Origin of the sequence: Microvirga sp. TS319, assembly GCF_041276405.1 — a bacterium.
Taxonomy (GTDB): Bacteria; Pseudomonadota; Alphaproteobacteria; order Rhizobiales; family Beijerinckiaceae; genus Microvirga.
On the sequence record NZ_JBGGGT010000001.1, the window covers coordinates 1,875,001 to 1,931,626 of the forward strand.

General features: G+C 60.8%; 53 protein-coding genes and 1 pseudogene (2 of these 54 running past the window's edge). 36 read left to right on the forward strand and 18 right to left on the reverse strand.

Translation table 11 applies throughout. The annotated features are described in order from the left end of the window. Positions 1-889, forward strand: the 3' portion of a protein-coding gene (locus AB8841_RS08545; protein ID WP_370435340.1) for a sorbosone dehydrogenase family protein. It extends 146 nt beyond the left edge of the window; 889 of the gene's 1,035 nt are visible here — the last part of the coding sequence; the start codon falls outside the window, past its left edge; its stop codon occupies positions 887-889. A gap of 270 nt (positions 890-1,159) precedes the next feature. Then, a complete protein-coding gene (locus AB8841_RS08550; RefSeq protein WP_370435341.1) occupies positions 1,160-1,417 on the forward strand; it encodes a hypothetical protein in 258 nt (85 codons plus the stop codon). A 63-nt stretch (positions 1,418-1,480) separates the two neighbouring features. Here AB8841_RS08550 and AB8841_RS08555 read toward each other — a convergent pair whose 3' ends face one another. Further along, positions 1,481-1,918 carry a transposase gene (locus AB8841_RS08555; RefSeq protein ID WP_370435342.1) on the reverse strand — a complete coding sequence of 146 codons (438 nt, stop codon included), beginning with the start codon at positions 1,916-1,918 and terminating at the stop codon, positions 1,481-1,483. Between the two features lie 441 nt (positions 1,919-2,359). Here AB8841_RS08555 and AB8841_RS08560 point away from each other — a divergent pair, with 441 nt between their 5' ends. The 4 genes from AB8841_RS08560 to AB8841_RS08575 all read left to right on the forward strand — a co-directional run bounded on the left by AB8841_RS08560 (position 2,360) and on the right by AB8841_RS08575 (position 7,643). Continuing rightward, complete coding sequence (locus tag AB8841_RS08560; protein ID WP_370435343.1) at positions 2,360-3,061, forward strand: 4-hydroxythreonine-4-phosphate dehydrogenase; 702 nt, start codon at positions 2,360-2,362, stop codon at positions 3,059-3,061. A 489-nt stretch (positions 3,062-3,550) separates the two neighbouring features. Next, positions 3,551-5,221, forward strand: coding sequence for a sugar ABC transporter ATP-binding protein (locus AB8841_RS08565; RefSeq protein ID WP_370435344.1), 1,671 nt, complete (start codon positions 3,551-3,553; stop codon positions 5,219-5,221). A gap of 51 nt (positions 5,222-5,272) precedes the next feature. Beyond that, positions 5,273-6,604: an ABC transporter permease gene (locus tag AB8841_RS08570; protein ID WP_370435345.1), complete on the forward strand. Its 1,332-nt coding sequence runs from the start codon at positions 5,273-5,275 to the stop codon at positions 6,602-6,604. Between the two features lie 79 nt (positions 6,605-6,683). Then, positions 6,684-7,643: a substrate-binding domain-containing protein gene (locus AB8841_RS08575; protein ID WP_370435346.1), complete on the forward strand. Its 960-nt coding sequence runs from the start codon at positions 6,684-6,686 to the stop codon at positions 7,641-7,643. 182 nt (positions 7,644-7,825) lie between these two features. Here the strand turns inward: AB8841_RS08575 and AB8841_RS08580 are convergent, their stop codons facing one another. Both AB8841_RS08580 and AB8841_RS08585 read right to left on the reverse strand, forming a co-directional pair. Beyond that, positions 7,826-8,938, reverse strand: a complete 1,113-nt coding sequence (locus tag AB8841_RS08580; protein WP_370435347.1) for an oxidoreductase — start codon at positions 8,936-8,938, stop codon at positions 7,826-7,828. Between the two features lie 97 nt (positions 8,939-9,035). Then, positions 9,036-9,776: an SDR family NAD(P)-dependent oxidoreductase gene (locus tag AB8841_RS08585; RefSeq protein WP_370435348.1), complete on the reverse strand. Its 741-nt coding sequence runs from the start codon at positions 9,774-9,776 to the stop codon at positions 9,036-9,038. A gap of 94 nt (positions 9,777-9,870) precedes the next feature. Between AB8841_RS08585 and AB8841_RS08590 the strand changes: the two genes are divergently transcribed. The 3 genes from AB8841_RS08590 to AB8841_RS08600 are packed head-to-tail and all read left to right on the forward strand — an operon-like array spanning position 9,871 to position 12,350. Further along, on the forward strand, positions 9,871-10,647 hold the full coding sequence (locus AB8841_RS08590; protein WP_370435349.1) for an IclR family transcriptional regulator: 777 nt from the start codon (positions 9,871-9,873) through the stop codon (positions 10,645-10,647). Between the two features lie 14 nt (positions 10,648-10,661). Beyond that, complete coding sequence (locus tag AB8841_RS08595; RefSeq protein WP_370435350.1) at positions 10,662-11,435, forward strand: SDR family NAD(P)-dependent oxidoreductase; 774 nt, start codon at positions 10,662-10,664, stop codon at positions 11,433-11,435. Between the two features lie 12 nt (positions 11,436-11,447). After that, positions 11,448-12,350, forward strand: coding sequence for a polysaccharide deacetylase (locus tag AB8841_RS08600; RefSeq protein WP_370435351.1), 903 nt, complete (start codon positions 11,448-11,450; stop codon positions 12,348-12,350). A gap of 59 nt (positions 12,351-12,409) precedes the next feature. Here the strand turns inward: AB8841_RS08600 and AB8841_RS08605 are convergent, their stop codons facing one another. After that, positions 12,410-13,252: a transporter substrate-binding domain-containing protein gene (locus AB8841_RS08605; protein ID WP_370435352.1), complete on the reverse strand. Its 843-nt coding sequence runs from the start codon at positions 13,250-13,252 to the stop codon at positions 12,410-12,412. A 1,019-nt stretch (positions 13,253-14,271) separates the two neighbouring features. Here AB8841_RS08605 and AB8841_RS08610 point away from each other — a divergent pair. The 11 genes from AB8841_RS08610 to AB8841_RS08660 all read left to right on the forward strand — a co-directional run bounded on the left by AB8841_RS08610 (position 14,272) and on the right by AB8841_RS08660 (position 26,111). Then, positions 14,272-15,033, forward strand: coding sequence for an SDR family NAD(P)-dependent oxidoreductase (locus AB8841_RS08610; protein ID WP_370435353.1), 762 nt, complete (start codon positions 14,272-14,274; stop codon positions 15,031-15,033). 703 nt (positions 15,034-15,736) lie between these two features. Beyond that, positions 15,737-16,894, forward strand: a complete 1,158-nt coding sequence (locus AB8841_RS08615) for a transporter substrate-binding domain-containing protein (RefSeq protein WP_370435354.1) — start codon at positions 15,737-15,739, stop codon at positions 16,892-16,894. Then, positions 16,891-17,544 carry an ANTAR domain-containing response regulator gene (locus AB8841_RS08620; protein ID WP_370435355.1) on the forward strand — a complete coding sequence of 218 codons (654 nt, stop codon included), beginning with the start codon at positions 16,891-16,893 and terminating at the stop codon, positions 17,542-17,544. The genes AB8841_RS08615 and AB8841_RS08620 overlap by 4 nt, the downstream gene beginning before the upstream one ends. 102 nt (positions 17,545-17,646) lie before the next feature. Beyond that, entirely contained in the window at positions 17,647-19,185 is a 1,539-nt protein-coding gene (locus AB8841_RS08625; protein ID WP_370435356.1) for an ABC transporter substrate-binding protein, read from the forward strand. Positions 19,186-19,255: 70 nt separating this feature from the next. Next, positions 19,256-20,149 carry a branched-chain amino acid ABC transporter permease gene (locus tag AB8841_RS08630; RefSeq protein WP_370435357.1) on the forward strand — a complete coding sequence of 298 codons (894 nt, stop codon included), beginning with the start codon at positions 19,256-19,258 and terminating at the stop codon, positions 20,147-20,149. Positions 20,150-20,152: 3 nt separating this feature from the next. Then, the gene (locus tag AB8841_RS08635; protein WP_370435358.1) at positions 20,153-21,214 is read left to right on the forward strand and encodes a branched-chain amino acid ABC transporter permease; all 1,062 of its coding nucleotides are present in this window, start codon (positions 20,153-20,155) and stop codon (positions 21,212-21,214) included. Next, positions 21,189-21,911, forward strand: coding sequence for an ABC transporter ATP-binding protein (locus AB8841_RS08640; protein WP_370435359.1), 723 nt, complete (start codon positions 21,189-21,191; stop codon positions 21,909-21,911). Before AB8841_RS08635 ends, AB8841_RS08640 begins: the two co-directional genes overlap by 26 nt. A 3-nt stretch (positions 21,912-21,914) precedes the next feature. Beyond that, on the forward strand, positions 21,915-22,622 hold the full coding sequence (locus tag AB8841_RS08645) for an ABC transporter ATP-binding protein (protein WP_370435360.1): 708 nt from the start codon (positions 21,915-21,917) through the stop codon (positions 22,620-22,622). Between the two features lie 15 nt (positions 22,623-22,637). Next, complete coding sequence (locus tag AB8841_RS08650; RefSeq protein WP_370435361.1) at positions 22,638-23,624, forward strand: acetamidase/formamidase family protein; 987 nt, start codon at positions 22,638-22,640, stop codon at positions 23,622-23,624. Between the two features lie 861 nt (positions 23,625-24,485). After that, positions 24,486-24,878, forward strand: a complete 393-nt coding sequence (locus tag AB8841_RS08655; protein ID WP_370435362.1) for a hypothetical protein — start codon at positions 24,486-24,488, stop codon at positions 24,876-24,878. A 192-nt stretch (positions 24,879-25,070) separates the two neighbouring features. Next, the gene (locus AB8841_RS08660; RefSeq protein WP_370435363.1) at positions 25,071-26,111 is read left to right on the forward strand and encodes an alpha/beta fold hydrolase; all 1,041 of its coding nucleotides are present in this window, start codon (positions 25,071-25,073) and stop codon (positions 26,109-26,111) included. A 259-nt stretch (positions 26,112-26,370) separates the two neighbouring features. Here AB8841_RS08660 and AB8841_RS08665 read toward each other — a convergent pair whose 3' ends face one another. Further along, a complete protein-coding gene (locus AB8841_RS08665; protein ID WP_370435364.1) occupies positions 26,371-26,805 on the reverse strand; it encodes a hypothetical protein in 435 nt (144 codons plus the stop codon). A gap of 394 nt (positions 26,806-27,199) precedes the next feature. Between AB8841_RS08665 and AB8841_RS08670 the strand changes: the two genes are divergently transcribed. Beyond that, on the forward strand, positions 27,200-28,081 hold the full coding sequence (locus AB8841_RS08670) for an alpha/beta fold hydrolase (protein ID WP_370435365.1): 882 nt from the start codon (positions 27,200-27,202) through the stop codon (positions 28,079-28,081). Between the two features lie 280 nt (positions 28,082-28,361). On the opposite strand, the gene AB8841_RS08675 is transcribed toward AB8841_RS08670, so the two are convergent. Together AB8841_RS08675 and AB8841_RS08680 are read right to left on the reverse strand one after the other, a co-directional pair. After that, complete coding sequence (locus AB8841_RS08675) at positions 28,362-28,544, reverse strand: hypothetical protein (RefSeq protein ID WP_370435595.1); 183 nt, start codon at positions 28,542-28,544, stop codon at positions 28,362-28,364. Between the two features lie 113 nt (positions 28,545-28,657). Then, positions 28,658-28,771, reverse strand: a pseudogene (locus tag AB8841_RS08680) (ABC transporter ATP-binding protein); the annotation flags it as partial. 246 nt (positions 28,772-29,017) lie between these two features. Here AB8841_RS08680 and AB8841_RS08685 point away from each other — a divergent pair. Together AB8841_RS08685 and AB8841_RS08690 are read left to right on the forward strand one after the other, a co-directional pair. Further along, on the forward strand, positions 29,018-29,407 hold the full coding sequence (locus tag AB8841_RS08685; RefSeq protein ID WP_370435366.1) for a hypothetical protein: 390 nt from the start codon (positions 29,018-29,020) through the stop codon (positions 29,405-29,407). A 250-nt stretch (positions 29,408-29,657) separates the two neighbouring features. Next, a complete protein-coding gene (locus tag AB8841_RS08690) occupies positions 29,658-30,878 on the forward strand; it encodes an AI-2E family transporter (RefSeq protein WP_370435367.1) in 1,221 nt (406 codons plus the stop codon). Positions 30,879-30,953: 75 nt separating this feature from the next. On the opposite strand, the gene AB8841_RS08695 is transcribed toward AB8841_RS08690, so the two are convergent. Then, positions 30,954-31,442: an Lrp/AsnC family transcriptional regulator gene (locus AB8841_RS08695; protein WP_370435368.1), complete on the reverse strand. Its 489-nt coding sequence runs from the start codon at positions 31,440-31,442 to the stop codon at positions 30,954-30,956. Positions 31,443-31,650: 208 nt separating this feature from the next. Here AB8841_RS08695 and AB8841_RS08700 point away from each other — a divergent pair, with 208 nt between their 5' ends. The 3 genes from AB8841_RS08700 to AB8841_RS08710 are packed head-to-tail and all read left to right on the forward strand — an operon-like array spanning position 31,651 to position 35,273. After that, complete coding sequence (locus tag AB8841_RS08700) at positions 31,651-32,871, forward strand: diaminopropionate ammonia-lyase (RefSeq protein ID WP_370435369.1); 1,221 nt, start codon at positions 31,651-31,653, stop codon at positions 32,869-32,871. Next, complete coding sequence (locus AB8841_RS08705; RefSeq protein ID WP_370435370.1) at positions 32,868-34,103, forward strand: Zn-dependent hydrolase; 1,236 nt, start codon at positions 32,868-32,870, stop codon at positions 34,101-34,103. The genes AB8841_RS08700 and AB8841_RS08705 overlap by 4 nt, the downstream gene beginning before the upstream one ends. A 9-nt stretch (positions 34,104-34,112) precedes the next feature. After that, positions 34,113-35,273: a M20 aminoacylase family protein gene (locus AB8841_RS08710; protein WP_370435371.1), complete on the forward strand. Its 1,161-nt coding sequence runs from the start codon at positions 34,113-34,115 to the stop codon at positions 35,271-35,273. 146 nt (positions 35,274-35,419) lie between these two features. Here AB8841_RS08710 and AB8841_RS08715 read toward each other — a convergent pair whose 3' ends face one another. The 6 genes from AB8841_RS08715 to AB8841_RS08740 all read right to left on the reverse strand — a co-directional run bounded on the left by AB8841_RS08715 (position 35,420) and on the right by AB8841_RS08740 (position 41,186). Continuing rightward, entirely contained in the window at positions 35,420-36,337 is a 918-nt protein-coding gene (locus AB8841_RS08715; protein WP_370435372.1) for an NAD(P)-dependent oxidoreductase, read from the reverse strand. Next, positions 36,334-37,197 (reverse strand): fumarylacetoacetate hydrolase family protein, encoded by an 864-nt coding sequence (locus tag AB8841_RS08720; protein WP_370435373.1) that lies wholly within the window; start codon positions 37,195-37,197, stop codon positions 36,334-36,336. Before AB8841_RS08720 ends, AB8841_RS08715 begins: the two co-directional genes overlap by 4 nt. A 306-nt stretch (positions 37,198-37,503) precedes the next feature. Beyond that, on the reverse strand, positions 37,504-38,208 hold the full coding sequence (locus AB8841_RS08725; RefSeq protein ID WP_370435374.1) for a GntR family transcriptional regulator: 705 nt from the start codon (positions 38,206-38,208) through the stop codon (positions 37,504-37,506). Positions 38,209-38,290: 82 nt separating this feature from the next. Beyond that, complete coding sequence (locus AB8841_RS08730) at positions 38,291-39,160, reverse strand: ABC transporter permease (RefSeq protein ID WP_370435375.1); 870 nt, start codon at positions 39,158-39,160, stop codon at positions 38,291-38,293. Next, positions 39,157-39,975, reverse strand: coding sequence for an ABC transporter ATP-binding protein (locus AB8841_RS08735; RefSeq protein WP_370435376.1), 819 nt, complete (start codon positions 39,973-39,975; stop codon positions 39,157-39,159). Before AB8841_RS08735 ends, AB8841_RS08730 begins: the two co-directional genes overlap by 4 nt. After that, a complete protein-coding gene (locus AB8841_RS08740; protein ID WP_370435377.1) occupies positions 39,975-41,186 on the reverse strand; it encodes an ABC transporter substrate-binding protein in 1,212 nt (403 codons plus the stop codon). The genes AB8841_RS08735 and AB8841_RS08740 overlap by 1 nt, the downstream gene beginning before the upstream one ends. A 185-nt stretch (positions 41,187-41,371) precedes the next feature. On the opposite strand from AB8841_RS08740, the gene AB8841_RS08745 reads away from it, so the two are divergent. Beyond that, on the forward strand, positions 41,372-42,073 hold the full coding sequence (locus AB8841_RS08745; protein WP_370435584.1) for a fumarylacetoacetate hydrolase family protein: 702 nt from the start codon (positions 41,372-41,374) through the stop codon (positions 42,071-42,073). A 484-nt stretch (positions 42,074-42,557) separates the two neighbouring features. Further along, positions 42,558-43,511 carry a D-2-hydroxyacid dehydrogenase family protein gene (locus AB8841_RS08750; RefSeq protein WP_370435378.1) on the forward strand — a complete coding sequence of 318 codons (954 nt, stop codon included), beginning with the start codon at positions 42,558-42,560 and terminating at the stop codon, positions 43,509-43,511. A 111-nt stretch (positions 43,512-43,622) separates the two neighbouring features. Here AB8841_RS08750 and AB8841_RS08755 read toward each other — a convergent pair whose 3' ends face one another. Then, positions 43,623-44,309, reverse strand: coding sequence for an HAD family hydrolase (locus tag AB8841_RS08755; RefSeq protein ID WP_370435379.1), 687 nt, complete (start codon positions 44,307-44,309; stop codon positions 43,623-43,625). A gap of 348 nt (positions 44,310-44,657) precedes the next feature. On the opposite strand from AB8841_RS08755, the gene AB8841_RS08760 reads away from it, so the two are divergent. After that, positions 44,658-45,554 (forward strand): pirin family protein, encoded by an 897-nt coding sequence (locus AB8841_RS08760; protein WP_370435380.1) that lies wholly within the window; start codon positions 44,658-44,660, stop codon positions 45,552-45,554. Between the two features lie 242 nt (positions 45,555-45,796). Here the strand turns inward: AB8841_RS08760 and AB8841_RS08765 are convergent, their stop codons facing one another. Both AB8841_RS08765 and AB8841_RS08770 read right to left on the reverse strand, forming a co-directional pair. Beyond that, entirely contained in the window at positions 45,797-46,459 is a 663-nt protein-coding gene (locus AB8841_RS08765; RefSeq protein WP_370435381.1) for a peroxiredoxin, read from the reverse strand. A gap of 280 nt (positions 46,460-46,739) precedes the next feature. Then, entirely contained in the window at positions 46,740-48,938 is a 2,199-nt protein-coding gene (locus AB8841_RS08770; RefSeq protein WP_370435382.1) for an ATP-dependent RecD-like DNA helicase, read from the reverse strand. A 356-nt stretch (positions 48,939-49,294) separates the two neighbouring features. Here AB8841_RS08770 and AB8841_RS08775 point away from each other — a divergent pair, with 356 nt between their 5' ends. The 7 genes from AB8841_RS08775 to AB8841_RS08805 all read left to right on the forward strand — a co-directional run bounded on the left by AB8841_RS08775 (position 49,295) and on the right by AB8841_RS08805 (position 55,664). After that, positions 49,295-50,392, forward strand: a complete 1,098-nt coding sequence (locus AB8841_RS08775) for an NAD(P)H-dependent flavin oxidoreductase (protein WP_370435383.1) — start codon at positions 49,295-49,297, stop codon at positions 50,390-50,392. Between the two features lie 857 nt (positions 50,393-51,249). After that, positions 51,250-52,125, forward strand: coding sequence for a Kdo hydroxylase family protein (locus AB8841_RS08780; protein WP_370435384.1), 876 nt, complete (start codon positions 51,250-51,252; stop codon positions 52,123-52,125). 340 nt (positions 52,126-52,465) lie between these two features. Next, entirely contained in the window at positions 52,466-53,188 is a 723-nt protein-coding gene (locus tag AB8841_RS08785; protein ID WP_370435385.1) for a beta-lactamase hydrolase domain-containing protein, read from the forward strand. 106 nt (positions 53,189-53,294) lie between these two features. Further along, positions 53,295-53,531 (forward strand): hypothetical protein, encoded by a 237-nt coding sequence (locus tag AB8841_RS08790; protein ID WP_370435386.1) that lies wholly within the window; start codon positions 53,295-53,297, stop codon positions 53,529-53,531. A 362-nt stretch (positions 53,532-53,893) separates the two neighbouring features. Beyond that, entirely contained in the window at positions 53,894-54,031 is a 138-nt protein-coding gene (locus tag AB8841_RS08795) for a hypothetical protein (RefSeq protein WP_370435387.1), read from the forward strand. A gap of 92 nt (positions 54,032-54,123) precedes the next feature. Further along, complete coding sequence (locus tag AB8841_RS08800) at positions 54,124-54,558, forward strand: hypothetical protein (protein WP_370435388.1); 435 nt, start codon at positions 54,124-54,126, stop codon at positions 54,556-54,558. Positions 54,559-54,647: 89 nt separating this feature from the next. Next, positions 54,648-55,664, forward strand: coding sequence for an LLM class flavin-dependent oxidoreductase (locus AB8841_RS08805; RefSeq protein ID WP_370435389.1), 1,017 nt, complete (start codon positions 54,648-54,650; stop codon positions 55,662-55,664). Positions 55,665-55,860: 196 nt separating this feature from the next. On the opposite strand, the gene tam is transcribed toward AB8841_RS08805, so the two are convergent. Beyond that, positions 55,861-56,626, reverse strand: the 3' portion of a protein-coding gene (gene tam / locus AB8841_RS08810; protein WP_370435390.1) for a trans-aconitate 2-methyltransferase. Its footprint extends 8 nt past the window's final position; 766 of the gene's 774 nt are visible here — the last part of the coding sequence; its start codon lies beyond the right edge, outside the window; its stop codon occupies positions 55,861-55,863.

Consider the following 56,626-nt stretch of genomic DNA (forward strand, 5'->3'; position numbering starts at 1 on the left):
TGCCATGACCGTCTGCGGCGATGCGCTTTATGTCGGCACGAAGGGTAATGCAGTCTATGGCGTTCCGCTCACAGGTGGGCCTGCCGTGCGGGCTGCTGCCGGCCTCGTCGCCCCGAATGGGGTCGCCTGCCTGGGGAATAAACTATACGTTGCATCGCGCGACCGTGTCTCGGCCTTTACGCCGATTCCTGGCGGCCGGCTCGCTCAGCGGGCCGATCTGCCGGCCAGGTTGCCGAACTTGGCGCACCACGGCTTGCGCTACATTCAGGCGGGACCGGACGGCCGGCTGTACATTTCGATCGGCTCACCGTGCAATATTTGCCGGCCCGAGGGTCTACAGGGGACGATTGTCAGTATGAGTCCAACCGGCGGAGAATTCCGGCGCGAGGCTTGGGGCATCCGCAATTCCGTTGGGTTCGATTGGGACGGTGGGGTCATGTACTTTACCGATAATGGAGCCGATGGGATGGGAGACGACATCCCACCCGACGAACTCAACAAACTGCAGCCGGGCGCCTTCTATGGTTTTCCCTACTTTGGCGGTCGTGTGCGATTGCGCGGCTTCGAGGCGGCGGCCCCTCCTGCACCGCAAGTTCCACCCGCATATGAATTCCAGGCCCATGTCGCCACGCTAGGGATCCACTTCTATCGCGGTACCATGTTTCCCGAATTGCGGGGCGAGGCGCTCATTGCCGAACACGGGAGCTGGAACCGCAGCATTCCAGTCGGATATCAGGTCGTACGGCTGCGGATCGGCAGCGGCCGCTCCGGCAACGGACAGAGTTTTCTGAGCGGTGTCGGGCGCCCGGTTGACGTTAAGGAACTGCCGGACGGGTCAATTGTCGTGTCGGATGATACGGGAGGCCGGATCTGGCGCGTCAGCCGCTGAGCCGGGCACAACAAAGCGAAACACGGCCGGTCCATCAGAAGACCCGGAGATGCCGCCGAAACCGCCTGCGACAGATATTATCAGGAAGAGAGCCTCGCTCAACCACTCTCCGGCGCGGCGCTTTTCCATCTCTTCAAGCAGCCCCATATCCTCTCGGAGTACTTACACAGAGGAGAGTCAACTACTCCGTAAGCACGTGGCGCATCGATTGTCGCCTGAACGACCGACACGGTATTCTGCTGGTAAGAATCAAGATGTCAGCAGGGTATCATGTCGGACAAACGCTCTTCCCTGGCGCAGCCCCCCTTCAACAGATCATCTTCAGAGAGAATGATCACTGAACGCGATCTAAAGATACTCTGGATATCGCGCACCTTAACAAATATGGACTACCAGTGCAGCGAGGAGATCCTGCGCCTCGACCGCTACGATCTTGAAATCGAGCAGAAGAACTTTATCAAAGCTCAATTGCTCCGAAGGTATAGGGAGCGGCGCGCTCCCTATCAAAAGCTCCTGGAGAGCCTCTAACGAGACCTGTGCGCGGGTTGCGCCGTCGCGGCCTCGATGGGCCGTTTGTCTGCCGCGGTCGGTCTACCCGCAGGGCAGCTTTCGCCAGTCCCAGCCAGCGCAGGCGTCGTCGCCCAAAGATCTTCTCGATCCGGCAGCGCACATGGGGGACATGATGGTTCCACGCCCGAAGCTTGCGTACGGCATGGCCCCCGGCCGGCCCCACACGCCTGTTTGGACCACGCGCGGGGACCCACCTTGGCTTTGCACGGCAGAGGCAAACGCTGTTCCGCGGGAGGCGCTGTCGGCATAAAGGTCGCCAGGATCATCCGGCCGAACCTCGTCGCCAGCACGCCCGTCGTTGACGTTGGCAGGGGTGACGGTCAATCCCTCGACGAGAACCGTATCAGCATCGGCCGCCACATGAGCTTTGAAACCATGGCTTGCCTTGCGTCGCTTGTGCCCGGCCCAGGCCGCCTCCTCATCACGGTGGGTTGCTGACGCAATCACGGTTGCGTCCACCAGCGTGCCGGTCTTGACGGTGATGGCTCGGGCTTCCAGTTGGCGTGTGATCTCATCGAGCAGAACCTTGTCGAGCGAGCGCCCACCACGTCCCGCCGAAACCGCGCAAACGCAGTGCGCTCAGGGGCGGCGAACCCGCAGAAGCGCCGGAACGACGGTGAACGCCCCGTATTATAGCAAAGCTGGCAGACAACGGTCCAAACCTCCCTTTCGGATCAAGCAGCCCTCAGGTTTAAGTCTCAGAAACTTCAGCGCCAGACCGGTCTTGAAAGGCCCTCGAAAGAACGTGCCGCCGTCGTTCGGCGGGGCCCGCTATCGAGAAAATTGCCTCGTTATCGGCTCGAAGCCGGGGCAGCGCTCGCTCGAAAGCGCTTCACATCGAGCACGGTGCTTGGCAAAATTCAGAACAGGTGCCGAACGCTATGACGTGGGGCCAAGCTGATGACATCTGATTTCATCTTCATGTTGACTCACGCCGACCTCACGATCCCGGACGCCTGTGACCGAGTTCCCGAGGTTCTTAGCGCAGGCGTGCGCCATATCGGCTTCAAGGATGTTGGACTTCCATTCGCCAGCTTGCGCTCCATCGCGGACATGATCCGGGCAGCCGGTGCGACGCTCTACCTCGAGGTCGTCAGCCTGGACGCACAGAGCGAGGAAGCGTCAGCTCACACTGCAGTCGATCTCGGGGTTGATGTCCTGATGGGCGGAACGCGTCCACATAGGGTGCTGCCTATCCTGACTGGTACGGGCATTCGCTACTACCCCTTCCCAGGCAAGATAGTCGGCCACCCAAGCGCCCTTACGGGAACGACCGAAGCTATCGTCGAAAGCGCCTTCCGCCTGGCGGCGCTGGATGGCGTTCACGGCCTCGACCTTCTCGCCTACCGTTTCCAAGGTGATGTGCCGGATCTGATCGGCCGGGTCTGTCGCGCGGCCGCCACGAAGCCTGTGCTGGTCGCCGGCTCCATCGATCGACCGGAGCGGATTGCTGCCGTCATCGAGGCTGGCGCCGCTGGCTTTACCATCGGCACGGCAGCGCTGGACGCGGCCTTCCCGGCGCGTTCTTCTGCACTTGTTGATCAGCTGGCGTTTATCATCCAATACGCATCGTCCCAATCGACGCCGCTTGGTCGGGCCTGACGTGGGTACGTTGTCCGAAGCTCGCGCCACCCAGTTCGGCTTCATCCCCGACCGCATCGTCACCTGCCTTGATAACAGATCGGATCCCGGTAGCCTCCCCTGCTCTCGGGAATGAACGCAGCCTTGCTGATGATGGTCCCGGTCACCTCTCGCCGATGCGCGGCCAGCCCCTCTCGTGTCTCGGGACAACAAGGGTACTGATCAACGGAGGTACTCATATCCCTCTTCCCTCTCTCGGAATTCTTGCTCCATGCGAAAATCGGCCTAGCGCATCGTGCGGATCCAGCAGGCTGCTCGCAACGATGCGCTGATCAAGGCTATGTTCTTGAGCATCTTTTCATGCAAAACCGGTTCCCGCTTTTGCGTTCGATGCTCTGGGAGGTAGCATCGGATTCAATCCCAAAAGTGGATTCCACTTTTGGGTCCGATGCTCTAGCATGGAAGCCCTGGATAGGGCGGAAACGCAAATCCCGATGATTGCCGCTCTCCATGCTGGCTCCGTTCACGGAGGCGATCTTGTCTGTTGCTGACGGGACGGACGATCGGATCGGTTCTACAGTCAGCGCCTTGGTCATGCGAGGCGTGAGCAAGGCGTTTGGAAAGATCGACGTCCTGCGCAACATTGAATTCACCCTTGGAGTCGGCGAGATCCACGCCCTCATGGGTGAGAACGGCGCAGGTAAGTCCACACTCATGAAGATCGCCGGTGGGATCTACCACGACTATCGGGGCGAGATGGAGGTCTTTGGCGTGCCGGTGCGGTTCGCGAGCCCGCGGGATGCCTCTCGAGCCGGGATTGCGGTTATCCACCAGGAGCTCAACCTCGTCCCGACCATGACGGTCTCCGAGAATATTTTCCTCGGAAACGAGAAGGTCCGGGGCCTGCCGTTCCTTATCGATCGACATGCTCAGGCGCGTGCCGCTGCCCGTCTGCTCGATCCGCTCAACTTTCAGGCTTCGCCACACGCTCCCGTCAGCGATCTGCGTATCGGCGAACAACAGCTCGTCGAGGTTGCCAAGGCACTGGCGCAGAACGCGCGCATTCTCATCATGGACGAACCTACCTCCGCTTTGTCCGTCACTGAGGCAGAACGCTTGCACGCCATCATCCGCCGCCTTTCTCTGGATGGGGTCAGCGTCATCTACATCTCGCACCGCATGGAAGAGGTGTTCGACCTCGCACAGAGAGTTACTGTCCTGCGTGATGGCGCCGTTGCAGGCACTCTCCCGGCGGCCAACATGTCCCGTCGCGACCTGATCCGCCTTATGGTGGGCCGTGACGTTCAGGAGTTTCTGGCGCTTCGGCATGAAGAACCTGCGCGAGAGGCGAGCCCGATCCGGAAGCCTCCTGCCCTATCCGTGCACGATCTCTGGCTCGCGCACCCGAAACCCACCGCGAGCCGCTCCCGGCTCGTGGATAGGATATCCTTCGATGTCACCGGAGGAGAGGTGCTCGGGCTTGCTGGACTGATGGGCGCTGGCCGGAGCGAGGTGCTCGAAACCATCTTTGGCGCGCAGACAGCGGCCTCGGGTGGCCAAGTCGCAGTCGATGGCCTGCCGGTCACGATCCGCACCCCTGCCGAGGCAAAACAAGCCGGCCTTGCACTGGTCACGGAAGATCGGAAGCGCGACGGGCTCGTGCTTGATGCGGGCGTCGATTTCAACCTGGTTCTCCCGGTGATGCAACGGCTCGCATCCGGTACATTCATTTCGCGCAAGTCCGAAAGGGACGTCGCCGAACGGCAGATACAGTCCCTCAGGATCCGGGTCCGGAGCCAACGTCAACCAGCTGGGACACTGAGTGGAGGCAATCAACAGAAAGTTGTCCTGGGCAAGTGGCTCGAAACCGGTCCAAGCGTGCTCCTCCTCGACGAGCCGACCCGCGGCATCGACGTTGGCGCGAAAGCGGAGATCTATCGCCTGATCAATGACCTGAAAGCGCGAGGAATTGCAATTGTGTTAGCAAGCTCGGAGTTGCCGGAACTGATGGCGCTGAGCGACCGCATCCTTGTGCTTCGGGAGGGGCAATCCACCGCCTTATTACAAAAGAGCGAGTTTTCGCCCGACCTCATCCTGGACTACGCATCGCCCGGCGGGGCGGTGCAGGAGATTTTCCAAAGAAGAACCGGGGTCATTCCTGAGGTTGAAGGAGAAACTTGAATAGTAACCGGCCACAGAGCCGGATCCGAACAAGACCACGTGGAGGAGCCCTTGGTCACGCGCGTATCCGCAGAAACGCTCAGCGCCTTCCTGCTCAGGACGAAGCTCTACTGGAGCCTCCTCATCTTGCTCGCAGTGGGAATCTTCACATCGCCCGTGTCATCCAAGGGCGTCAATATCTTCCTGAGCACCGGCAATCTTTCCGATGTATTGCGGCAAGTATCGAATAACGGGATCGTTGCGGTCGGCATGACCCTTGTGATCCTCACCGGGGGAATTGACCTATCGGTTGGATCGATCATGGCACTCGGCTCGGTGCTCTGCGCCATGCTGCTCACCTACGATGAGCGAACCAGCGCCACTCTCCTGTCCTTTCCGATCCTGGCCCTGGTTTGCGCATCGTTTGCAGCTTGGGGAGCGACACAGCTGATGGGGCTACGGAACCGCATCGTCGGCACGAATACGGATCCTCCCCACCGAATATTCGCCGGACTGATCGGGCTGGGAGCCGCGATCGTGGCATGGTGGCTTGCGGCCTCGCAGGTGCCGACCAAGTTTGGCGTCCTCGGCATTCTGGTCGTCGTTCCGGCGGTAGGCCTCGCCTTCGGATGGCTCAACGGGCTCATCATCACCAAGGGCCGCCTTCAGCCCTTTATCGTAACGCTCGCAATGATGGTCGGCGTGCTTGGGATCGCCCGGATCGTAGCCGGCCAAGATGCAGCGGTCCATCCCGTCTACACGGGCACTAACGCGACGGAGGACTTCGACATTCTCCGCGCGCTGCTCTACCGCGTTGTGCCTGTGCCGGGCCTGTTCTTTCTCGCCGTAGTCCTTCTCTCGGCTCTGCTGCTGCGGGCTACGACTTTCGGGCGCTATGTCTACGCCATCGGGGGTAACGAGCAGGCGGCGCGTCTGTCAGGAGTCGCGGTCGACCAGGTTAAAATCGCCGTTTATGCAATCTCGGGCTTTCTCGCGAGCCTGGCCGGCGTCCTATATACTGCCCAGTACAGGCAGGGAAAGCCCGACGCCGGCGTCGGCATGGAGCTTGATGCCATCGCGGCCGTCGTGATCGGTGGCACGAGCCTTATGGGCGGCAAGGGTTCCATAGCCGGAACCTTCGTTGGCGTGCTCATCTTCGGCTTCCTGGGCAACATCCTCCAGCTCAACAATATCGACAGCAACACACAGCTCGTGCTGAAAGGCGGCATCATTCTTGCTGCTGTCCTCGTGCAGGAGCGCTCTCTCAGCGAGCTCTTTAGCCTCAGGAAGCTATTCGTCGGAACGGTTCCCCGTTCAGACGCCGTGCAACCTGGCTCTTCCTCCATCCCTCACGCCGAAGTGACTGCAACTGCAGCAGAGGCGCGATTGGCCGATCATCAATAGGACAGGGAGGACCAACCGATAATCCGACGCAGCCTTCTAAGCTCTTACGACGACGAGATGCACTCAACGGGAGGAAACCATGGAACGCAGAACTTTTCTAAAAGCCACAGGAGCAGGTCTCATCGTGGCCGCTTCACCGCTTCGCTCGGTGTTTGCGCAGGGGAAGAAATACCGCTTCGGATTCTCGCAGTCGACCACTCTTGAGCCCTGGCGTGTTCAGTTCAACAAGGACATGAAGCGCGAAGCCGATCTGCATCCCGAAGTCGAGCTCCTGATCTCAGACGGTCAGGATAAGACCGAGAAACAGGTCGCGGACGTGGAGAATTTCATTCGGCAGGGCGTGGACGTGCTCCTGATCTCACCAAAGGAATCCGCGGGCCTCACGGGCGTGACCTTGAAAGCAATCGAGGCCGGCATCCCGGTGATTGTCCTCGACCGCAATGTGGATACGGACAAATATACCCAGTTCATCGGTGGCGACAACGTGGTGATCGGCCGTGCAGCGGGGGAATACGCGGTGAAGGTCTTGGGCGGCGCGGGCAAGGCCAAGGGCAATATCGTGGAGATCTGGGGCGGCTTCGGGACTCAGGCCTCGCATGATCGCTCGAATGGCTTTCACGAAATCGCCGACAAGGAAAATGGCATCAAGCTCGTGAACGAGAAGATCGATTGCGACTGGAAGCAGAACAAGGCCTACGATTTGATGGCCAACTTGCTCAAGGCCAACGAGCAAATTGATCTGGTCTACGGGCACAACGATCCCATGGCCTATGGTGCCTTCCTCGCCGCCAAGGATGTCGGACGCGAAAAGGACATAAAATTTCTCGGGATTGATGCGATTCCGAACGAAGGCGTGCAATGGGTGAACAAGGGTCAGCTGACCGCGACGTTTCTTTATGCCACCCCAGGCGCTGAAGGCGTCCGCCAAGCACTCAAGATCGTCAAGGGCGAGACGGTGCCGAAGACCATCACTCTCCCGACCATGACCGTCGACAAGAGCAATGCCCTTCAGATCCTCAAGGAGAACGGCCTTGCCTGATCAAACGCTCAGTGGCGCGGGCGCTGCCCGCGCCACTGAGCGTTATAGAGCCCGCATCCGAATCACTTCCCGACGGAACCCCGGCACGACAAGAGGGTAACATCCATCTCGGGATCAACACGGCCGTCCGACGCGTCCGTCAATGCCACCTTGACGGCACAGGCCGGCCGAGCCGCTATTCGTCAATGGCAGACTTTCTCGATGCCGGGCCATTCGGCTGGCGCAGCCCAGGCGTAGGGCCCGGGATACCGGACCGTTGCACCCAGACGATGAGCGGCGTGCCAGCCCCAGCGCGGATCATCGAGAAACGCACGGCCGATCGCCACCTGATCCGCCTGCCCTCCCGCGACGATGTCGTTGGCCTCGACCGGGTTCACGATCAATCCGACGGCACGGGTGATGATTCCCGTCTCCGCCCTGATGGTGGTGGCCAGAGGAATTTGTGCGGCATCGGGGTCTGTTACGGTCGCGGCGGGACCGGGGATGCCGCTCGATGTCACGCAAACATAGTTCAGCCCCGTGTCCCTGAGCGCTTTCGCAAGCATTACCGCGTCGTGGATCTCCAAACCACCGTGAGCCCAGTCGCTGCCTGTCATCCGAGCCCCTACCACGCATGAAGGCACAGCTTCCCGAACTGCGCGCGCGACGGCGAGCGGCAGCGCCATGCGACGCTCGGCATCCCCACCCCATCGATCGTTTCTGCGATTCGACAGGGGCGAATGGAACTGGTGCAGCAGATACCCATGGGCCATATGCACCTCGATCACCTTGATGCCGACGCGCACGGCTCGCAGAGCGGAGTGAACGAAGGCCTCGACGATCCGCTCGATATCGGCGTCATCAGCCTGAGACGGAACATGCCAGCCGTCCCGATGCGGAATTGCCGACGGAGCGAGAGTAGGCCAGGATTCTGCATTCGAGAGCGCGCTACCACCTTCCCACGGGCGCTGGGCTGACCCCTTGCGTCCTGCGTGTGAGAGTTGGATTCCGAACTGCGTGCCCGGTGCGGCAACCGCCATGGCTTCACGCAAGACCTGTGCGAGCGCCCGCTCGTTCTCGTCAGAGTAGAGACCGAGGCAGCCATGCGTGATGCGGCCCTTTCGTTCGACTGCGGTCGCCTCGAGCATCACGAGACCGGCACCCGACATTGCAAGATTCATGAGGTGCTGGAGATGCCAAGCTGCGGCGCAGCCATCATGAGCCGAGTACTGACACATGGGGGCGACGACAATCCTGTTCGGCAGATCGATCGGCCCGAGTTCGAGCGGCGAGAAGAGTGCGGGAGGCTTGGACATTGTCGATCCCGAAGGCTACGAGGCGTTAATTCCCAGGCGCGGCATCGCACCGTGCACCCGGCAAGATCCGAGCACACGGTACCGAGCCCTTGAAGTGTCAGACGTTGAATTGGAACCCGTCGACGACGAATGTCTGGCCGGTAATGAAGCACGGCTCCGATGTCGCCAGAAAGGTCACGAGACGTGCGACGTCGTCGGCACACCCGAGGCGGCCTAAGGCAATGCCCTTCACGATCTCCGCCTCTCGTGCAGTGACGTCGGTACCGATCTCGGTCAGGATGACCCCTGGGCAGATGGCGTTGATCGCAATCGTCGGCCCTAATTCCTTGGCAAGGGCACGCGTCATGCCCAGTATGCCGGCTTTTGCGGCCGCATAGGCGAATTTGCTGACGGCGGCAGTGACACCGCCCGAAAGCGCGTTGAGCGACGACATGGATACGATTCGCCCCCCGCCCTGCTCCAGCATGAGCGGGGCCGCGTGATGAATATAGTTGAAGCAGCTTTTCAAGTTGATCGCGATGCCGCGGTCGAACTCCTCCTCGCTGGTCTCGAGGATTCCCTTGGGCTGGGACTGCCCCGCATTGTTGAGCAGAAAGTCAATTCGCCCGAAGATGGAATGAACATCCCGCACGATCTCGCCCGCTCGGTTGTGAGCGGCCACATCCGCCTGGTAGGTACGGACGTCACGGCCAAGGGCACGGATATCCGCCGCCGTCGCCGCCATCTCGTCGTCGAGCAGATCGACAAGCCCGATATCGAAGCCCTGCCGCGCCAGGTCCAGTGCGCATGCGCGTCCGATCCCTCTTGCTCCCCCAGTGACGATTGCAACCTGCTTCACTTCAGCCTCTCATCGATGTGCTAACGGGTTTCCCTTGACAGGAGAAGTGTTCCTGATCGATCCTCGTTCGACAAGGAGAACATGGTTCATATATATGAACGAGAAGGCGGCCTTTGAAGTAAAGTCGGCGGTGCGGGTCCTGGAGCTGTTGGAGCTGCTCGCCCGCTCGACGGATCCTATGAGTCTCAAGGATATCGTGCTCGAGCTTGGCTACCCGAAGAGTAGCGCCCACAGCTTGCTCGCAACGCTGGTCTCGCGTGGCTATGTAACGCGCGAGGAGCCCGAGTATTACCGACTGCACGAGGCTTGCCGGCTTGGTCCGGGGTGGAGCAGCGGGCGCGAGGCTCAGCTCGTCGCGATTGCACAGCCGATCATGGACAGCCTGCGCGATACAGAGGGCGAGACGGTCTTTCTCGGTGTTCGCAAGCGCGACGGACGCGTGAAGTCCATCGCCAGAAGCATCAGCCGTCAGGTCATCAGATTCGAGGCGGACCTGTCCGGCTCGGATCCTGCCTACTGCACGGCTATGGGCCGCGTGCTGCTGGCGTTCTGGGAGCCGCACCGCGTGGATGATTATCTTGGCCGGGAGCGCATCGTCCGCCACACGCAGTTCACCATCACCGACCGGCTCGAGATCAGGCGCACTCTCGAGACCGTGCGCCGGGACGGTTACGCCATCTGCGATCAGGAGGCCTATCTGGGAGGCTCTGGCGTCGCCGCACCGGTGCGCGATGCCTCCGGCGAGGTGATCGCAGCCCTCAACGTGGCAACAATCACTCAGCGCTTCGAGAACTCCAAGGCGCGCATGATCGACGCGATCCAGCGCCACACCCATCTTCTCAGCTCAAAACTCGGGTTCAAGGGCGCTTAGCTTTAGGAGAATATATGGATATCTACTTCGAAGGCCGGACAGTGCTGGTCACGGGTGCCGCCCGAGGGATTGGCCGAGGCATTGTCGAGGGTTTCGCCTCCCGCGGCGCAAAGGTCTACGCGACGGACATCCTCGAGGCGGAGCTGGCCGAGCTTAAGGCTTCGTCCCGCGTCGCGCGCGGCGGCGAAATTGCGGTGCGCAGGCTCAACGTCACCGATCCTGACGACGTCTCCACCTGTATTCGCGACATGGAGGCGGAAAGCGGTGGCTTCGATGTACTCGTCCATGTTGCGGGCGGCGTCAGAGGCCAGGCCAGAAAGCCCGTCGAACAGGTTACGCCGCATGAATGGGATGACATTTACGACGTTAATGTCAGGGGAGCATTCCTTGTTGCCCGCGCCGTCGTGCCCGGCATGAAGGCAAGACGCAGCGGAAAGATCGTGATGATCTCCAGTGGTGCCGGGCTTGGAATCAGCCTTACGGGCATCCAGGCCTATGCAAGCGCCAAGGCGGGTCAACTCGGGTTGATGCAGCAGCTCGGCTACGAGCTCGGTCCCTTCGGGATCAACGTGAATGCCATTGCACCAGGCTTTCTTCGGACGAGTCCCGATTACGAGAGGCAGTGGGCCTCCTACGGCCCGGAAGGCCAGAAGGCGATGATCGAAAGCATCCCCTTACGCCGCCTCGGAGAACCTCAGGATATCGCTCACGCCGTTCTGTTCCTCGCCTCCGATTACGCGAGCTGGATCACAGGTCAGGTTCTGCCCGTCAGCGGCGGCCCGAATTAATGGAGAATAGGTATGGATGAACCAGGCAAGCCGGCCATGGAGCCCTGGCAGTGGTCGGAGGCGCAGTGGCGCCGCGTCGTCAACGGAGTCCGGGCAGGCCGCTCGCTGCGTCCGGAGGTATGGCCGAACAATGCCCGCTGCGCCGTCGCGCTTTCTTTCGATTCGGACCATGAGACCGCGGATTTACGGGATGGCGGGCGCTCGACGAGCGTCATGTCTCAAGGGCAGTATGGACCGCGCCAAGGCGTACCGCGCATTCGCACGCTCCTGAATAGGTTTGACGTCAAGGCAACCTTCTTCGTGCCTGCGGTCGCAGCATTGCTCTATCCTGACGAACAGCGCCAGCTCGCCGACGAGGGGCACGAGATTGCGCTCCATGGCTGGATCCATGAGCGCAACACGCTCCTGCCTGAGCAGGCTGAGCGCGATCTTCAAATGCGCTCTTCCGATACGCTCGAACGGATCACAGGCACCCGGCCCGTCGGCATCCGCACTCCTTCATGGGATTTCAGCCCCAACACGCTGAAGATCACCAAGGAGATGGGCCTCCTCTACGATTCGTCGCTGATGGCTGACAACGATTGCTATGAGCTGGTCATGGATGGCGAGCCGACAGGCGTCATCGAGCTGCCGGTGGAGTGGATCCGGGACGATGCCGCCTATCTCCATATGGACCGCTGGTCCGGCCTGAGGCCCTACATCGCGCCGGCTGACGTCCTGAGCATTTTTGCAAAGGAATTCGAACTTGCCTATTCCGAGGGCGGGATTTTTCAGCTGACGATGCATCCCGATATCATCGGGCATCGGTCGCGCATCTGGATTCTGGAAGAGCTGATCAGGACCATCAAGGCACGGCCCGATGTATGGTTCGGCACGCATGCGGACGTCGTCCGTTATGCGAAAGCGGCAGGATAGCGGTCTCGCATCCCCAGAGAATGAGGGTCCGGGCCCCTGAGGCCCCGGACCCGGTCCCCTTACTTCGGGCTCACATCCGTCTTGAACCACTTCATCGACAGGTTGCGGAGCGTACCGTCGGCCGCGGCCGATTGGATGGCCTTGTCCAGGATCTCCTTGAGCTCCGGCTCATTCTTCCTGATCCCGATGCAAACGTTCGTCGCCATAATGCCGCCGGTCAGGAACGGCCCCGATGCCACGAGGTTGCCATTGCTCTTTTCGACCATACTCGTCACGAAGACGATATTGTCGAACTGGGCGTCGATCCGGCCCGCGTCGAGGTCAAGCTGAGCCTGCTCGGACGACTTGTACGCTTTCACGTCGGCATCGTTCTTGAAGTTCTCTTCCATAAACTGCTGCTGGCTGGTCGACAGGGAGACGCCGACCGTCTTCCCCTTCAGCTTCGCGCGGATGGCATCCAGAACTTCCTTCGAACTTCCATCGTTGACGGAAATGTCCTTCCCCGTTCCGGGAAGGTTCGCGAGCGGGCCGCTCTTCTCGACCAGGAAAGTATTCGGGGTAATGGCGTAGGGCGTGGTAAAATCGATGACTTCACGGCGCTTCGGATTCGGCCCCATGGTCAGCACGGCGTCGAACTTGTTGGCGAGAAGTGCCGGAATCTGGCTGTCCCAGTCCTGCGCAACGAAAGTGCACTTCAGGCTGGCACGCTTGCAGACCTCCTTGGCGACATCCATGTCGAAACCTTCCAGCGTCCCGTCCGCCGAGATCAGGTTGAAGGGCGGGAACGCACCCTCGACACCCACCGTGATCTCCTTCCACTCCTTGGCGGAGACAGGCGCAATGGATGCGCCAAGCAACGCGGCGAATGCGACTCCTATTCCAATCCCTCTGATGCTTCTCATTGGCTTTCCCTCAACTAGCGAGAATCAGGTTGTGTGGGGCTTTTCATTGAATTCGGGAGGTCGCTCGCATCTCGAGCGGACACGATTTCATAGAAAAGTTCTTCGATCCTAGTCTAACGAGCGGCTCGCATTCTTAAAGCGGAATGATGTTCTCATATATGAACGGCTGCCAGGTCTGTGCGGAGCGGAATAGCGCTGGCACAAGGCCTCGACCGCCCTTGACCGCCCAACTCTATACCAAGTCCCTGAAGAGCCGGCTTGCCCGCGACTTTCCGCATCGGGGTGGGCCTGCCGGAGCTGTCAGATCGACCTGAGGCGATCACGAGAGGCCCAGCTTCGTTGCATTCAGCCCGGCGCGCCCGCTACAGACCCCCCGCAAGATCGGATGCCAGTCCCATCAGGTCCCGCTTTCGCACTGCCACATGCGAATTCTCAGCTCTCCGTGTCGAGGCTGTACGAGACTCGTGGAGGATCATGCTCGCGGCGCGGCGCGGCCTACCGTCTGGCGGCGATGACATGCTTGAGCGCCGTGTCGTGCTTCTTCATCCGCCGGCGCCTCAGGCGGAATCGCAAGCAGAACCGAACCGCTTGGGCTCTGAGCCGAGAACCGGAGGCGTTTGCTTCCAGCGGGTCTGGCAATGCCCAAATTTGCAAGGCAGACGCTGCGACCGAGCGTGACCCTGACCTCTCCGAATGGTTCGTATAATGCGGAAAGGAGAGGTGCGTCGGTACTCCGCGTTCCTTCCCTCGCAGAACACTTTGAGCGACGCGCCGCCTGAACGGCCGCGGGATTCGTATTGCCTCTTCAGCCCAGACTGGATTTGCGACCTGCCGTTCCGGCTTGCTTCCGGAACGGCCAGGATGATCGTTCGCTTTCTAGCGGAAACCGAACCTACGCCTGTGTCTAGGCATATGCCCAATCAAAGCGACATTTTACTTGCATCCAATGGGGCGTGCACACACGATCCATATCATCGGTGCGTCAACCTGCCGCCGCATATTCAACCGGAGGGATTGCCGTGGACCTTGGACTGAAGGACTTACGCGCCATTGTCACGGGCGGCAGCAAGGGCATCGGCCGCCGCTGCGCCGACATTCTCGCCGACGAGGGGGCGCATGTCTCCATCTGCGCCCGGGACCAGGCGGAGGTCGACGAGACCGTCGCCGCGCTGCGCGCCAAGGGCATCAAAGCTTTCGGCAAGGCGCTGGACGTAGCCGACAAAGCGGCATTGGAAGCCTGGGTGCAGGAGAGCGCCACCGCACTCGGCGGCATTGACATCGTCGTCGCCAACGTGTCCGCGCTGGCAGTGGAGGACAATGAGGATGCCTGGAAGAAGGGCTTCGAGGTCGACATGATGCATACGGTTCGCGTCGTCAACGCGGCGATGCCCCACCTCGAAGCCTCGAAGGCCCCCTCGATGACATTCCTGTCGAGCGTCTCGGGACGTGAGGTGGACTTCACCGGCCCGGCTTACGGCGCATTCAAGGCCGCGCTCGTCCACTATGCGCAGGGGCTCGCCCACAAGCTCGCCGGCAAGATGATCCGCGTGAACACGGTCTCGCCCGGCAATACCTACTTCGACGGCGGCATCTGGCAGAACATCGAGAAGAACATTCCCGACCTGTTCAAGGAAGCCCTTTCGCTCAACCCGACCGGCAGGATGGCCACCCCTGAAGAGATCGCACGTGGCGTTGTGTTCCTGGCGAGTCCGGCCTCATCCTTCACGACAGGAACAAACCTGGTGATCGACGGCGCGCTGACCAAGGGAATCCAGCTCTAATTGCGCAGATCAGCCCTGGCTGGCCTTTGGTGGCATGGCATTCCAGAACGCTTCGAGATCAGGATGGGCGAGATCAGCATGGAGAAGCGTCTTCAATCGCCGCCGTCATCGCCACTGCCAAGTTTATGCCGTACGCAAGCCATATGACTCCGATGCTCCCTTCTTGGAAGGAGCGTATCGTTCTGGCGAAAAATCGGGGCCCCTGTTTCGCACGATGCGCTAAGGTCAGCGGCGGATTAGCGACGGGCGTTAAGCGTGGCCTAGTAAATGTCGGCTACTCCCTCGACTGCGAATGGCCGCCTCACCTCTGGGAGGTGCCGTTAAGCGACGTTCGGGAGTTTCTTCGCTCTATTCACCTCCTACGAAGGCCCACCGCTCCAGTTCGCCTTGATCAGCAACGTCAAGTGAGATTGCTCGTGAAGATATGCTCCTGCACCCGAAAGCTGATCTAACCCCGGATTGCCGATCTTCAGCATTGGGTCCCCTGATACTTACGGACAGCCAAGGTTAGCTTTGCAACTGGCACATCTGAAAGACGAATCCTGATCTTCAAACTTGACAGGATCGAGGAGATGGGTGAGTATTTGCATGAGCAACGTAGCTCGCGTCTCTCGATAGAACGTTCGCGTCACCCATAAGTTTTAGTTTCGGCAACGGAGCCCGCACCAACCGGTGACGGGCTATTATTGTTGGAGCAGCCATTGTGGGCAATCACGCCATAGTCCGCATCGGCCTACTCTTCTCGACGACGGGACCATACGAGACGATTGGTCGGTCGATGCAGAGCGGTGCATGCCTCGCTATCGAAGAAATCGCATCGGATCCGCGGTTCGACTTCCGGTTTGAGGCAATCTCGATCGATCCAGGCGGACACAGTGAGGAATACGCACGAGGAGCCCAATGTCTTCTTGCCAAGGAGCGGGTGACGCATGTCGTGGGATGCTATACTTCCTCAAGCCGCAAGGAGGTGCTCCCCTGCTTCGAGAAGTATGACGGAGTCCTCTGGTACCCGTCGCATTACGAAGGTTTCGAGACAAGCGACAACGTCGTCTATACCGGCGCCTCCCCGAACCAGCATATCGTTCCGCTTACCGGCTACCTTCTGCGCAAATGCGGGAAGACCGCGTTCTGCGTCGGCTCGAACTATGTCTGGGCTTGGGAGAACAACCGCATCCTGCGGGAGGCCGTTCATGCGCATGGCGGCAAGATTCTCGCCGAGCGCTATTTTCAGGTCGGCGAAGTAGACTTCGCCTCCGTGATCCACCAGATCATCGAGCTTCGCCCGAACTTCATCTTCAATACTCTTATCGGCGTTTCGTCCTACGCGTTCTTCCGGGAACTGCATAGGGCTACCCGAGCGCGAGGCATCGACCAGCCGCGAATGCTTCCGGTGGCGAGCTGCTCGCTGTCGGAACCCGAACTCCTGGAAATTGGTCTGGAGGCATGCAGCGGCCACATAAGCTCGAGCGTGTACTTCGAAAGCATCGACAGCGAACGCAATATGAGCTTTGTCGGCCGCTACCGCGCACGGTTCCCGAATGCGGGCCCGACATCGGCCGATGCGGAGGCTCCGTACATTGCCGTGCATCTTCTGGCACGCGCCATCCGCCGAGCTGGTTCGCCTGATATGGGGCCAGTTCTCGCAGCGCTCCCTTCCGTCGCCATGGAGGCGCCCCAAGGAAAGGTGCGGATCGATCCCGGAAACCGTCACTGTTACCTAACCCCCCGGATCGGAATCTCGAACGGGGACAGGGGGTTCGACATCATCTACGAGTCACCTCATCCCGTCCGTCCAGACCCGTACCTCGTCTGGCAAGACCTCACGAGCAGCGAGATGACGCAGCTAAGGATAGTTTCGTGACACCGCACCTCATCAAGAACTTTCGGGGCATGCGGGTTGCCGTCGTCCATACGCCAGATCGCAACCGGCAGAGCATCGTTGAGATCCTGACTAGGCTGGGGCTCGTCACAACGGTCATCGACCCGCAAGACGGACCCGTCGACGTATGCAGCATCACTCACTCGACGGATATCGTGTTCTTCGATGCGGATTCCCCCGACTGCTCCTTTGCAGTCGCAGCAGGCGGAGAGATGCCGATCCCAACCGTCGCGGTGCTGGGCCTCGAGACACCCAGTCGCCTCGAGAGGACACTCAATCTCCAGCCCACTGCATTGGTGTACAAGCCGATACGGGCAACGGGCATCTATACGGCGGTGTTCTTCGCCGCCAACCAATTTAGGCGCTTCCACGAGCTTAGGGTCCGCCTTGCCGATCTCGAGGCACGTCACGGTGCCCGCCGCTTCGTCATCAAGGCCGTCGTGGCGCTCATCGAACAATATGGAATCGACGATGAACAGGCATACCGGATCCTGAGGCGGGAAAGCATGAAGCGCCGCCTCACGGTGGAGGAATTCGCAGCAACACTTATCGCGGCCGGGCCATCGGCTCTCCGGCACGATGCGGTGGGCCTAGAGCATCGGACCCAAAAGTGGAATCCACTTTTGGGATAGAATCCGATGCTCCCTTCTTGGAAAGAGCGCATCGTTCTGGCGAAAAACCGGGGCCACTTTTTCGCACGATGCGCTAGCAGCACGATAACGGAGGATCGTGGCATGACCGACGAAACGAAGCAGAACGAACACTCGATTCAGGACACGGTGACGTCGAGCGGCCTCGAAACGGACCGGCGCGCACTTCTGAAGGGGGCGGCAGCTGTCGGCGGCCTCCTGGCGGGATTCACGGGGCCCACGTATCTTCGGGACTTCAATTTCACCCAGACGGCGCGCGCGCAGGGGAGCGGCCCGGTGAAGCTCGGCTTCATCGAGGATGAGTCGGGCAACCTTGCCGTCTACGGCCTCCAGAAGGTCCATGCGGCCCAACTCGCCGTCAAGGAGATCAACGAGGGCAAGACACTCAGGGGTGCGCCCAATATCGGCGCGGGCTTCATGGCGAGTTCCGGCGACATCGCCGGCAAGCCGCCCGTTATCAGCAAGGAGGGAACCAATCTGGACCTCGTTGGGGATCCCGGCGAGAAACATCAGTCCCCGCTGCTCTACGAGGAGGTTGCAGACATCCTCGTAGATTCCAAGGACAAGGGAATCCTCGGCCGCGAGGTCAGCCTCGTGTCGGCTGACGGTCAGAGTAATAATACCGTCTGGCAACAGCTCGCGCGCCGCATGATCCAGCAGGACAAGGTCGACGTTCTCGTCGCAGGCTTCGCAAGTGCCGAGCGGGAGGCGATCCGCCCGATCGTCGACCAGTCCCGCCAGCTCTACTTCTACACGAACCAGTACGAGGGCGGCGTCGCGGATGCGAACACCTTCTGCACTGGACCAGTATGCGAGCAGCAGGTTATTCCGACAGTCCAGTACATGGTCGAGAAGTTCGGGCCGCGCTGCTATACGATCGCCGCCGATTACAACTTCGGGCAACTGACGGCGGCATGGACGAAGGCCTTCATCCCGTTGGTCGGCGGGCAGATCATCGCCGAGGAGTTCATCCCGCTCTCGGTTTCGGAGTTCAGCCAGGTCATCCAGAGGATTCAGGCCGCCAAACCTGACTGGGTGATGACCCTCCTCGTGGGATCCAATCATCACAACTACTATCCGCAGGCAGCTGCGGCGGGCCTCAAGTTCCCGATGGCCTCCACCGTCAATATGGCGCAGGGCTACGAGCACAAGCGCTTCCCGCCCCCATCACTGGCCAACATGCACAACGCCATCCAGTATCAGATGGAAGTTCCCAGCGCCCGAAACCGCGCCTTCGTAAAGCGCTGGATGGAGATGTTTCCGCAAGACCAGTATATCGGGGAGATGGCGCAGAACACGTACTTCACGATTCATCTCTACGCCAAGGCGGCTCGCCTCGCGGGGACGACCGATCAGGCAACGGTGAAGAAGGCCCTGGAACTCGGATGGAACATTGAGGCGCCGGAGGGATCGGTCTTCCTCGAACCCGGCACTCACCACTGTGCCCATCCGATACGCCTCGCCGTCTGCGACGAAAACCACAATGTCAGCTTCGTGCGTGACTGGCCCTTGATCGAAGCCTGGTGGCTCCAGCGTCTCGGCGTGAATCTGATCCGCCATCCGGAGTACAAGCAATACACGCCGGCGGAGGATCCTTACTTCATGATGTTCGGCAAGGCCTGAACCTTACGATCGCGCGGCGTCCCCCCGGGACGCCGCGTCCACGAGTGCGAGAAGTCCTCGGGGCCGGATCATGGACAGCCTGGCGGTTGCCTTCAGTATTCTCTATCAACTCGCGACGAACGCCTCCTTTCTCCTGCTCGCCGGGTTGGGGCTTATCGTGATCCTTGGCATGATGAACATCATCAACCTCGCCCATGGGGAACTGATGATGCTCGGGGCTTACACGGCCACCATGCTGTATCATCGCGGAATTCCGTTCCCGATTACCGTCGTTGCGGCCTTCTTCGTCGTCGCCCTCGCGGGAGCCGTGCTCGAGCGGCTCGTCGTCAGGTGGTTCTATGGTGAAAGACTGGGGGCTCTCGTCGTGACATGGGGGATCAGCTTGGTCCTGTCCCAGGGAACGCTCATGCTGCTCGGTCCTTTTATGCCTTCGATCCCCATCCCCGGTGGCTCCGTAGCCGTCGGCCAGTACTCCTTCTCGGTCTACTGGTTGATCCTGGTTACGGTGACCGTGCTTCTCCTCTTCGGGCTGGGATTGCTCTACAACCGGACGAGCTTCGGTCTGCATGCGCGCGCGACCATGCAGAAGCCCGAGATCGCCCGTGCGCTCGGCGTCAACACGGATCGTATCTATCTTCTCACCTTCAGTCTCGGCGCGGGTCTCGCCGGCCTCAGCGGAGCACTCCTGGCCCCGACTGTCTCCATAGCGCCGTTCATGGGCCAACAGTTCGTGGCCCCGGCCTTCATCACCGTCGTCGTGGGTGGGGCGACCAACGTCATTGCAGGCGCGCTGGGGGCAAGCAGCCTGCTGTCGCTTGTCAAGACTCCGGTCGGCTTCTGGCTCGGAGCATTTCTCGGCAACGTCGCCCTGCTTCTCGCCGCGCTGGTGATCATCAGGCTCATGCCCGATGGCATCTCGGCGGCCTTCCAGCGCTGGCAGGACCGGCGTTCACGAATGGCATGAACCATGCGCGGACCCATCGCCACCCTCACGGGGACAAACGATATCGGCCACTCGCCCGTCTTCTGGGCAGGCTTCGCGCTGGTCCTCGCCGCCCTTGCGGCCTATCCGGGCACGGCCACAGAGTTCGAAGCGAACAACGTAGCCTTCTATCTTTTGAACGTCCCGCTCGCACTCGGTCTCTGTCTCCTATGGGGATATGGTGGCGTCCTCAGCTTCGGACAGGTCGCCTATTTCGGAATCGCCGCCTATGTCTACGGCATCATCGCCGGAAACATGAACGGGAGCCCATGGGGCTCCTTGATCGGCGTGATCGGTGGGCTGACTGCCAGCGCTGTCGCGGCCGGCATCTTCGGCTATTTCGTCTTCTATGCCAGGGTCCAAAACTGGATCGTGCCGATCCTCACGCTGGTCCTCACCTTGCTTCTGGAGACATTTCTCGGTCAAACGGCCGGCTATCAATGGCGGGTCGGACAGGTTCAGCTCGGCGGGTACAATGGCATGACAGGTATCCCGCCGTTCCAGCTCGGGGATCTGATGTTCTTCGGCTACTATTTCTACTACTATGTCCTGGTCGTGGTTGTCCTGTCCTACATCGGTTGCAGGATGCTCGTGAACGCGAACGCCGGCGAGGTCCTCCTGGCGATCCGGGAGGATCCGCTGCGAACCGAGTTGCTCGGTTACGACATCCGTGCCCGGCAGTGGTCGATCTTCGTTCTCGCCAGCATGTTGGCTGGATTGAGCGGCGTCCTTTACGTCCAGTGGGGCAATTACATTACTCCGACGCAAGTCGGACTCGCACAGGCCTCCCTCCCGGTCATCTGGGTAGCCGTCGGAGGACGTGACAGCCTGCTGGCCTGTGCGATCAGCACCTACGCGCTGAACTGGCTGACCTATACCCTGTCGTCCGCCGGCTACCAATCGGCGCTCGTGATCATCGGCTTCCTCCTCGTCATCGTGATGCTGTTCTTCCCGCGAGGTGTCGTCGTCACGATCGCACGGGCGACCATCTGGAGGCGCAAGGAAAGGAGGGGCGTCGACGATGTCGGATACGATCCTCGCCACTGAAAGACTCGTGAAGCGCTTCGGCGGCGTCACGGCCGCGGACGATGTGAGCCTGTCCGTCAAGCGCGGCGAGCTGCGTTGCCTCATCGGACCCAATGGGGCAGGAAAGTCGACGCTGTTCGCACTTCTTTGCGGCATCTACCGACCCGACTCCGGGCTGGTGTGGTTCAATGGGCGGGACGTCACCGCGCTTCATGCCTTCCAGCGCGTGAGACGGGGATTAGGCCTCACTTTCCAGACCAACCGTACGTACCACGCTCTTTCGGTCCGTCAGAACCTCGAGACCGCACTGGGCGCCCCGAGGGGAGATCGGCCCGGAGGAGCCGAGGCGCGGTACCAACACGTCCTTGTTCGGTTTGGACTGGAAAGGGATCTCGACAGGCCGGCGCGGGAGCTTCCTCACCACCAGCTTCAATGGCTCGAGATCGCCATGGCCCTGGCTAGTGGCCCGGACGTTCTTCTCCTGGACGAACCGACTGCAGGAATGTCCCCTGACGAAACACTCCAGACGGCGCGCGTCCTGAAGCATCTGAACGGAGAAGGGCTCACCATCATCGTGGTGGAACACGACATCGCGTTCGTGCGGGAGCTGGCCCAGGTGGTGACCGTCCTCCACCAAGGCCGGGTCTTCGCGGAGGGAACGGTCGCCGAGATCACTCAGCATCAGGACGTGCGCCGTATTTATTTAGGCAGGACCTGACCGATGAACCCGACCCTGACGACCAATGGCCTTCGCTCGGGATACGGAACCGGAGACGTTTTGCAGGGCGTCTCCATCGAGGTGAGTCCGGGCGAGATCGTCGGTGTGCTCGGACGGAACGGTATGGGCAAGAGCACGCTGATGCGTACCGTTATCGGACTGCTTCCCGCCCGTGCCGGCAGCATCATGTTCGAGGGAGCGGACCTAACCCGGGAAAGTGCGGACGTGCGAGCGCGCCGTGGCATCGGCTACGTGCCCCAAGGGCGCGAGATCTTCCCGCACCTCACCGTCCGCGAGAACTTGCAAATGGGACATCTCGTCAACGCTGGACGTGGACACTACGCACTTGACGAGGTTTACGGCTGGTTTCCGTTCCTTCGCGAAAGGGAGCGTCAGAGGGGCGGCACGCTGTCCGGAGGGCAGCAGGAGATGCTCGCGATCGCCCGTGCCCTTGTGAACGGCCCTAGCCTCCTCCTTCTGGATGAGCCGAGCGACGGCGTGCAGCCGAGCATCGTCCAGCAGATCGGCACGTTCATCGTCGAACTCGTCGCCAGAAAGGCCACTGCGGTGCTTCTCGTGGAACAGAACATCGATCTGATCCAAACCGCAGCACACCGGGCCTACGTGCTCGAGAAGGGCCGCGTCGTAACGAGCCTGGAGCACAGCGACATACGCGATACTGAGAGATTGACCGAATTCCTTTCGGTCTAAGCAGGGAGTGGAACCATGAGCTGGCTAGAGAACTCGTACATGGCCCGCAAGGGCATGGCGCGCGGCAATTCCGGGGAAACCCATCAATTGAACGGTGAGAAGCAGGGAAAGTACCACTACGTCTACGGCCCCTATGCCGAACCCGTACTGACGGTCAAACCCGGAGACGTTGTCGTCGCTGAGACCCAGGATGCCTTCGAGGGAGCCATCAAGACCGAGTCCGATTCTCCCTCGGAAATCTTGCACATGCCGTTCCTTAACCCGCAATGCGGACCCATCGAAGTCGAGGGCGCCGAAAAGGGGGACGTCCTGTGCGTTCACATTCATTCCATCAAGCCGCGCGGGCCGCAACCTGTGGGGACGACGGCTTTGATCACTGAATTCGGCGGGCTTGTCGGCACCACCAACACCGCCCTGCTGAACAAGCCACTCCCGGAGAAAGTCAAGAAAATGGAAGTGACTGAAGCCGGCGTGAAGTTCAACGACAGGGTCACGCTCCCATACGAACCGTTCATAGGCACTCTTGGCGTGTCGCCGGAGATCGAGGCCGTAAGTTCGTTGCAGCCTGACTACTGGGGCGGAAACATGGATCTACCCGACGTCGCACCGGGCGCGATCGCCTACTTTCCAGTGCACCACAAGGGCGCCTACCTCTATCTCGGCGATTGCCACGCGAGGCAGGGGGATGGGGAACTCTGCGGCGTAGCGGTTGAGATCCCATCGACCACGACGGTTCAGGTAGATCTGATCAAGGGGTGGTCGATCGCCTGGCCTCGTCTTGAGAACGAGGAATTCATCATGTCCATCGGCAGCTCGCGGCCGATGGAGGATGCTGCCCGCATAGCTTATCGCGAGCTTCTGCGCTGGCTGTGCGCCGATTATGGTTATGACGAGGCGGAGGCCTATTTCCTTCTTACGCAAGCCGGACGCGTTCGCCTGGGCAATATGGTAGATCCTAAGTACACGTTGGGAGCCTCAATTCTGAAACGATATCTGATGTAACCGCCATCGCCGGAAGCAAGGACCATATTGGGAGACCGTCTGGGAAACCTTGTTGCCAGAATTGGTCGGAGCACTGATTGAGTGAGCCCGTCCCAGGCCGTGCTCCACGCGACGCGAATGGATTTCGCTCGTCCAAGCTTGAGCATTCGGTTGTGGGCATGAACGGCAGCGGCACACTCCACCCTGCAACGCTGATGCTTCCGTGAGTGTAAGCTCGTGCAGATCCATTGTTTGAAGCGAGTGATGGCGGCCTTCTCTTCTGGTCCCGTTCAGGGCTCCATCGGCGATGCAATTCCGGCCTCCGATCCGCCGGACAATCTAGCGCCTCGTGCGAAAAACCGGGTCCACTTTTTCGCACGATACGCTAGAACCCCATGACCTTTATCGAAAAATCGACGTCGTGACTGGCTTTCCAAAGTCCGTGGCGACCTGCTTCTCAATCGTCGCGGACGTCGAGCCAAGATCGGCTCGACGGAGCCAGAGCGATACCACACCGAAAGCAGGAACGACGTCGATTTTTCAATACCCTTACACGACAACACTTGGTGAATCCAAGTAATCAGCCACACCGAGTGACTGAGTTCCAAAACGTTAAATTCCGCAGCAAGCTCAGTGCGGATCGCGGGACTTCGCGACTCTACCGCCACGTCAGAGGCTCAAGAGCAGCTGGCCGCCCGTCAGTCCTGCTCAAATCTTTCGATGTAGAACGTATATCATAATATCCGAGAGCCCTTACTTGCCTCTGCTGTAACTTGAATGTTTCATGAGAGAACTTCGTATGAATCGCAATGCACCCCACTCTAGTGAAATGTATTTACCCGCTTTACCCGCATTAGTGTCTCCACCGCATGGGATCCAATTATGACTTTGACTACTGACCCTAGCGCATCGTGCGAAAAAGTGGCCCCGGCTTTTCGCAAGAACGATGCGCTGTTCTATAGGAGGAGCATCGGATTCAATCCCAAAAGCGGATTCCACTTTTGGGTCCGATGCTCTAGGTCCGGGATCGCGATGCCAGACTCCGAGAACGCTGGTTTGGAGGCGCTTGCCTTCATGCTCGATGCGAAGCCTGATCTTATCCACGTGATCGGCGCTTGCCGATCCGAGGATGTCACCGTCATCGCCATCCCGGATGCGTGTGAGATCGGCGTCGATATCGGGAGGATACACCCTATCATCGAGGCTGATGCACCGACGGCGATGAGAGATCTCCAGGTCATCACGATCACATCGGCTCTTCATTGCCCGCAATGAGCCGACCAAGAGCAGCCGTTTCTGATGCCCGTCCCACCGCTAGACAACACAGGATTCGCCCTTTCCGGCGTGCCCTGCGAGTGCGGGGCTGAGGGAATTGCTCCCGCAAACCCGCCGTACCGGCAGACATCGGCATACGGGAAATCTCCGTGCCTGCATCGTCAATCATAAGGAAGTGATTCGAGAACTTCTATGAAGACCGACCCGATGAAGATCCCGGACCTTCTCGCAGAGTTCGCGAGCAAAGACATCACAGTCTGGGTGGATGGCGACCACCTGCGTTGCAATGCGCCCGCGGGCGCGCTCACGCCGGAGTTTCGCGACCAGTTGCGGGACCGCAAAAGCGAGATCATCGCGTTCCTGAATATGGCCGCAGCGACGGTCCGGCAACAGCCCGCCATCGTGCCGCTCCAGCCCCACGGGACGCAGACACCCATCTATGCCGTGCCTGGACATGATGGAGCCGCCATGGCGTACTCGGATCTTTCGAGGCATCTGGGTGACGATCAGCCATTCTTCGCGCTCGAACCGCCGGGCCTCGACGGCCGAACCGAGCCGAAGGAGAGCATCGAGGACATCGCCGAGTACTTCGCCGACCAGATCCTTGAATTCCATCCAATGGGACCGTACGTCCTCGCCGGCTATTGCTCCGGCGCCGCGGTCGCGCTCGAGCTGGCGCAGCGTCTCGTTCAGCGCGGGGCGGAGGTTCGGTGCGTGGCATTTTTCGGCCCTCTTCATCCGAGTACATATCGGACCCTGCCTCGCCTGTTGCTCTTTTATGCGACCCGTCAGGTCAGCGCAGTCGCCATGCACCTGCGACAGCTGGCGAAACTACCGTCACTTGAAGCGCGCGCCCAGTATATCACCGACCGCCTTCGCAAGCGCCGGGAAGGCAATCAGGCACATCTGGCCGAGAGTCGCACCGGTGAGGAGCCAGCAAAGGGCGATCCTGTGCTGGCGCGCCGGGAGCGGCTCAAAGTCGCGATCCTCGCGGCGTTTCGTCGGTATGCACCCGCCCCCTATTCGGGCCGTCTGTGCCTGTTCCTTCCCAATAAGGCCTATCTACGATCGGGGACGGGCCCCCTCCGGTGGCTCCGCGTAGCGCCCCATGCCGAGGTCTACTACGGACCCAAGCACTGTTACGGTCCTCACATGCTCCAGGAGCCATATGTGCCGGCCATCGCCGAGCTGTATCGTCAGTCGGTCAGGAAATCCGAAAGGGCATTTTTCTAAATCCCTCCATCTCCCCACGAGGAGCGCATCACATGCATGAGCTCCGGGATTCCACAATCGAGAGCGTTGCGCTCCCCCTCATGAGATGTTGCGACTATCAAGCCCGGTCCTTCATTAGCGCATCGTTTGAGCGGACCCGGCGGGCCGCGCGAGCGCATCGTGCGAAACAGTGACCTCGGTTTTTCGCAAGAACGATGCGCTCTTCTAGAAGTGAGCATCGGACGCGGGAAGTGGGAACCAGCTTTGCGTGAAAAGATGCTCAAGACCATAGACTTACAGCGTCGGACGTGAGTTCGATTTCACGTCCGACGCTGTAGGACCCTGATGATGAGGCGCGAACCATCCAGATGCCAACAGCGAGGACCAGGCCCACTGCGACAATGAAGCCAATGAAGCCCACCGGAAGGCCGTCCCGCTTATCGTGAACAGGATCGGGTGCCTCATTGCCTCCGATCCAGCGTTCGACCGTCTCATGATAGCGGGCCAGCGCAATCAGGAAGGGAGTTGGCGGCGTGTCGGCGGCCTCATCATCGGTGCCGAGCGGGGCTCCGCTGGGATCGAACATGGGGTTCTTGTCACCGGTTCGACCACTATCGATGTCGCCCTGGAGCATCGCCACGGTCGGTCGGACGGCCAGCGGGGGCGGATCCATCCGCTTGATGGTGTGGGCTGGAGGGGTGTCAGAGCGATTCATCAAGCGCTCCTCCTGGATCATGGGCCAGTCGCGCTATAGGATACGGCATCCACTCAGCTTGTGATCGCACATGCTGTGCCCGTCTGCTCAGATGGCCATTCCTCACTGGGCTTCGCAAGACCGACGAGGGACGTCGTGGTGTGCCCTCAGAATTGGTCTTAAACACCTTCGTCCGATTGCCCTTCATGTCAACTGTGCGCAAGCCCTTTTGCGCAGCCAGGATGGAAACAGACACTCGCAAGCTGCCTTGTCCTGATGAATTTGCTACGATGCTCCCGTCGTCGCGACCGGGCCCGAATGGTTCCACGGACGCTTACCTCGCCCGTCATCGGTCCGATCACGAGACAACGGTGCCGGTCCTGCCGGCCGGCTATGTGGCAAGGGATTCTATCCCATGACTTACATCACCACCAAAGACGGCACCCGGATCTTCTACAAGGACTGGGGTCCCCGAGATGCTCAGCCGATCGTGTTCCACCATGGCTGGCCCTTGAGTGCCGATGACTGGGACAACCAGATGATGTTTTTCCTGGCGGAGGGATATCGCGTGATCGCCCACGACCGCCGAGGCCATGGGCGGTCGGACCAGACTGACGGCGGCAACGACATGGACACCTATGTCGCCGATGTCGCCGAGCTGGTCACGGCGCTCGACCTCAGGAACGCGATCCATATCGGCCACTCGACCGGTGGCGGCGAGGTCGCGCGTTACGTCGCGCGAGCGGAGCCGGGGCGCGTGGCCAAGGCCGTGTTGGTCGATGCGGTCCCTCCGGTCATGGTGAAGAAAGATTCGAATCCGGGCGGGACGCCGATCGAGGCGTTCGACGGATTCCGTGCCGCGCTGGCCGCGAACCGCGCCCAATTTTACCTCGATGTTCCGAGCGGCCCCTTCTTCGGCTTCAATCGGCCTGGCGCGAAGGTTTCGGAGGGCCTGATCCGCAACTGGTGGCGGCAGGCCATGATGGGCAGCGTCAAGGCCGGGTATGAATGCATCAAGGCCTTCTCCGAAACCGACTTCACGGAGGATTTGAAGGCGATCGACGTGCCGGTGCTGGTGATCCACAGCGAGGACGACCAGATCGTGCCTTATGGGGATGCCGGGCCACTGACGGTCAAGCTCCTGAAAAACGGCACACTCAAGACCTACAAGGACCTGCCGCATGGCCTGTGCCAGACCCATCCCGAGATCGTGAATCCGGAGATCCTTGCCTTTATCCGCGGGGAAAATGCGAAGGGAGACCGGCAAGCGGCCGCTGCCGCGCCTTCCACAGTATGAAATAAGACGGAGGATCCGGCCATCCGGCCGGGTCCGAAGTATCCTCATGCTGGCCATGTGGACCACCGTTGTTCCGTCATCACCCGCCTCCGGATCGCCCCTCGGGACAGCCGGGTCGACCAGATTTCCGCGCTTACAACTGAGAAGCCGATCGGTCTTGGCATCGCCACTCGCCGTTCAATTGGAACTGCAGGCGAAGTGATATGCCGCGAAGCATCGGAAAACTGCTCGACTTTGCCGAATTGCGAGTTCCCTCCAATACTCGAGAGTGCTCAACCCATCATTCAACCACAAGGCGGCTCCTCCTCAAGACCGTGAGGAAGGCGAGCGGTAAAAGGGTCGTCAGCTTTATGGGGACAAAAGCCACCGCCATGCCGAGGCTCATCGAGTCCTGCTTGATGTCGGTTCGGGCCAGCATCAGGAACGTGTCCGCAACCAGTTTCTGACCTTCATCCGAAAGCATGTCGTCGATGAACTTCTTCGCGTCTTCCGGGCGCTTGGACCACTAGCGCATCGTGCGGAAAAGTGGACCCGCTTTTTCGCAAGAACGATGCGCTGTTCTCTAGTGGGAGCATCGGCGCGCACGGTCCGGCTCTCCCTTTCCACCCTTCCGACACCTCGCATCTCAAGGGGGAATGCGACGGTGCCGCCAACCGTCAGGTGTGGCCATAGCGCATAATCCTGGAACACCCGATATCCTGGGATCCGTACCTGCCCTATGCCGATCCTGTGGATCCAAGTCGCTCCAAATTCAGGTCTCCGGCAGTTGTCCCAAGATGTCCATTCGCTGTCTCGATCTGTCAAGCGAAGGCCTGCGTACAATCTTATCCTGGGAGCCGACGGGCTGGGGTACCAACCCTGAGCCAGGCGCCGATCGCGGTTACTGTATCGATTGGCGCAGTAAAGGACTCCATGCGAGTGGGAGGAGCCTGTCACATGATCGCATTACCTCTATCAAAGTCCGCGATAGCTACGCCGTTGGCGCTCCCTCTGTTCCTCCTGTTGACGGCCGTGGCGGCGTTTGCGCCGACCTTGGCCCACGCCGGGCCCTGCTCGGCCACGATCGATCAGCTTCAGGCTGTCGTCGATTCGCGGATCGACACCACCGCGGGCACTGGCGGGATGGCCCGCGAAAGCGCGGAGGTGACGGACCATCGTCAGCCGACTCCGGAGTCCATCGCCCGGGCCGAGAAGGAGCTTGGCGAAGGTACGGGATATGGACAAGCTCTTACGTTGCTCGGCCAAGCGCGCCAAGCCGACCAGGCAGGGGACGAGGCGACCTGCGGAAAGTTGGTCGACGCTGCGCGCGGTGCACTGACTCGGTAGTGCAAGGTACGGGCCTATAGCATCGGACGTGAAAAGTTGATTCCACTTTTGGGATTCCATCCGATGCTCACTCAATGGAGCAGCACATCGTTTGAGCGGACCCGAAGGACCATGTTCGTGAAAACCATGTCCACCTTTTCGCACGATGCGCCAGGGTAGGTCGAACACCGGCATCATCAAGGCCATGAACCGGAAGGCCGTTCGTCCTGCTGACTCGACCGGAGCTTGCTCCGGGGCAAAGAGAGAAGCGATGACGGTTGCACGTCCCACCATATTCTGGATTTCGGTCGTCACCATCGCGCTTCTGATGCTGGTGCTGCTGCGCCCGATCCTGCTGCCATTCGCAGTCGGTATGACGCTTGCCTATCTTTTGGCCCCGGTTGTCGACAGATTGGAGCAGGTCGGAATCAATCGCTCGATCGCAGCCCTGATGCTCGTGCTGCTTCTGGTCGTCGGTCTCGTCGGTCTGGTTCTGGTGATGCTCCCGGCCCTCATCGGGGAAGTGCGATTCTTCATCGACGAATTCCCCCGCTATGTCACACGGGTCCAGGCTCTCATGGCCGATACGAGCCAGCCCTGGCTCCATGCTCTCTTGGGTCAGCAACTCCGGATCGAGGACTCGGCCACCCACGCAATGGCGGCGACAGGCAGCGCCTGGCTCGACGACCTCCTCAACTCGGCATGGTCGGGTGGGAAGGCTCTGTTCTCGCTCCTGTCACTGCTCGTGGTGGTTCCGATCGTCAGCATCTATCTTCTGATCGACTGGGCGCGAATGACGGCGATGATTGACGGCTGGATATCTGCCAAGCACCGCGAGGAGGTTCGAGCCCTCGGGCAGGAAATCCATGAGACGGTAGCGGGTTTCATGCGCGGGCAGATCGTTATCTGTCTTATCCTGGCCCTGTTCTACGCTGCCGCCCTGCGGCTGACGGGCCTCAACCATGCCGTTCTGATCGGAATTACCGCCGGCCTGATCAGTTTCGTTCCTTTCCTCGGACTCGGCGTTGGCTTCGCCGTCGCGACCTGTGTCGCCATCGCCCAGTTCTGGCCGGACTGGACGCCGCTCGCCGCCATAGCCGGCACTTTCCTGATCGGGGAAATCCTTGCCGATTACGTATTGTCGCCACGCATCATCGGGAGTCGGGTCAAGCTTAACCCGGTCTGGCTCATATTTGCGCTGTTCGCCTTCGGGTACCTGTTCGGCTTCGTCGGACTGCTGGTTGCGATCCCGCTCGCTGCGTCGCTGGGCGTGATTCTGCGGTTTGCCATGCAGAGATCGCTCGCAAGTCCCGATCCAGACGCCATGCCGGCATCGTCCGCATCCGCCGCGCCTGCTTCGGGATCGCTATCCCTCGGAACGGGCGAGATCAGGCAATCCGCCGATGCGACCCACATCGTAGGGCGACGTGGCGCAATGGTCATTCGCCCGAATAAAAGGCTTGGAGCCGCCCGAGACACGACTATCACTTAGAGCATCGTGCAAAAGGCGGCCCCGGATTTTCGCAGGAACGATGCGCTCTTTCCAAGGAGGGAGCATCGGACCCTGTCATTCAGGCAGGGGAACCGCTAGTCCAACCTTGACCCGGTCCATGGCGACGAAGGTGCGGAACCTCTTTACATTGTTGTTGCCGAAGAACAGACGCCGCGTGAGCGCCTCGTAGGCCGTCATCGTCGGCACCACGACCATCAGCACGAAATCGGCCTCGCCGGTGACATAGTAGCACTGTTGGACCTCTGGAACCGCCGCGAACTCCCGCTTGGCGGCATCGATCAATTCCGCCGTCTCGCTGATGACCTCGACCTCGACGAAGATGGTAATCGGCTGCCCGACCTGGACCGGATCGATGATGGCGACATTGGCCTGGATGACCCCGGCCTCCTCCATCCGCCGGATGCGGCGCTGCACGGCCGGTGCCGACAAATTGACGGCCTCGCCGATCACCCGTTGCGGGGTCGAGTTGTCCCGCTGAAGGATGTTCAGAATTGCGAGATCAAAGCTGTCCAGGGTGATCGAGGATGAAGACTTGGACGCCACGGGCACACTCACGCGAAAAAATCTTGCATTCAGTCGGCCTAAATAGAGCGCCTTTCTCGTATGAAGCGCAATATCTTCTCGCCATGAAAGGCCCAGCATCGGATGTGACATCGAACCCACATCCGATGCAATCAGTCTCTGTTGTTGAGCATCGTTTCACGCAAAGCCGGTCCCCGCTTTTGCGTTCGATGCTCTAGGAAGGACGGCGATGTTCCTGCTCAACCAGCACCCCGACTACGGCAAGCCCCTCGATCCCGCCGATGCCGAAACGTTGGGCGCGAAGGCTGCCGACGAGGTCGAGCGATATCTTACCTATCGCGATAACCACACCGCGACGCCCCTGCACACTCTTCCGGCCCTTGCCGCCGAACTCGGCGTCGGCGCGATCCATCTCAAAGACGAGAGCTTCCGATTGGGCCTCGGCAGCTTCAAGGCCCTGGGCGGCTCCTACGCGGTCATCCGGCTCGTCCTGGAGGAAGCCAGGCACCAGTTCGGACGCCCGGTCGACATCGCCGAGCTGCACACGCCCGAGATTCGGGCCGTCGCCGCCGGGATGACGGTCGCCTGTGCCACCGACGGTAATCATGGACGCTCGGTGGCTCAGGGCGCACAACTTGTCGGTGCCAGGGCCGTCATCTTCGTTCACTCGGGCGTGAGCAACGAGCGTGTTGCGGCTATCGCCCGCTTCGGCGCGCAGATGGTCCGGGTCGAGGGCACCTATGACGGCTCTGTCGCCGAGGCTGCACGGGTCGCGGCCGAGAACGGCTGGACAGTCGTCTCCGATACCTCCTGGTCGGGCTATGAGCGCATTCCAGGGCTGGTGATGCAGGGCTACACCGCCATGGTCCGCGAGGCCCTGCGCCAGCTTCCCGAACCACCGACCCATGTGTTCGTGCAGGCAGGGGTTGGCGGCGTCGCAGCTGCCGTGGCGGGTCATTTTGCTCTCGCGCTCGGCGAACGACGGCCCACCTTCGTCGTCGTCGAGCCGGCACGGGCGGCCTGCCTCTTCGAGACCGCGCGTGCGGGACATCCGGTCAAGATCGAGCATGGCGAGCCGACGGTCATGGCGATGCTCGAGTGCTACGAGCCGTCCCTGGTCGCCTGGCGGGTGCTGTCCCGCGTTGCCGATGCCTTCATGACCGTCGATGAGGGAGATGCGGTCGCGGTGATGAACCGCCTGGCCCGGCCCGCCGGGAACGACCCGGCCGTCGTGGCGGGCGAGAGTGGCGGGGTGGGCCTTGCGGGCCTGATCCGCTCGGTGGCGAATCCTGAGATCAGGGCAGCGCTCCATCTCGATGAAGCGTCGCGCGTGTTCGTCATCAACACCGAAGGGGCCACGGATCCGGACCGCTACGCGGAGCTGGTCGGCATCCCGCCCGGCGCCGTCCTGACCAATTCCGCGCTTCGGACCGAAGGGGTGCACGCATGACCGCGCTCTCGATCGATGCGGAGCGCCTGCTTGGTCGTCTTCATGACCTTGGGCAGATTGGCCGCGATGGAGACGGCAGGCTGGTCCGGCTCGCCGCGTCCGACAGTGACAAGGCCGGACGCGATATCCTCGTCTCCTGGATGCATCAGACTGACCTTGATGTCGTCGTCGATCGCATCGGTAATATCTTCGGGATCTGGAAGAACGACACGAATGCGGACGAGGCCCCCGTCGTGATCGGTTCCCACATCGACACCGTGATCAATGCCGGTATCTATGACGGCTGCTACGGTGTGCTCTCGGGCCTGGAGGTGATCGAGACCCTGAAGGCGACCGGGTTCACCGCAGCCCGACCGATCGCAGTCGCCGCCTTCACCAACGAGGAGGGTGTGCGCTACGCGCCCGACATGATGGGTTCCCTCGTCTATGCCGGCGGCCTCTCGGTCGAGGAGGCACTGGCAACGGTCGGCACCGATGGCGCCACTCTCGGCGCGGAGCTGCAGCGGATCGGTTATGCCGGCTCTGTGGAACCGGGCTTCCTCAAGCCTCACGCCTATGTCGAACTGCACATCGAGCAGGGACCTGTGCTGGAAAGAGAACGTGTGCCGATAGGCGCCGTCGAGAACCTCCAGGGCATTTCCTGGCAGCGTGTCACCATTGAGGGCGACGCCAACCATGCCGGCACCACCCCCATGGCGATGCGCCGGGACGCCGGGTACGCCGCGGCGCGCGTGGTCACCTTCCTGCGCGACCGGGCCCGTAATGCGAATACGCCTACCGTCGCGACGGTAGGCTGCATGGCCTTCGAGCCAAACGCAATCAACGTGATCCCCTCTCGCGCCACCTTCACGGTCGATCTGCGGGATCCCGACGAGCAGCGCCTCCAGGCGGAGGAAGCCGCCCTTGCCGCGTACCTGAGGGAACTGGCGGCTGCCGAGGACGTCAGGATCTCGGTCGAGCGACTGGCACGGTTCGAGCCGGTGACGTTCGACAAAAGGATCCTGGAACTGGTGGAGGATACCGCTCGGAAGCGCGAGCTGCCCTCGAAGCGGATGACATCGGGAGCGGGCCACGATGCCCAAATGATCGCCCGGATCGCGCCATCCGCGATGATCTTCGTACCCAGCATCGGGGGTATCAGCCACAATCCACGCGAGCACACGCCCCAAGACGACCTTGTCGCGGGGGCCAACATCCTGCTCGACGTCGTCACCCGCCTCGCGGTCCGGTAAGGAGAAGCCATGGCCACGGATATGGATGCCCTCGAACGGGAAATGACCACGTGGAGACGCGATCTGCACGCCCATCCTGAATTCGGTTTCGAGGAGAAACGAACGGGCGCCTTCGTGGCTGCCAAGTTACGGGAGTTCGGCCTCGATGAAGTCGCCGAAGGCGTCGGCGGCACCGGCGTCGTCGGCACCCTCAAACGGGGCAGCGGCAACCGAGCCATCGCACTCCGGGCCGACATGGACGCTCTGCGCATCACCGAACAGGGCGTGCAGGACTACCGCTCGCAGAACCCGGGCACGATGCATGCCTGTGGCCATGACGGGCACACCACCATGCTGCTCGGGGCCGCCAAGCTTCTCGCGGAGGAAGGCGGTTTCGACGGCACCGTGCGCTTCGTCTTCCAGCCTGCCGAGGAATGGGGCAAGGGCGCGCTCGCCATGCTGGCCGACGGGCTGATGGAACGCTTCCCGTTCGACGAGATCTATGGCCTGCACAATATGCCGGGACTTCCGGTCGGGCATTTCCAGACCCGCGTCGGGCCCATCATGTCGGCCGAGGATAATTTCGAAATCGCCCTGAAAGGCGTTGGCGGGCATGCGGCTCGTCCGCATTGGGGTAACGAGGTCCTGGTCGCCGCTTGTGCGACGGTGATGAATCTCCAGACCATCGTGTCCCGTCGCCTGAGCCCGACCGACATCGGCGTCGTGTCGGTCACGGAGTTGATCACCGACGGCACGCGCAACGCTTTGCCGGGGCTCGCCCGCATCCTCGGCGACGCCCGCAGCTTCCGGCCAGAGGTTAGCGCCGAGATCGAGAAGCAGATGCGCGTCATCGCGGAGGGCACGGCTGCGACCTACAATGTCGCCGCCGAAGTCATCTACACGCGCGAGTTCGTACCGCTCCTGAATGATGCCGCCCTGGTGGACGAGACCTTCGCGGCCGCTCGGACCGTGTTCGAACCGGACCACGTCGTGACCGCGCGCGATCCGATGACGGGCTCGGAGGATTTCGCTCGTTTCCTGGAGCACGTACCCGGTTGCTTCGTCTTCGTCGGCAACGGCAAGGACTCAGCGCCTCTGCACAACCCGGCCTATGACTTCAACGATGAAGGGCTGCTCTATGGCGCGCGCTTTCACGCAGCCATTGTCCGACAGCGGCTGCCATCGATCTGACTGGCGCGGACCGAGCGCATCGTGCGAAAAAGTGGACCCGGTTTTCACAAACGTGGCCCTTCGGGTCCGCTCCGAACGATGCTGTAACAATTTGGTTGTGAGCATCTTTTCACGCAAAACCGGTTTCCGCTTTTGCGTTCGATGCTCTAGCCGCCTGTTGCACCCTCCTCCGAGGCCGTGCCTATAGCGCGGCTCGGCCAATATCCGGCAAGGCTGGTTCCATCCCGCTCTCCCCACCCCTGGCGGCTGGCCTCGTCGTAAACTGAAAGGGCCCGTTCCGTGACGGGAAGCGAATATCCAAGTGCCTGCCCTTCCGCGATCATGGTTCGCAAGTCCTTTCGGAACGAGTCGACATCGAAGGTCACGGGCTGAGAATCCTCGCCGCGCATTCCTTTGGCAACCATGGATCCGCGTGCCTTCAGGATATTGGCGCCGCCGGATGTATCCGAAAACAGGTCGACAATCCGCTCCGGTTCGATTCCCAGGTGGCGGCAGAGCGAATAGGCCTCGCCAAGCGCCTGATAGTAGACCATCAACGGCAGGTTGACGGCCAGCTTCAGGCTTGCTCCTGCCCCGACTGGCCCGGCATGCTCGATACGACGGCATAACTGTTCAAGGATTGGACGTGCCCGGGCCACATCGTCCGACGCTCCACCGACAAGGCCGATCAGCCGACCTTCGCGGGCGGGGCCGGTGGAACCGCTCACCGGGCATTCCACATAGGCCCCACCCTGCGCCGTGATCCGCTCCGCCAAGGCTCGCTGGGTCCCAGACTGGACCGTGCTCATCTCGATGAACAGCTTATCCTCCACATCCGTGGAAAGAATACCCTGATCGCCACCAAAGACCGCTTCCAAGGCGTTCGCGTCGAGAACGCAGGTAATGATCGCCTCAGATTCATCAACGACTGCAGCCGGCGACTCGCCGAGAACCGCGCCGGCCTCGACAAGCGCTTTCCCTTTGTCGGAAGTGCGGTTCCAAACCACAAGAGTGTGCCCGAAGCCCTGAAGCCGCGTTGCAAGGGCGGCGCCCATTCGCCCCAATCCGACGATGCCGATCCTCATTGCGGCCTCCGATCCTCGTCCCAGCTTCTGACAAGCTGCTCCTGGTGGCCAAGTCCCTCGATTCCGAGGCGAACGCGGTTGCCGGGACGCAGATAGACCGGCGGCTTCTGCCCCATGCCGACGCCGGGCGGAGTGCCGGTGGCGATCACGTCGCCCGGCTGAAGGCTCATGAACTGGCTCAGATAACTCACCACGAACGCGGCGCCATAAACCATGGTCTCCGTGCTCCCGTTCTGGAAGCGTCTTCCGTCCACCTCGAGCCACATGTGAAGATTCTGCGGGTTCGGGATTTCATCCCGCGTGACCATCCAGGGACCGATGGGGCCGAAGGTGTCGGCGCTTTTGCCCTTGGTCCATTGTCCGGAGCGCTCCGACTGGAAGGAACGCTCGGAGACATCATTGACCACGCAGTAGCCTGCGACATGCTCCAGCGCCTGCGCCTCGTCGACATATTTGGCCGCCTTGCCGATCACGATGCCGAATTCGACTTCCCAATCCGTCTTCTCGGCGCCGCGTGGAATCACGATGCCGTCATTGGGGCCGCAGATGGCACTGGTCGCCTTCATGAAGATGACCGGTTCGGGCGGCACCGCAATGCCCGACTCAGCCGCATGATCGGAATAGTTGAGGCCAATGCAGATAAACTTGCCGACCTGTCCGACGCAGGGGCCGATGCGCGGATCGCCCTCGACGCGCGGCAATGTGAAAGGATCGATGCTGCGCAGCCGCTCGAGCCAAGTGGACGAGAGAACCTCTCCGGCGATGTCAGGGACAATTCCGGAGAGGTCGCGAATGTTACCGTCCTGATCGAGAAGGCCGGGTTTCTCTTGGCCGGCAGGGCCGTAGCGCAACAGTTTCATGAGACTTCCTTGCTCCTGTAAGTTTGCGAAACCTGGGTGCCTTTGATTCTACTGCATCGGAGGCGCCATCGAACTCACATCCGACGCTTCAACCTATTGGTCTTCGACCATCTCTTCACTCTAAACCGGTGCCCACTTTTGCGTTCGATGCTCTAACACTTTGGCTTGAGTATCTTTTCACGCAAACCCGGCTTCCACTTTTGCGTCCGATGCTCTCCTTGCTTGAGCATCTTTCCACGCAAAACCGGTGCCCACCTTTGCGTTCGATGCTCAACGTGGCCGGTGCCTTAACGGCTTTTGGCCCCATCAGCCCAACGATGACGGATCGAACCCGATCTCGGGCGAAGGCTGAATCTGATCTTCAATGCGCCTGAGCGTGGTCTGGTAGTGCTCCACAAGCAGGTCGACGGCCAGATCCGTCTTGCGATCGAGCACAGCCTCCATGATCCCGCGATGTTCCTCCAAAGCGTTCCGATAGGGATGGCTCGAGGCCACGGAAATAAAGCGGTATCTCTGAGCCTGATCCATCAGGTCGCCGCAGATCCCGATGAGGATCGAGGACCCACAGGCGGCGATGAGAGCAAGATGAAAAGCCCGATGCCGCTCCTCCCAGGCTGGGTTGGTACTCGCGTCCTGCTCTGACAGTTTCCATGGGGTGCGGGAGAGGTGATGGAATGCCACGACGATGCGTTCCTCCCAGGCCTGGTCGCCGTTCCGAACGGACTCCTCGAGCGCCTTGCCTTCCAACCAGCACCTGGTCTTCACCAGTTCGCGCCAGCCCTCGATGCTGACCGGAGGCACGAAGAAGCCGCGCTGATCCTTCCTCTCGACAAGGCCTTCGGAGGAGAGCCGGTTCAGAGCCTCACGGACCGGATTGAGACCGGCCCCGTAGTGTTCGGAAACGAAGTCGATCAGCAGCTTCTGTCCCGGTCGCAATCGGCCGTTGAGGATATCCTGTCGAAGCCTCTCGTAGACCGAGGTTGCTGCAGTGATTTTTTCGATCTTGTTCATGACGCATGCCGCGCAGGGTTTCGTTCAGAGCGGAATGTCCCGGCGGAAGACACAGGTCAACCGCCAGGACATGCCGCGCCCACTATTGCGCAAGAGTTTCCTCTGTGACGCTCTCCTTGTGCCAGAAGATGAATCGGCGCTGGGCCCAGGCCACGACCCAGAATGTCGCCAATCCAAGCAGGCTGAGGTAGATGATCAGGGAGAACACGCGCGGCGTGTTCAACTGGGCAGCCGCCACGCGGATCAGTTCGCCAAAACCCTTGCCTCCCCCCAGGAACTCGCCGACCACCGCGCCGACGACAACGAGCACCGCAGCGTTCTTCAGGCCAGAAAAGAAGTGAGGCATCCCTATGGGGAGCTTTAGCTGGACCAGGGTCTGCCAGCGGCTCGCCCCCATGGTTTTGAACAGCATGCGGGCATTCTGGTCGGCCGCGTGCAGGCCCGCGGCCGTGCCGACGATGACGGGGAAGAACGCGATGAAAGCGGCGAGCGCTACCTTGGACGCAATGCCGAAGCCGAGCCATGACACGAAGAGAGGCGCGAAGGCCACCTTCGGCATGGTGTTGATGGCCACCAGATAGGGCATGACGGCCTTTTCACCGAAAGCGGTTTCACCTACGAGGACACCGAGGCCGAAGCCGAGCAGGACCGCGATCACGAAGCCGAGGAGAACCTCCTGCGTCGTGATCCAAAGAGCCGTGAGCATATAATCGCCCGTCAAAAGGTTCTTCCCGACAATGTAGAGATCCTCGATCGTCTCAAGCGGAGACGGGAGAATGATCGGCGAGACCAGCTCGATGACGTAGACGAACTGCCAGACGATCAGAAAGCCTATCAGAAGTGCCAGCATCGATACCCAGCGCGGCACGCGGTCTATCCAGGAGACATGCTCCGTCCAGACAGTCTGTTCGGGGATCGTGGGGGCAAGAACAGCGCTCTGTGCTTGCGTCATTGAAACGCTCCCTTGTCGAGATGGCTGCGGATGCGGTGGACGAGAGCGCCGAAACGCGGGTCGGACATCGTATCCAGAGTTCTGGGACGAGGCAGGTCAATGGTGATCGCCTCGACAAACCGTCCGGGCCGAGGGGACATGACGTAAACCACATCGGACAGGATCACCGCCTCGGGGATCGAGTGCGTGACGAGAAAAGACGTGGCGTTGCGCTCCAGGCAGATCCTCTGCAGCTCCATGTTCATGAAGTCGCGGCTCAACTCGTCGAGTGCGCTGAACGGCTCGTCGAGCAACAGGACCGCAGGCTCCGTGATCAGCATCCGGCAGATCGCCGCCCGCTGTGCCATACCGCCGGAAAGCTCGCTCGGATAGACATTCTCGAAGCCTTTCAGGCCTACCAGATCGAGAAGCTGACGCGCCTGATCGTGCTTGGCGCGGGCTGCCGCCTTGCCGTCGCGGATCTCAATGGGCAGCACGATGTTTTCGATCGTGGTTCGCCATGGGAACAGCGTTGCCTGCTGAAACATCATACCGATGTCCCGGCGCGGTCCCATGACTGGTTTGCCTTCGAGAATGACACTGCCCGACGACGGCGGCTGAAGACCCGCCATAATCTTGAGCAGTGTCGACTTTCCGCACCCGCTCGGCCCGATGATCGATGAGAAAGTGCCCTCCCTCAACTCCAGATCGACCTTATCGAGCGCCTGCACGTTGCGCTTGGCGAAAGTCTTGCTCACGCCGCGCAGTTCAAACACCGGCCGGCCCGTGAGGCCGACCGGTGCAACAGCTTCTCCAGCCATTGAGAGCACTGCCATTACATCGAACCCTTGTTCCAGGCGTCGACGAACTGATTGGTATAGGCAGCCTTCAGATCGGGCAGCGGAGCCTTCAGGACTCCCGACGCCACGGCGCTCTTGTGCCACAGCTCCCAATGCTCCGGTGGCTGATAGCCCCAACCCTTCGATTTGTCGGCTGGCGTAATCCGATCCTTCACCTGCTCGAACAAAGCAGTTGAGAGCTTTACATCCTCGCCCTCCTGCGGGTTTCCAGCCTTGGTGTGTTGCAGAACCTTCTCCTTGTTCTCCGGCTTCAGGCCGAACTCGGTCGCCCGGACGAGAACCCGGCCGAATTTCTCGACGGCCTGTGGATTCTGGTCGATGAAGGATTTCATCGCCGCATAGCCATTGCCGAAGTAGTTCAGGTACTGTTCGGGGGTGATCTCCCGCAAGTCGATTCCTCTCGACTCCATGATGGCCGAGTCGCTGACGGCCGCGGCATAAGCCTTGATATCGCCGCGCAGGAAGGCTGCCGCGGCAAGACCGCCATCGCCGACCGGCAGGAACGTGAAGTCCTTACCCTCCTCCATTTTCAGATCGGTCAAGATCGCACGGGTGAAGCCCACCTCGGCGCCGTCAGCCGTGCCAACGCCGATAACGGTCCCTTTGAGATCGGCCGGCGACTTGATCGCAGCCTTCTCCGGAACAACGACGCCGAAAACCGACTTCGCGAAGTGATTGTAGATGAAGACAACGTCGACGCCGCGAGCTCTTGCGGCGAGCACCGGCGCCGGGCCGGGCTGGCCGATATGCGCTTGCCCGGCCGACATGGCTTGAAGAACCTGCGAGGAGCCATCCACGGCCTCGACCCTCACGTCGAGCCCCTCTTTCTCGAACATCTTTTCGCCGATCGCGACATAAAGCGGGAAGTTGTTCACCGCCGAAGGATTCGGAAGAACGACGGTTATTTTCGTGGGCGCGTTCTGTGCTTCGGCGAGGCTCATCGCCCATGGAGTCACAGCGAGCGCTACAGCTAGGCCAAGAGCTTTACTCATTTTCATCGGCGTTTCCTCTCCTGCAATGTCTGCTCGTTGGCAGGGTCCGCGTTGTCCGCGGAAGACAATCATGTACAGGTTATTCGCCGTTGTCAAAAAATGTATGATTCTGTACCGGGTTATACTTTTGAGTGTGCGCTTATTTTGTGTATCTCGAGAACGCCTCTGAATTCTTGCTTTGTGTTTGCCCTGCACCGCACCTATTACGCACCCAAGTCAAAGCAACATAATCCCGTAGCGAAATGAAGCGATGATCGACAGCGGCGACGAAAAAATACATTTTATGGACTATTCACTATAAATCTATATCTTGTGGACCAGCACCACGAAAACAGATGAACCCAGCACCACGAAAACAGATGAACTTTGGGAGGAAGAGAATGACGGAAACTGATGCATACGTGATTGCGCCACCGGACCGCGCCCTGTTGCCAGTGGCAGGAACGTCTCAGAGCTTTCCGGTGCGCAGGATCTATTGCGTCGGCAGGAACTATGTCGCCCATGTTCGCGAAATGGGCGGAGACGAGATGCGCGATCCACCGATTTTCTTCCAGAAGCCAGCGGACAGCATCGTTCCCGACGGAGCCTTAATTCCCTACCCCCCGATGACGAGCAACTACCATTATGAGCTCGAGCTGGTGGTCGCGCTCAAGAAGGGAGGGCGCAATATCCCAGTCGCGGACGCGCTCGATTGCATCTATGGCTACGGAATCGGTCTCGACATGACCCGCCGCGATCTACAGATGGATCTCGGCAAGAGCGGCCTTCCCTGGGAGGCAGGAAAAGCCTTTGACAATTCCTGCCCCTGTGGACCCATCCATCCCGTGGAGACAGTTGGGCACGTCCTGGAAGGCACTATCCAACTTGCTGTCGATGGCGAGCCCAGGCAGGATTCCGACCTGAAGCTGATGATTTGGAAGGTGCCGGAGATCATTGCTAACCTTTCCAAGTACTTCATGCTGAAACCAGGCGACATCATTCTAACCGGTACGCCGGCTGGAGTCGGGCCGGTTGTTCCGGGAAATGAACTCGTGGGCTCGATCGACAAGCTGGGAACGTTGAGAGTGCGGATCGGCAGTTAGCGCCTCCTCCTCTTTGGTGGCATCGAAGAGAAAGGGCCGGGAGGTCGGCACCGCCATTCCGACCCTCACCTATGAGCAGTTGGTCGCGAGAGCAGCGGACGTGAGTTCTATTTCACGTCCGATGCTGTCGAGCAACGAACCGTTCGGAGCGGACCCGAAGGGCCACGTTCGTGAAAACCGGGTCCACTTTTCGCAAGCGCGGCCCGCCGGGTCCGCACGATGCGCTAGCGTGTGCGCCGACAGCGCGACCCAATGGCGTACGAGAGGAGGTTTGGTCCCCTCCCCGTGTTTCTTTCAGATCGAACTCAACCATAGAGCGATGCCGTGACAACATCCGCTCTCCACATCTCACCTGTCCATCCCTGCTGACCTCAACGCGAGGGCCGACTGCAATCTCTCGACCGGCTTCGCACCTGGACTTCATGCATGATTTGGCTGCAATAGAGGTAGAAGAGCCTAAGCAGAACCCTCCGAGGACAGATTCATGAAAACGTGCGTCATCTTGGATGACTATCAAGGCGTTGCACTGAAATATGCCGACTGGAGCGGCCTCGCCGACCGCGTGGCGGTCACGAGCCTGCGCGAGCACATTGCTGACGAAGACGTCCTCGTGGACCGGCTTGCGGATGCCGACATCGTCATCATCATGCGAGAGAGGACGCCTTTTCCCGCCACCCTGTTCAAGCGACTGCCGAGACTGGGCCTGCTTGTCACCAGCGGCATGCGTAACGCCGCCATCGATCTCTTGGCAGCGGGCGATGTCGTGGTGTGCGGCACCGGCGGCAGTTCGGCTCCGCCGGCAGAGCTGACCTGGGGTCTTATCCTGGGCTTGGCGCGGCAGATTCCAACCGAGAACACGCAGCTCCGGCACAACGGGCCATGGCAAAGCACGATTGGGATCGATTTACAGGGCCGCCGCCTCGGCATCGTTGGCCTCGGCAAGATCGGCACGCGCGTCGCTCATGTCGGGCAGGCGTTCGGCATGCATGTTACGGCTTGGAGCCCCAACCTCACGGCCGAGCGCGCGTCTGCCGCCGGCGTCGAGAGGATGGCCTCGAAAGAGGAACTGCTTGAGAGCAGCGACTTTGTCACGATTCACCTCGTGCTCGCGCCCACGACGCGTGGGCTCGTCGGCGCTCCGGAGCTGCGCCGCATGCGCTCGAGCGCCTTTCTGATCAACACGTCGCGCGCGGCTATCGTTGATCAGACTGCCCTTATCCAGGCACTTGAGGAAAACCGGATCGCCGGTGCCGGCTTGGATGTGTTTGACGCAGAGCCCCTTCCGTCGGACCACCCGCTGCGGCGGCTGCCCAACGTCCTGGCAACACCCCACCTCGGCTATGTTTCGGAGGACAATTATCGGACCTATTTCACGGAAGCCGTGGAAGACATCGAGGCATGGCTGGCCGGGTCACCCATCCGCCGGCTCAGCCAATGAAGGCACCCGGACCTGACGAGACCAGGTTCAGTGGACGAGGGTGATTGAGGGAATTGATCTGGAGCCCAGGAGCTCCGCTGCGCCTGCCCGGTCATGACGAACCGAAGGTCTCTATGAGGGTGCGATCCCGAGGAGCTCATCGATAGCCGGCTTCAGCTCCATGACGGGCTGGATTCCTGAAGGAAATTTCAGCGTTCGATCCTCGGGCCATGCGATGGTGCAGGCACCGGCCGTGAGGGCCGCCTGCGCTCCGGTGGGGCTGTCTTCGATCGCTATACATTCATGTGGTTTAAGCCCCAGCAGAGTTGCCGCCCGCTCATAAGGCTCAGGATCAGGTTTGCCGCGCACCACGTCGTTGATCGAGACGGAAATAAAGCCAGGCTCTTCCAGCCCGAGCACCCGAATGTTGGCGTTCACCACGATCCGGTCTGAGTTCGACACGAGAGCCTGCCGGAGTCCCAGCCCCTTGAATACCTCCCAAGCCTCAAGCGCGCCCGGCCTCACCGCGATTTCCAGGGCGTGGGCGGTGTAGTAGCTGTATTTGAGGCGGCGCCATTGATCGAAGCTCATGGAGAGGCCGAAGGTCTGGCGGCACTTCTCATAGACGACCTTTGCCGCTCGGCCGACGATCTCATGATGAAACTCATCGGGCACCTCCACGCCTTCTGTCGCCAGAGTATGTCGCAGGGCACGAAAGTGCATGGACTCGCTCAGCAACAGGGTGCCGTCGATATCCCACAGCACGGCACGGAACGAATGATCTCTCGCCCCAGCCCCGCCTGAATGTTGGTTCGCCATGGAATGAATTCCTCCGGATCGCTGGCTGGGTATTGGAATGACGTTCGCGCCGTCCACTCGATAACCCACGCTTCCAGATCAGGAAACAGGGCCATCGTTGACGGTCTGATCACTCCCCGCGCGCCGAACCGTGCCTTATGGCCTATCATCTAGAGCTGCTTCCACTTGCATGGAATTATCTCCTTTCATTGGCCGCCCGCATTTTCTGACGGTGAACCGGATCCGCTTCACCGAAAAATGCTCTATCCCTTTCAACGATCCTATCAGTCCGCGGAGTCATATTTCAGCCCTCATGAGAGCCAACCATTCTGAGTATGCTGCAGTTCGCATCTTGGAGCGGAGACTCGAATGCTGGATCTGGTGATCGCCGCCCGACGAAAGGATCTCGGCGGCTTTGAGGTCGGTCGCGTGCTACCCTTCATGAGGCGGCGCATGGTCGGGCCGTTCATTTTCTTCGATCATATGGGGCCCGTGGACCTGCCACCGAACGTGCCTCGGACAACCGACGTACGCCCTCATCCCCATATTGGGCTTTCGACCGTCACCTACCTGTTCGACGGCGAGATCGTGCACCGGGACAGCACCGGAGTGCAACAGGCCATTCGGCCCGGCGCCGTGAACTGGATGACGGCCGGCAGCGGCATCAGCCACTCCGAGCGGTTCGACGGCCCCATCCGGCACAGCGGCGGGCGAGTGCATGGCATCCAGGCCTGGGTGGCCCTTCCGGAGTCGCAGGAGGAGATGGAGCCGAGCTTCGTCCATCATGGCGCTGACGAGCTGCCGGTATTTGGGGAAGCAGGTGTGTCGGCGCGGCTGATCGCAGGACGAGCCTTTGGGTTGTCCAACCCGGTCAGGACCCAATCACCCCTCTTCTATATCCACGCTTACTTGCACCCGGGTGCCCGGATTGGCCTACCCGGCGAATATCCTGAGCGAGCCGCTTACATCGTGTCGGGGCGGGTGGACGCGGATGGGCAGGAATATACCGCAGGACAAATGTTGGTCTTCACCGGCAGTTCGGATCCGGTCCTGACGGCGCTTGACACCTCAACAGTCATGCTGCTGGGCGGCGAACCCTTGGGACCGCGGCACATCTGGTGGAATTTCGTGTCATCACGCCAAGACAGGATCGAGCAGGCCAAGGCAGATTGGCAGAACGGTCGCATTCACCTGCCCCTGAATGATGATCAGGAGTTCATCCCGTTGCCGGAAGATCCGAAGCCGGCGCCCGAACCGATGTCGTGAGCCAGATTACCTCCTACGGCGTCGGACGTGCGATCGAACCCACATCCGATGCGCTGATCTCAGAAGGGAGCATCGGATGCAATCCCAAAAGTGGATTCCACTTTTCACGTCCGATGCTGTCAGTTGATGTTGCTGAGCCTCTTTTCACGCAAAATCGGTTCCCACTTTTGCGGTCGATGCTCCAGGTCATGAGGCTCGCTCCGATGCAAAAGCCGGCACGAGCCCACCATAAACGCTCGCGCTCAGGATTGCGGCTGCGGCACGATGCGGATGTAAGGTTTCGGAGCCTGCCATCCCTGCGGATAGATTTTCCGGGCTTCGTCATCCGACACGGAGCCCGCAATGATCACGTCCTGTCCGGGCTGCCAATTCGCCGGGGTCGCGACCCGATGCTGTGCCGTCAGCTGGAGGGAGTCGATGACACGGAGGACCTCGTCGAAGTTGCGTCCTGTGGTCATCGGGTAGACCAGCACCAGTTTGATTTTCTTGTCAGGGCCGATGACGAACACGTTGCGAACGGTCTGGTTGTCGGCGGGTGTACGCCCCTCCGAGGTTCCGTTCGCACTGGCTGGGAGCATTCCATAGAGCTTCGACACCGTCAGGTCGGCGTCACCGATCATCGGGTAGTTCGGCGCGTATCCCTGTGTCTCGTGAATGTCCTCCGCCCAACGGGCGTGATGGCCGATGGGATCGACGCTGAGCCCGATGATCTTCACATTGCGCCGGTCAAACTCTGGCTTGATGCGGGCCATGTAGCCGAGCTCAGTGGTGCAGACAGGAGTGAAATCCTTTGGGTGGGAAAACAGAACGCACCATGCATCACCGATCCAGTCGTGGAAACGGATAGGTCCTTGTGTGGTCTCAGCCTCGAAATCCGGTGCGGTAGCGCCAATCTGAAGTGTCATAACGTCCTCCTATCTCTCAAGGTAAGTACGTAGGGATGTGTCGTCGCCATCTTGAAGGCTCAGCGTGAGATGGTCCCTGGAAATCGTCCACATTTTCCGGAGGTTTGCGGAAATTGAGAGTAGGTCCCATTCGGAGGGGACCACAAACAAAATCGTCTTGAACCCGATTGTCGCGGGAAGAATGCCAACCACCTCACGATACAACATAGCGCAAACATTGATGACAACCACATGTGCTCCGGGAAAGGAAGAGCTGCAGGGTCTTTGGTGGCCTTGACGCTCAAGCTGACGCTAGCCACTCCCGCAACTTCGTCCATCGCCGCTTCATCTGTCCGCCCCTCACGGCCATGGCGGCGGCCTTCTTCTGTCCCACCAGCACGACGAGACGCTTGCCTCGGGTGACCCCGGTGTAGAGCAGATTACGCGCCAGCATCGTGTAGTGCTGTGTCACGACCGGAATGATCACGGCAGGATACTCTGAGCCTTGTGACTTGTGGATCGTGGTCGCGTACGCGGGCACCAAGGTATCGAGTTCGCCGAACGGGTAGGACACCTCCCGACCGTCGAACGATGCGATCAGAGCTCCTTCCTCGTCATCGATCCTGACGACCGTGCCGAGGTCACCGTTGAACACTTCCCGGTCATAATCGTTCTGGGTTTCCATCACCCGGTCTCCGGGCGAGAAGCGCCAGCCGAACCGTTCGATCCTGGCGGGAGGGTTCGGATTGAGCACCTCCTGAAGCTGGATGTTGAGATTGCGGGCACCGAGCACGCCCCGGTTCATCGGGCAGAGCACCTGAATGTCCTTCATCGGGTCAAGACCGAATCGGCGCGGCATTCGCTCCCTGATCATCTGGATGATCTTCGGCACGCCCTGCTCGGGATCGGTGATCTCCACGAAGTAGAAGTCGCTCTCTTCTCCAGGCTCCGGGGGCTCGGGCAGCTGGCCCTTGTTGATGCGATGCGCGTTCACCACGATCCGACTTTCCGCGGCCTGCCGGAAGATCTCGGTCAGGCGGGCCACGGGAATTCGGCCTGAAGCTATGATATCGGCCAGCACCTGCCCCGAGCCGACCGATGGCAGCTGGTCCACGTCGCCGACCAACAACAAACCTGCATGCGGAGGGATCGCTTTGGTCAGCGCGTTCATCAGCGGCACGTCCACCATCGAGGTCTCATCCACCACCAGCAGATCGCAGTCGAGTGGGTTCTCCTCATTGCGCGAAAAGCCGCCGTGCTTGGGATCGATCTCCAGCAGCCGGTGAATGGTCTTCGCCTCCAGTCCAGTCTGCTCGGTCATGCGCTTAGCCGCGCGTCCTGTGGGAGCTCCCAACGCCACCCGAACACCTTTCGCGACGAGCACGCGCAGAATGGTATCGAGCAAGGTCGTCTTGCCGACACCCGGACCGCCCGTGACCACGGACAATTTCGAACCGAGCACCAGTTTCAAAGCCTCGCGCTGCGAGGCCGCCAGGGTCTTGCCCGTGCGGTTCTCCACCCACGGAATGGCCTTCTCAAGATCGATCTCAGGCCAGGGCGGTGGCCTAGACGCCCGCTCGATCAGGCGGGATGCAATGGCCTGCTCCGCCAGATACAGTCCTTTGAGAAACAAGCAGGTCTCGTCGCCGATGGCGTCCGAGACGATCTCTCCTTTCGCAAGCTCGTCAACAATCGCTGCACGGATCAGTTCTCCCCCAACGTCGAGCAGCTGCTCGGCCAAGCGGGCCAACGCCTCGACCGGCAAAGCACAGTGGCCCTCATCCATGGCGGTCTGAAGGGCAAACGAGATACCGGCCCGGATCCGCTGAGGCGCGGTCTTCTCCATTCCGAGCTTGGCGGCAATCGCATCCGCCGTCCGGAAGCCGATGCCGCGTATGTCCTTGGCCAGCCGGTAGGGATCCTCGGTCATGACCTGGATGGCCTCGTAGCCATAGGTCTTGAAGATGCGCACCGCTCGTGCGGTGCCGACCCCATGCGCGTGCAGGAACACCATGATCTCCCGCACCGCCTTCTGCTCGGCCCAGCCCGCCACGATGCGGGACGCCCGCATTGGGCCAATGCCCTGCACTTCGGTCAGACGTTCCGGTTGGGCTTCAATGATCTCGAAGGTATCGCTCCCGAACGCCGTCACGATCCGCTTCGCCATGGCTGGGCCGATTCCGCGCATCTGGCCCGAGGCAAGGTACTTCTCGATGCCCTCCACACCCGTCGGTGGGGTGGTCTTCAGAATCTCAGCCTTGAACTGAAGTCCATGTGTTCGATCGCTGATCCATACGCCACTGGCGGCGATCCATTCGCCTGCGGATACGCTGGGCGTATGTCCGACCACCGTCACAAGGTCCCGCTTGCCCCGCGCATGCACCTTCAGAACCGCAAAGCCGTTCTCGGGGTTGTGAAAGGTGACGCGCTCCACCGATCCCGCGAGGGTTTCGAGAACGGGCCTCTGATCGGCCTGTGGCGATCGGAACATCTGGTTCATGCTGTTTGCGGGGGAACTCCCGGCCTCTTCGACTCTATCGCGCGACGGCCCGGCCAATGAGGTATGGGTCCTCTGCTGCCGGTCACTCCACCCAAGCCTCACTGGTACCAGCCTCACGGCCGCCTCCGCGCAAGCTCGAAAGAAGCCGCGGAAGGTGAAAACGTGACTTGACCTTGGTGTATGTTCTATATGTGTTCTTTTCGAGATGCCGTTCAAGAGAAGCCGACGAGAATCAGGCTGGACACTAATCGGACCCCGTGCGTCCGGCCAATCGACGAAGGACATGAATTTTATTTCGTTCCCCTATCGCGGCCGCGCTACAACGGTGAGAACATTCTTCCGAAAAGGAGCAGATCATGTGGCCGGATCACCGCATTCAAGACCTCTTCCAGATCGAGCTGCCGATCATCCAGGCTCCCATGGCCGGTTCGGTCGGGGCCGAGATGGTGATCGCCGTTTCCGAGGCAGGAGGACTAGGCTCCCTGCCCTGTGCGATGCTCAATCCGGAGCAGTTGAAAACCGAGATCAGGATTATTCGCCAGAGGACCTCCCGGGCCATCAACCTCAACTTCTTCTGTCATCGCCCCCCACAGGCCGATGCGGCTCGCGAGGGGGCCTGGAAGAAGCGGCTGGAGAGCTATTACCTCGAACTCGGACTTGATCCGCAAGCGCCTGTTCCAGCAGCGGCCCGTGCCCCCTTCGACAGCGCTATGTGTGACGTTGTTCAGGAGTTCACGCCCGAAGTCGTCAGCTTCCACTTCGGACTGCCCGAGCGCGCGCTCCTGGACCGCGTAAGGGCGACCGGTGCGAAGATCATCTCGTCGGCCACGACAGCGGATGAAGCACGATGGCTGGAGGACCAAGGGTGCGACGCCATCATCGCCCAGGGCTACGAGGCCGGCGGTCATCGTGGCGTCTTCCTGACCGGAGACATCTCGACCCAAGCGGGCACTATGGCATTGGTACCGCAGGTCGTCGATGCCGTGAAGGTGCCCGTGATCGCCGCCGGTGGCATTGCGGATGCGCGAGGCATCGTTGCGGCCTTTGCCCTTGGAGCCTCGGCGGTCCAGATCGGAACGGCTTACCTGTTCTGCCCCGAAGCCAAAATCAGTTCTCTTCATCGCGACGCCCTCATGAGAGCGAAGGACAACGACACCGTTCTCACGAACGTGTTCACGGGCCGCCCCGCCCGTGGGATCGTCAACCGCGTTGTCCGAGAGGTTGGCCCCATGTCGGGCATCGCACCGGGGTTCCCCCTCGGGGCTGGAGCATTGGCTCCGTTGCGGGCCACAGCGGAAACCGCAGGATCAGGAGACTTCTCTCCCCTGTGGTCCGGACAGGCTGCGGCCTTCGGTCGAGAGATGCCTGCCGGCGATCTGACGCGGCAGCTTGGAACAGAGGCGCTTGCCTATTTGTCCAGATTGGCTCCCGCCCCTTCACCTCGGCCAGCTTGAGATTGGATCGGCATCAGGCATTGTATCCGCCGATGAACATCATTGGTCCCCATCGACGTAGAGCTTTTACCTGTTCCTTCGATGCATGGATCCGGAGCTGAGCACGTCGTGCCAATAACTTAGCGCATCGTGCGGACCCAGCGGCCGCTTGAGCGAAGAGTGGACCCGGTTTTCACGAGCGTGGCCCTTCGGGTCCACACGATGCGCTAGAAGGGAGGATCGGATTGGAGCCCAAAAGTGCAGGTCCACTTTTCACCTCGATGCTGTAGGTCATTCAGGCAAGGCCGTCGCTACACAGGGAATGGGGCGTTGGTAGCCGTGCCCGCGCCGCTGGAGCGCCCTGATCATGAACGCATGGGCTGGCACGTTCCGCCGGGCGTTGCCGATGCCATGCCCAGAAAATCGCTGCCGTGCTTGCTCTGGGATGTGCCGAGCGGGAAGCATTGAGTCGGCGATCGCGGCCCCATGTCGAGCGCCACTTCTCTCTTCAGCCCACGATATCCAGTATGGCCTGACGTCTACGCCAGGCAGCCCACCTCGGCCTGACCATGTTCATATGGCAGTCCTCAAGCTCTCGCAGACCAGTGATCTATCAAGCAAGCTCTCTTCATGTCCGGAATTGTAAGATGACAGCATAAACCTCCTCTAAGCGAATGCACTACTCATCGCGATCAGGAGCTGCTGGGAGATCTCGTCGGAGCACCAGTTTTTCCGAACTATACTTCGTGGGTATACTCCGGCCGACTGTAAACGGTTACACAAATATTTGCTTTGACAGTCCCGCAGGTCCTAGCCTGCAACCGCTGGAGCCAATTGTCGCTGCGCAGACGCTGCTTGATTGAGCGAGGAGCAACGCCATGGATATGATCGAGAGTCTCGAAATCGACCGCTGGTCAGGCCCATTCCCGGCGGAGGCGCAAAAGCGGGCTCTGGACACGCTCGAAAGCGGCAAGGTCGTGTTCTGTCCCAATCTGGCGTTCACCCTGAGCGACGAGGAAACGACATTGCTGTCGTCTGACTTCGCAAGCGGGAAGGCCAAGAATATCAGCCTCGACCCGTCCAGGGGAGAGATTCGCGGCACGGCCGAGCACAGCGAGACGGAGCGGCTGTATGGGATGTTGAGGCGCTTCTCCGAAGACACCGCGCAGCTCGTGGCGGGCCTCTTCCCAGGGTACGGACGAGGGAGCGAGCAGGCGCGGACGAGCTATCGCCCGGTCGAGATCGTGGGCCGCCAGACATCGCCCCGCAAGGACGACAAACTTCTGCATGTGGACGCTTTCCCGTCACGTCCAACACGCGGCCGCCGCATCCTGCGGGTCTTCTCGAACATCAACCCGGCCGGGAAAGCACGCGTCTGGCACGTGGGCGAACCCTTTGAGGATTTTGCCCGCAAGTATGTTTCCGCGGTGCGTCGCCCCTATCCGTTGGAGCTGTCGTTGCTGGCAGCTCTCGGGATCACAAAAGGCAAGCGGAGCGCCTATGACCAAATCATGCTGGGATTGCATGACAAAGGCAAACTCGACGCCCGCTATCAGAAGGAAGCGCCGCAGATCGAATTCGCGTTTCCACCCGGCACCACATGGCTCTGCTATACGGATCAGGTGCTCCATGCCGCCGTCGCTGGTCAGTTCGCACTGGAACAGACGTTCCACATTGATATTGCCGCTATGGGGAACGCGGAGCGAGCACCGCTCAAAGTGCTCGAGAAGATCATGGGACAGTCTTTGGTCTAGAGCATCGAACGCATAAGCGAGAACCGGTTTTGCGCGAAATGATGCTCAAGAACGTAGATTGACAGCATCGCACGTGGGTTCGATTTCACACCCGATGCTGTAGATCATTTTTCGGTGAAGTGGCTCGGTTCCCCGTCCAAGATGCGACCGGGCCAAAGAACAGAGACGATTCCACGCAAGGGGAAACAGCTCTAGCGCTGCGCAAGACAGCCGGAGCAATCAGAGTTCGGTATTCAGGACTGGAGAGACGACTGTTGGTATCGCCATCAAATCCTGATCCCCTGAACGTTCCGATCATTCGCCGCAGCATCCTTGCTGCATCGACAAGGCCTGAGCACGCGTGCTGACTCGATTCCTGAGACCTGAGGTTCGCCGGGCACGCCGGATGGCACGGATCGCCCGCTGGAGCGAACCGATTGCCGGGCCAGTGAGCCGGTTCAGGGCGTGGACCAACATGCTCATCGTCGACCACGGAATATTTCGCCTTGCCTACCTCAACCGGCACCAAGTGTCGGAGCATCTCTGGCGGTCGGCGCAGCCCATGCCACATCAGATCGCCTGGTTTGCGGCCCGAGGCGTGCGCACCATCGTCAATCTTCGCGGCGGGCGCGAGTACGGATCCTGGCCGCTGGAACAGGAAGCCTGCGAGCGGTATGGGATCTCCCTTGTCGAGTTCATCCTGCGCTCGCGCGAGCCTCCTGACCGCGATACTCTCCTGAGCGCGGAAAAGCTTTTTCGCGATCTGCAATATCCAATTCTCGTGCACTGCAAGTCGGGGGCTGACCGAGCGGGGCTGTTTGCTGCCCTTTACCTTCTAGGGCGCGAGGGCTGCAGTGCCGGCGCGGCTATGAGACAGCTCGCGTTGCGCTATGGCCACTTCCGTTATGCCAAGACGGGCATTCTCGATGCTTTTCTGGAGCTTTATCGGACGGAAGGCGAGGCCAGAGGACTTTCCTTTTTCGAATGGGTCGAACGGATCTATGATCCGCAAGCCCTTCAGCACACCTTCAAGGCCGGCTTCTGGTCGAATGCGATTGTCAAGGAGGTCCTGAGTCGTGAATAGCCGCTCTCGAACCCGCGCCGCCTCCGGTCGCAGAATCGTCGGCGGCGACCGTGAGCGACCTGGACCTTTGGCGGTTCGTACAATCAGGGGCCTCATTCGAGGATGCATGCCCAGCCCTTGGAAAGAATGCGAGGAGATTGCCAGGATTGATGAGGAGATTGCCGCAGGGCAACAGCGCGTGGCCGAGCGGATCCATCTCATTCAATGGCTGACGGGGAACGGTGGTGACACCGCCGAAATCAGGAAGCTGCTTCAGGATGACGAGCAGGCCCTCAGGCGTTGGCGCGAGCATCGACTGAATCTCCTGGAAGATGTCGCACGCCACGAAGAGCCTGAACTGTGAAGCTTCTCGTGCGTCGACGGAATAATTTCGGGACTGCTGCGGTCAAAATTGCCCGGGCGTCTCATGCGGGGCCGTATCGCTTGGATGCCCTGAAGTCCGCTCCTCCGCAAATCTCCGCTCGGGCCAGGCGAGCAAACCAATGCCCCCTTTCCAGAAATGTCGAGGGAGACGCCCGATCGAAGGGCCGGAAGCGGAACCGTGCCTACAGCATCGTTCCCAAAAGCGGACTTGCACTTTTGGGAACGATCCGATGCTCCCTTCTGATACGAGCGCATCGTTCTTGCGAGAAACCGGGTCCACTTTTCCGAACGATGCGCTAACATGCGTCGTTTTACTGCTGCGGAGTTTCTGGGAGACGAACGATGGGCAAAGGAAGCGAGAAACACCGCAGCAACGTGAAGCGGAACAAGCTGCGCGAGAAGGCTAAGAGGCTGATCGGCGAGGGCAAGAAGGTGACAGGGCGGCTTCTGAGATACGATCATCGGGGTAAATCGGCCTGACCGACACGCGGGAGCGGTTCCCGGAAGCGCATTTCCGCTGCGAGCGTGGGTCAGATCCTCAACCGTTCGCCAGATTTCTGCGTTGATAAGGCATGCAATTCGTCTGCGACGCCCCTGGGCAAACAAGCTGGTTCCGGATCGAGACCGAGGGTGAAGCGATCCTCGAGTCGCAGATCATGGGCCACGCGGTCGAGAAGCATTTTCGCCAAGCCTGGGATGCGGCAACGGCGACCTACCGCTCGACTGCGAGTCCCTTCATCGAGCAGAACATCGGCCTCAAGTCCTATGTGCAACGGACCATGCCGGTCTTTCTCACCTTGCGGGACGCGGAGGGCAATGGCCTGGCAACAGCCATGCTTCCGCCAAGCGGACGCAACGACCCCTCCTTCAAGATCATTATAGTCGGCCCTCAGAACCGGGATCCCTACCCGGATCATGGCGCTGCCATTCGCAAATTGGGGGAGCACTTCGGTCTCGCCCTCGATCATAACCGGTGCTATCCCTACTCGCTCACCAGACCCTCTTGAACAGCCCTCATAGGGAAGCCTGAGCACGAGAAGCAAACCTGCCCGCCATCGTGTCGAAACGCCAGAAGGCATTTGCATAGGACCGCCTCATGAAGAAGATCGGCTTTCTCTCGTTCGGGCACTGGTCACCCTCACCGCAATCCCAGACGCGGTCGGCCCGTGATGCTCTTCTTCAGTCGATCGACCTTGCCGTAGCGGCCGAGGAGCTCGGCGCGGACGGCGCCTATTTCCGCGTTCATCACTTCGCGCGGCAGCTCGCCTCCCCTTTTCCGCTGCTGGCGGCAATCGGCGCGAAGACGAGCCGTATCGAGATCGGCACCGCGGTCATCGACATGCGCTACGAGAATCCTCTTTACATGGCCGAGGATGCGGGCGCGGCCGATCTGATCAGCGGCGGGCGTCTCCAGCTCGGCATCAGCCGCGGTTCGCCCGAGCAGGTGATCGATGGCTGGCGCTATTTCGGCTATGGGCCCGAAGAGGGCCAGAGCGACGCGGACATGGCCCGGCACCACACGGAAGTGTTTCTGAACGTCCTCCAGGGCGAGGGCTTTGCCGAGCCGAACCCACGCCCGATGTTTCCCAATCCGCCCGGCCTGCTTCGCCCTGAACCGCACTCGGAGGGCCTGCGCGAGCGCATCTGGTGGGGGTCCGCCTCCAACTCGACAGCCGTGTGGGCCGCGCAGCAGGGCATGAACCTCCAAAGTTCGACCCTGAAGGAGGACGAGACGGGCGAGCCCTTCCACGTCCAGCAGGCCAAGCAGATCCGCCGCTACAGGGCCGCATGGAAGGAAGCGGGACATGACCACGAGCCCCGCGTCTCGGTTTCACGCTCGATCTTCGCGCTCGTGAACGATCTCGACCGCGCCTATTTCGGACACGGCAAGGACAGCGATCAGGTCGGCATCATCGACAACATGCGCGCGATCTTCGGCCGCTCCTACGCCGCGGAGCCGGATAGGCTCATCGATGAACTCAGGGCGGACGAGGCGATCGCAGAGGCCGACACGCTGCTTCTGACCGTTCCGAACCAACTCGGCGTCGAGTACAATGCCCATGTGATCGAGGCCATCCTGAAGCATGTCGCTCCGGAGCTGGGCTGGCGATAACGTTGGTTCTGATCCAAAGCACGGCAAGCCGACCGGCAAGGGACGAGATCGACCGCTTCGACCCTGTGTGCCGGACAACCGGAGAAGGCCGATATCCCGAAAGGCGGGCGCGGTCTGGGCGCCGGACACCGGCTCGTCGACTGATCCGATCGGCCCCGCGACAGGAGCGGACTTGAAGCGGGCTTCACCTCTTGGATCACATCCGCTGCGCGACGAAGAACCGGCGTGGGAAGCGCAAGAGAACCTTGCCGTCCGCTTGCGCCGGATAGGCTTTGGCGATTTCCTCCATGTAGTGACGGAGGTACTCGACCCGTTCTTCCGGTGCGAGCAAGTCGAGATAGGGCTTCAGTCCGGTGCTCTTGAACCATTCGATGATGGCTCCAGCGCCTTCCAGCGGATGAACGTAGGTGGTCTGCCAAAGATCGATGGCGCAGCCGGCCTGCTGCAACCACGCGTAACAGTCCTCGAACGAACCGATCTTCTCCCTGGCCGCAGAGGCGGAGGTCAGCCTGGACGCCCAAGGCCCCTCATGGGCGACCTTCTCCATGAGCCGATGTGACGGCTCATCCAGGTTGTCGGGCATCTGCACGGCAAGGCAGCCTCCCTGCTTCAGGAAGGAAACAAGGCGGGCCAGGAGGCCCGGATGGTCAGGAACCCATTGCAGAACAGCATTGGCAAAGATCAGGTCGAAGCGCTCCTCCGGTTGCCATGTCGCAATATCGGCTTCCACAAAGGTCAGGCCGGGCAGGCGCTCTCGCGCCTTCGACAGCATGGCGGGCGAGCTGTCCAGGCCGATCACCCGCGCATTCTGGAAGCGCTCGACCAGCAGCTCGGTGCTGTTTCCCGGGCCGCAGCCGATATCCGCACAGGATTGTGGATCCGACAGCGGCACCCGCCGGAGCAGATCAACCGAGGGGCGAGTGCGCTCATCCTCGAATTTGAGATATTGCCCTGCATTCCAG

What these genes read in the sequence shown, in the direction of transcription:
- AB8841_RS08730 (WP_370435375.1), bottom strand. Translation starts at nt 39,160, where the DNA reads ATGACGCAAGCACAGAGCGCTGTTCTTGCCCCCACGATCCCCGAACAG.
- AB8841_RS08560 (WP_370435343.1), top strand. Translation starts at nt 2,360, where the DNA reads ATGACATCTGATTTCATCTTCATGTTGACTCACGCCGACCTCACGATC.
- AB8841_RS08690 (WP_370435367.1), top strand. Translation starts at nt 29,658, where the DNA reads ATGACGGTTGCACGTCCCACCATATTCTGGATTTCGGTCGTCACCATC.
- AB8841_RS08685 (WP_370435366.1), top strand. Translation starts at nt 29,018, where the DNA reads ATGATCGCATTACCTCTATCAAAGTCCGCGATAGCTACGCCGTTGGCG.
- AB8841_RS08750 (WP_370435378.1), top strand. Translation starts at nt 42,558, where the DNA reads ATGAAAACGTGCGTCATCTTGGATGACTATCAAGGCGTTGCACTGAAA.
- AB8841_RS08645 (WP_370435360.1), top strand. Translation starts at nt 21,915, where the DNA reads ATGAACCCGACCCTGACGACCAATGGCCTTCGCTCGGGATACGGAACC.
- AB8841_RS08795 (WP_370435387.1), top strand. Translation starts at nt 53,894, where the DNA reads ATGGGCAAAGGAAGCGAGAAACACCGCAGCAACGTGAAGCGGAACAAG.
- AB8841_RS08655 (WP_370435362.1), top strand. Translation starts at nt 24,486, where the DNA reads ATGACTTTGACTACTGACCCTAGCGCATCGTGCGAAAAAGTGGCCCCG.
- AB8841_RS08725 (WP_370435374.1), bottom strand. Translation starts at nt 38,208, where the DNA reads ATGAACAAGATCGAAAAAATCACTGCAGCAACCTCGGTCTACGAGAGG.
- AB8841_RS08745 (WP_370435584.1), top strand. Translation starts at nt 41,372, where the DNA reads ATGACGGAAACTGATGCATACGTGATTGCGCCACCGGACCGCGCCCTG.
- AB8841_RS08770 (WP_370435382.1), bottom strand. Translation starts at nt 48,938, where the DNA reads ATGAACCAGATGTTCCGATCGCCACAGGCCGATCAGAGGCCCGTTCTC.
- AB8841_RS08805 (WP_370435389.1), top strand. Translation starts at nt 54,648, where the DNA reads ATGAAGAAGATCGGCTTTCTCTCGTTCGGGCACTGGTCACCCTCACCG.
- AB8841_RS08575 (WP_370435346.1), top strand. Translation starts at nt 6,684, where the DNA reads ATGGAACGCAGAACTTTTCTAAAAGCCACAGGAGCAGGTCTCATCGTG.
- AB8841_RS08665 (WP_370435364.1), bottom strand. Translation starts at nt 26,805, where the DNA reads ATGAATCGCTCTGACACCCCTCCAGCCCACACCATCAAGCGGATGGAT.
- AB8841_RS08800 (WP_370435388.1), top strand. Translation starts at nt 54,124, where the DNA reads ATGCAATTCGTCTGCGACGCCCCTGGGCAAACAAGCTGGTTCCGGATC.
- AB8841_RS08790 (WP_370435386.1), top strand. Translation starts at nt 53,295, where the DNA reads ATGCCCAGCCCTTGGAAAGAATGCGAGGAGATTGCCAGGATTGATGAG.
- AB8841_RS08670 (WP_370435365.1), top strand. Translation starts at nt 27,200, where the DNA reads ATGACTTACATCACCACCAAAGACGGCACCCGGATCTTCTACAAGGAC.
- AB8841_RS08565 (WP_370435344.1), top strand. Translation starts at nt 3,551, where the DNA reads ATGCTGGCTCCGTTCACGGAGGCGATCTTGTCTGTTGCTGACGGGACG.
- AB8841_RS08700 (WP_370435369.1), top strand. Translation starts at nt 31,651, where the DNA reads ATGTTCCTGCTCAACCAGCACCCCGACTACGGCAAGCCCCTCGATCCC.
- AB8841_RS08780 (WP_370435384.1), top strand. Translation starts at nt 51,250, where the DNA reads ATGGATATGATCGAGAGTCTCGAAATCGACCGCTGGTCAGGCCCATTC.
- AB8841_RS08625 (WP_370435356.1), top strand. Translation starts at nt 17,647, where the DNA reads ATGACCGACGAAACGAAGCAGAACGAACACTCGATTCAGGACACGGTG.
- AB8841_RS08635 (WP_370435358.1), top strand. Translation starts at nt 20,153, where the DNA reads ATGCGCGGACCCATCGCCACCCTCACGGGGACAAACGATATCGGCCAC.
- AB8841_RS08705 (WP_370435370.1), top strand. Translation starts at nt 32,868, where the DNA reads ATGACCGCGCTCTCGATCGATGCGGAGCGCCTGCTTGGTCGTCTTCAT.
- AB8841_RS08710 (WP_370435371.1), top strand. Translation starts at nt 34,113, where the DNA reads ATGGCCACGGATATGGATGCCCTCGAACGGGAAATGACCACGTGGAGA.
- AB8841_RS08600 (WP_370435351.1), top strand. Translation starts at nt 11,448, where the DNA reads ATGGATGAACCAGGCAAGCCGGCCATGGAGCCCTGGCAGTGGTCGGAG.
- AB8841_RS08715 (WP_370435372.1), bottom strand. Translation starts at nt 36,337, where the DNA reads ATGAGGATCGGCATCGTCGGATTGGGGCGAATGGGCGCCGCCCTTGCA.
- AB8841_RS08550 (WP_370435341.1), top strand. Translation starts at nt 1,160, where the DNA reads ATGTCGGACAAACGCTCTTCCCTGGCGCAGCCCCCCTTCAACAGATCA.
- AB8841_RS08640 (WP_370435359.1), top strand. Translation starts at nt 21,189, where the DNA reads ATGTCGGATACGATCCTCGCCACTGAAAGACTCGTGAAGCGCTTCGGC.
- AB8841_RS08775 (WP_370435383.1), top strand. Translation starts at nt 49,295, where the DNA reads ATGTGGCCGGATCACCGCATTCAAGACCTCTTCCAGATCGAGCTGCCG.
- AB8841_RS08760 (WP_370435380.1), top strand. Translation starts at nt 44,658, where the DNA reads ATGCTGGATCTGGTGATCGCCGCCCGACGAAAGGATCTCGGCGGCTTT.
- AB8841_RS08595 (WP_370435350.1), top strand. Translation starts at nt 10,662, where the DNA reads ATGGATATCTACTTCGAAGGCCGGACAGTGCTGGTCACGGGTGCCGCC.
- AB8841_RS08720 (WP_370435373.1), bottom strand. Translation starts at nt 37,197, where the DNA reads ATGAAACTGTTGCGCTACGGCCCTGCCGGCCAAGAGAAACCCGGCCTT.
- AB8841_RS08630 (WP_370435357.1), top strand. Translation starts at nt 19,256, where the DNA reads ATGGACAGCCTGGCGGTTGCCTTCAGTATTCTCTATCAACTCGCGACG.
- AB8841_RS08675 (WP_370435595.1), bottom strand. Translation starts at nt 28,544, where the DNA reads ATGCTTTCGGATGAAGGTCAGAAACTGGTTGCGGACACGTTCCTGATG.
- AB8841_RS08735 (WP_370435376.1), bottom strand. Translation starts at nt 39,975, where the DNA reads ATGGCAGTGCTCTCAATGGCTGGAGAAGCTGTTGCACCGGTCGGCCTC.
- AB8841_RS08605 (WP_370435352.1), bottom strand. Translation starts at nt 13,252, where the DNA reads ATGAGAAGCATCAGAGGGATTGGAATAGGAGTCGCATTCGCCGCGTTG.
- AB8841_RS08590 (WP_370435349.1), top strand. Translation starts at nt 9,871, where the DNA reads ATGAACGAGAAGGCGGCCTTTGAAGTAAAGTCGGCGGTGCGGGTCCTG.
- AB8841_RS08755 (WP_370435379.1), bottom strand. Translation starts at nt 44,309, where the DNA reads ATGGCGAACCAACATTCAGGCGGGGCTGGGGCGAGAGATCATTCGTTC.
- AB8841_RS08580 (WP_370435347.1), bottom strand. Translation starts at nt 8,938, where the DNA reads ATGTCCAAGCCTCCCGCACTCTTCTCGCCGCTCGAACTCGGGCCGATC.
- AB8841_RS08650 (WP_370435361.1), top strand. Translation starts at nt 22,638, where the DNA reads ATGAGCTGGCTAGAGAACTCGTACATGGCCCGCAAGGGCATGGCGCGC.
- AB8841_RS08765 (WP_370435381.1), bottom strand. Translation starts at nt 46,459, where the DNA reads ATGACACTTCAGATTGGCGCTACCGCACCGGATTTCGAGGCTGAGACC.
- AB8841_RS08660 (WP_370435363.1), top strand. Translation starts at nt 25,071, where the DNA reads ATGAAGACCGACCCGATGAAGATCCCGGACCTTCTCGCAGAGTTCGCG.